The sequence below is a fragment of the Streptomyces sp. SX-6 genome (assembly GCF_059089585.1).
On record NZ_JBTHHU010000021.1, the window covers coordinates 1 to 57671 of the forward strand.

The 57671-nt window shown below is 72.0% G+C and carries 52 protein-coding genes; 15 read left to right on the plus strand and 37 right to left on the minus strand.

All coding sequences use genetic code 11. The features are described from left to right. Positions 1-116: 116 nt before the first annotated feature. Together ACV530_RS23405 and ACV530_RS23410 are read right to left on the minus strand one after the other, a co-directional pair. On the minus strand, positions 117-857 hold the full coding sequence (locus ACV530_RS23405) for a hypothetical protein (RefSeq protein WP_494334579.1): 741 nt from the start codon (positions 855-857) through the stop codon (positions 117-119). 109 nt (positions 858-966) lie between these two features. Continuing rightward, positions 967-2016, minus strand: a complete 1050-nt coding sequence (locus ACV530_RS23410; protein ID WP_494334683.1) for an ROK family transcriptional regulator — start codon at positions 2014-2016, stop codon at positions 967-969. A gap of 52 nt (positions 2017-2068) precedes the next feature. On the opposite strand from ACV530_RS23410, the gene ACV530_RS23415 reads away from it, so the two are divergent. Next, a complete protein-coding gene (locus ACV530_RS23415) occupies positions 2069-3163 on the plus strand; it encodes a Gfo/Idh/MocA family oxidoreductase (RefSeq protein ID WP_494334580.1) in 1095 nt (364 codons plus the stop codon). Between the two features lie 9 nt (positions 3164-3172). Here ACV530_RS23415 and ACV530_RS23420 read toward each other — a convergent pair whose 3' ends face one another. Both ACV530_RS23420 and ACV530_RS23425 read right to left on the minus strand, forming a co-directional pair. After that, entirely contained in the window at positions 3173-3577 is a 405-nt protein-coding gene (locus tag ACV530_RS23420) for a nuclear transport factor 2 family protein (protein WP_494334581.1), read from the minus strand. 202 nt (positions 3578-3779) lie between these two features. Continuing rightward, positions 3780-4076, minus strand: coding sequence for a hypothetical protein (locus ACV530_RS23425; RefSeq protein WP_494334582.1), 297 nt, complete (start codon positions 4074-4076; stop codon positions 3780-3782). A gap of 250 nt (positions 4077-4326) precedes the next feature. Here ACV530_RS23425 and ACV530_RS23430 point away from each other — a divergent pair, with 250 nt between their 5' ends. Together ACV530_RS23430 and ACV530_RS23435 are read left to right on the plus strand one after the other, a co-directional pair. After that, complete coding sequence (locus tag ACV530_RS23430; protein WP_494334583.1) at positions 4327-5208, plus strand: helix-turn-helix domain-containing protein; 882 nt, start codon at positions 4327-4329, stop codon at positions 5206-5208. Then, entirely contained in the window at positions 5205-5420 is a 216-nt protein-coding gene (locus ACV530_RS23435; protein WP_494334584.1) for a DUF397 domain-containing protein, read from the plus strand. Before ACV530_RS23430 ends, ACV530_RS23435 begins: the two co-directional genes overlap by 4 nt. 4 nt (positions 5421-5424) lie before the next feature. Here ACV530_RS23435 and ACV530_RS23440 read toward each other — a convergent pair whose 3' ends face one another. From ACV530_RS23440 to ACV530_RS23470, 7 genes are all read right to left on the minus strand, one after another. Beyond that, complete coding sequence (locus ACV530_RS23440; protein ID WP_494334585.1) at positions 5425-5952, minus strand: hypothetical protein; 528 nt, start codon at positions 5950-5952, stop codon at positions 5425-5427. Between the two features lie 111 nt (positions 5953-6063). Further along, on the minus strand, positions 6064-6921 hold the full coding sequence (locus tag ACV530_RS23445) for a fumarylacetoacetate hydrolase family protein (RefSeq protein ID WP_494334586.1): 858 nt from the start codon (positions 6919-6921) through the stop codon (positions 6064-6066). 115 nt (positions 6922-7036) lie between these two features. Next, positions 7037-7735: a YidC/Oxa1 family membrane protein insertase gene (locus tag ACV530_RS23450; RefSeq protein WP_494334587.1), complete on the minus strand. Its 699-nt coding sequence runs from the start codon at positions 7733-7735 to the stop codon at positions 7037-7039. Between the two features lie 93 nt (positions 7736-7828). Continuing rightward, positions 7829-8137 carry a DUF6412 domain-containing protein gene (locus ACV530_RS23455; protein WP_494334588.1) on the minus strand — a complete coding sequence of 103 codons (309 nt, stop codon included), beginning with the start codon at positions 8135-8137 and terminating at the stop codon, positions 7829-7831. A gap of 55 nt (positions 8138-8192) precedes the next feature. Continuing rightward, positions 8193-9701 carry a sodium:solute symporter family protein gene (locus ACV530_RS23460; protein ID WP_494334589.1) on the minus strand — a complete coding sequence of 503 codons (1509 nt, stop codon included), beginning with the start codon at positions 9699-9701 and terminating at the stop codon, positions 8193-8195. Next, positions 9698-9898 carry a DUF3311 domain-containing protein gene (locus ACV530_RS23465; protein ID WP_494334590.1) on the minus strand — a complete coding sequence of 67 codons (201 nt, stop codon included), beginning with the start codon at positions 9896-9898 and terminating at the stop codon, positions 9698-9700. The genes ACV530_RS23460 and ACV530_RS23465 overlap by 4 nt, the downstream gene beginning before the upstream one ends. Before the next feature lie 413 nt (positions 9899-10311). Next, positions 10312-12009 (minus strand): translation initiation factor 2, encoded by a 1698-nt coding sequence (locus tag ACV530_RS23470; RefSeq protein ID WP_494334591.1) that lies wholly within the window; start codon positions 12007-12009, stop codon positions 10312-10314. Positions 12010-12112: 103 nt separating this feature from the next. On the opposite strand from ACV530_RS23470, the gene ACV530_RS23475 reads away from it, so the two are divergent. The 3 genes from ACV530_RS23475 (at position 12113) to ggt (ending at position 15445) form a co-directional block, all read left to right on the plus strand. Beyond that, a complete protein-coding gene (locus ACV530_RS23475) occupies positions 12113-12502 on the plus strand; it encodes a hypothetical protein (RefSeq protein WP_494334592.1) in 390 nt (129 codons plus the stop codon). A gap of 99 nt (positions 12503-12601) precedes the next feature. Then, the gene (locus ACV530_RS23480) at positions 12602-13510 is read left to right on the plus strand and encodes an SGNH/GDSL hydrolase family protein (RefSeq protein ID WP_494334593.1); all 909 of its coding nucleotides are present in this window, start codon (positions 12602-12604) and stop codon (positions 13508-13510) included. Between the two features lie 123 nt (positions 13511-13633). Then, positions 13634-15445: a gamma-glutamyltransferase gene (ggt, locus tag ACV530_RS23485; protein WP_494334684.1), complete on the plus strand. Its 1812-nt coding sequence runs from the start codon at positions 13634-13636 to the stop codon at positions 15443-15445. On the opposite strand, the gene ACV530_RS23490 is transcribed toward ggt, so the two are convergent. Further along, a complete protein-coding gene (locus tag ACV530_RS23490) occupies positions 15426-15983 on the minus strand; it encodes an isochorismatase family protein (RefSeq protein WP_494334594.1) in 558 nt (185 codons plus the stop codon). The two genes, ggt and ACV530_RS23490, sit on opposite strands and share 20 nt — an antisense overlap. Before the next feature lie 177 nt (positions 15984-16160). Between ACV530_RS23490 and ACV530_RS23495 the strand changes: the two genes are divergently transcribed. The 5 genes from ACV530_RS23495 (at position 16161) to ACV530_RS23515 (ending at position 21820) form a co-directional block, all read left to right on the plus strand. Continuing rightward, entirely contained in the window at positions 16161-17003 is an 843-nt protein-coding gene (locus tag ACV530_RS23495) for a nitrilase-related carbon-nitrogen hydrolase (RefSeq protein ID WP_494334595.1), read from the plus strand. Further along, positions 17000-18277 (plus strand): aspartate aminotransferase family protein, encoded by a 1278-nt coding sequence (locus tag ACV530_RS23500; protein WP_494334596.1) that lies wholly within the window; start codon positions 17000-17002, stop codon positions 18275-18277. The genes ACV530_RS23495 and ACV530_RS23500 overlap by 4 nt, the downstream gene beginning before the upstream one ends. Beyond that, on the plus strand, positions 18274-19668 hold the full coding sequence (hydA, locus tag ACV530_RS23505; protein WP_494334597.1) for a dihydropyrimidinase: 1395 nt from the start codon (positions 18274-18276) through the stop codon (positions 19666-19668). The genes ACV530_RS23500 and hydA overlap by 4 nt, the downstream gene beginning before the upstream one ends. Before the next feature lie 12 nt (positions 19669-19680). Then, positions 19681-20679 carry a TIGR03842 family LLM class F420-dependent oxidoreductase gene (locus ACV530_RS23510; protein ID WP_494334598.1) on the plus strand — a complete coding sequence of 333 codons (999 nt, stop codon included), beginning with the start codon at positions 19681-19683 and terminating at the stop codon, positions 20677-20679. Between the two features lie 169 nt (positions 20680-20848). Then, on the plus strand, positions 20849-21820 hold the full coding sequence (locus ACV530_RS23515; protein ID WP_494334599.1) for a L,D-transpeptidase: 972 nt from the start codon (positions 20849-20851) through the stop codon (positions 21818-21820). Positions 21821-21845: 25 nt separating this feature from the next. Here the strand turns inward: ACV530_RS23515 and lplAB are convergent, their stop codons facing one another. Beyond that, positions 21846-22901 (minus strand): lipoate-protein ligase LplAB, encoded by a 1056-nt coding sequence (lplAB, locus tag ACV530_RS23520; protein WP_494334600.1) that lies wholly within the window; start codon positions 22899-22901, stop codon positions 21846-21848. 87 nt (positions 22902-22988) lie between these two features. Between lplAB and ACV530_RS23525 the strand changes: the two genes are divergently transcribed. Beyond that, positions 22989-23642: a phosphatase PAP2 family protein gene (locus ACV530_RS23525; RefSeq protein ID WP_494334601.1), complete on the plus strand. Its 654-nt coding sequence runs from the start codon at positions 22989-22991 to the stop codon at positions 23640-23642. A 7-nt stretch (positions 23643-23649) separates the two neighbouring features. On the opposite strand, the gene ACV530_RS23530 is transcribed toward ACV530_RS23525, so the two are convergent. Genes ACV530_RS23530 through ACV530_RS23630 form a run of 21 tightly spaced genes read right to left on the minus strand, consistent with a single transcriptional unit; the run spans position 23650 to position 51035 of the window. Next, on the minus strand, positions 23650-24975 hold the full coding sequence (locus ACV530_RS23530; RefSeq protein WP_494334602.1) for a glutamate-1-semialdehyde 2,1-aminomutase: 1326 nt from the start codon (positions 24973-24975) through the stop codon (positions 23650-23652). Positions 24976-24982: 7 nt separating this feature from the next. After that, on the minus strand, positions 24983-25534 hold the full coding sequence (gene rfbC / locus ACV530_RS23535; RefSeq protein WP_494334603.1) for a dTDP-4-dehydrorhamnose 3,5-epimerase: 552 nt from the start codon (positions 25532-25534) through the stop codon (positions 24983-24985). Further along, on the minus strand, positions 25531-26733 hold the full coding sequence (locus ACV530_RS23540) for a polysaccharide pyruvyl transferase family protein (protein WP_494334604.1): 1203 nt from the start codon (positions 26731-26733) through the stop codon (positions 25531-25533). The genes rfbC and ACV530_RS23540 overlap by 4 nt, the downstream gene beginning before the upstream one ends. Further along, the gene (locus ACV530_RS23545) at positions 26730-27677 is read right to left on the minus strand and encodes a glycosyltransferase family 2 protein (protein ID WP_494334605.1); all 948 of its coding nucleotides are present in this window, start codon (positions 27675-27677) and stop codon (positions 26730-26732) included. The genes ACV530_RS23540 and ACV530_RS23545 overlap by 4 nt, the downstream gene beginning before the upstream one ends. Beyond that, positions 27674-28963 carry a hypothetical protein gene (locus ACV530_RS23550; protein ID WP_494334685.1) on the minus strand — a complete coding sequence of 430 codons (1290 nt, stop codon included), beginning with the start codon at positions 28961-28963 and terminating at the stop codon, positions 27674-27676. Before ACV530_RS23550 ends, ACV530_RS23545 begins: the two co-directional genes overlap by 4 nt. Before the next feature lie 5 nt (positions 28964-28968). Next, positions 28969-30252: a DUF4910 domain-containing protein gene (locus tag ACV530_RS23555; protein ID WP_494334606.1), complete on the minus strand. Its 1284-nt coding sequence runs from the start codon at positions 30250-30252 to the stop codon at positions 28969-28971. Then, on the minus strand, positions 30240-31265 hold the full coding sequence (locus tag ACV530_RS23560) for an NAD-dependent epimerase/dehydratase family protein (protein WP_494334607.1): 1026 nt from the start codon (positions 31263-31265) through the stop codon (positions 30240-30242). Before ACV530_RS23560 ends, ACV530_RS23555 begins: the two co-directional genes overlap by 13 nt. 3 nt (positions 31266-31268) lie before the next feature. Beyond that, entirely contained in the window at positions 31269-31916 is a 648-nt protein-coding gene (locus tag ACV530_RS23565; protein ID WP_494334608.1) for a PIG-L deacetylase family protein, read from the minus strand. After that, positions 31913-32707 carry a glycosyltransferase family protein gene (locus tag ACV530_RS23570; protein WP_494334609.1) on the minus strand — a complete coding sequence of 265 codons (795 nt, stop codon included), beginning with the start codon at positions 32705-32707 and terminating at the stop codon, positions 31913-31915. Before ACV530_RS23570 ends, ACV530_RS23565 begins: the two co-directional genes overlap by 4 nt. Continuing rightward, positions 32704-33939 carry a class I SAM-dependent methyltransferase gene (locus tag ACV530_RS23575; protein WP_494334610.1) on the minus strand — a complete coding sequence of 412 codons (1236 nt, stop codon included), beginning with the start codon at positions 33937-33939 and terminating at the stop codon, positions 32704-32706. Before ACV530_RS23575 ends, ACV530_RS23570 begins: the two co-directional genes overlap by 4 nt. Next, complete coding sequence (locus ACV530_RS23580; protein WP_494334611.1) at positions 33936-35180, minus strand: glycosyltransferase; 1245 nt, start codon at positions 35178-35180, stop codon at positions 33936-33938. The genes ACV530_RS23575 and ACV530_RS23580 overlap by 4 nt, the downstream gene beginning before the upstream one ends. Positions 35181-35182: 2 nt before the next feature. Continuing rightward, on the minus strand, positions 35183-36418 hold the full coding sequence (locus tag ACV530_RS23585) for an O-antigen ligase domain-containing protein (protein WP_494334612.1): 1236 nt from the start codon (positions 36416-36418) through the stop codon (positions 35183-35185). Position 36419: 1 nt separating this feature from the next. Beyond that, on the minus strand, positions 36420-37958 hold the full coding sequence (locus ACV530_RS23590) for a right-handed parallel beta-helix repeat-containing protein (RefSeq protein ID WP_494334613.1): 1539 nt from the start codon (positions 37956-37958) through the stop codon (positions 36420-36422). Between the two features lie 8 nt (positions 37959-37966). Further along, positions 37967-39925 (minus strand): heparinase II/III family protein, encoded by a 1959-nt coding sequence (locus ACV530_RS23595; RefSeq protein ID WP_494334614.1) that lies wholly within the window; start codon positions 39923-39925, stop codon positions 37967-37969. Continuing rightward, positions 39922-42135: a bi-domain-containing oxidoreductase gene (locus ACV530_RS23600; protein ID WP_494334615.1), complete on the minus strand. Its 2214-nt coding sequence runs from the start codon at positions 42133-42135 to the stop codon at positions 39922-39924. The genes ACV530_RS23595 and ACV530_RS23600 overlap by 4 nt, the downstream gene beginning before the upstream one ends. 17 nt (positions 42136-42152) lie before the next feature. Next, positions 42153-44087, minus strand: a complete 1935-nt coding sequence (asnB, locus tag ACV530_RS23605) for an asparagine synthase (glutamine-hydrolyzing) (RefSeq protein ID WP_494334616.1) — start codon at positions 44085-44087, stop codon at positions 42153-42155. 3 nt (positions 44088-44090) lie between these two features. Continuing rightward, the gene (locus tag ACV530_RS23610) at positions 44091-45620 is read right to left on the minus strand and encodes a Wzz/FepE/Etk N-terminal domain-containing protein (RefSeq protein ID WP_494334617.1); all 1530 of its coding nucleotides are present in this window, start codon (positions 45618-45620) and stop codon (positions 44091-44093) included. Next, positions 45617-46984, minus strand: coding sequence for a Wzz/FepE/Etk N-terminal domain-containing protein (locus ACV530_RS23615; protein WP_494334618.1), 1368 nt, complete (start codon positions 46982-46984; stop codon positions 45617-45619). Before ACV530_RS23615 ends, ACV530_RS23610 begins: the two co-directional genes overlap by 4 nt. Continuing rightward, complete coding sequence (locus ACV530_RS23620; protein WP_494334619.1) at positions 46981-48231, minus strand: glycosyltransferase family 4 protein; 1251 nt, start codon at positions 48229-48231, stop codon at positions 46981-46983. The genes ACV530_RS23615 and ACV530_RS23620 overlap by 4 nt, the downstream gene beginning before the upstream one ends. Further along, complete coding sequence (locus ACV530_RS23625) at positions 48221-49537, minus strand: nucleotide sugar dehydrogenase (RefSeq protein ID WP_494334620.1); 1317 nt, start codon at positions 49535-49537, stop codon at positions 48221-48223. The genes ACV530_RS23620 and ACV530_RS23625 overlap by 11 nt, the downstream gene beginning before the upstream one ends. Positions 49538-49556: 19 nt before the next feature. Next, positions 49557-51035 (minus strand): sugar transferase, encoded by a 1479-nt coding sequence (locus tag ACV530_RS23630; protein ID WP_494334621.1) that lies wholly within the window; start codon positions 51033-51035, stop codon positions 49557-49559. Between the two features lie 475 nt (positions 51036-51510). Here ACV530_RS23630 and ACV530_RS23635 point away from each other — a divergent pair, with 475 nt between their 5' ends. From ACV530_RS23635 to ACV530_RS23645, 3 genes are all read left to right on the plus strand, one after another. Next, the gene (locus ACV530_RS23635; protein WP_494334622.1) at positions 51511-53292 is read left to right on the plus strand and encodes a gamma-glutamyltransferase family protein; all 1782 of its coding nucleotides are present in this window, start codon (positions 51511-51513) and stop codon (positions 53290-53292) included. Between the two features lie 85 nt (positions 53293-53377). Continuing rightward, positions 53378-54205, plus strand: a complete 828-nt coding sequence (locus ACV530_RS23640; protein WP_494334623.1) for an inositol monophosphatase family protein — start codon at positions 53378-53380, stop codon at positions 54203-54205. A 33-nt stretch (positions 54206-54238) separates the two neighbouring features. Continuing rightward, the gene (locus ACV530_RS23645; RefSeq protein ID WP_494334624.1) at positions 54239-55645 is read left to right on the plus strand and encodes a phytoene desaturase family protein; all 1407 of its coding nucleotides are present in this window, start codon (positions 54239-54241) and stop codon (positions 55643-55645) included. A 9-nt stretch (positions 55646-55654) separates the two neighbouring features. On the opposite strand, the gene ACV530_RS23650 is transcribed toward ACV530_RS23645, so the two are convergent. From ACV530_RS23650 to ACV530_RS23660, 3 genes are all read right to left on the minus strand, one after another. Beyond that, positions 55655-56638 carry a helix-turn-helix transcriptional regulator gene (locus ACV530_RS23650; protein ID WP_494334625.1) on the minus strand — a complete coding sequence of 328 codons (984 nt, stop codon included), beginning with the start codon at positions 56636-56638 and terminating at the stop codon, positions 55655-55657. Positions 56639-56822: 184 nt separating this feature from the next. After that, on the minus strand, positions 56823-57395 hold the full coding sequence (locus ACV530_RS23655) for a Clp protease N-terminal domain-containing protein (RefSeq protein ID WP_494334626.1): 573 nt from the start codon (positions 57393-57395) through the stop codon (positions 56823-56825). Positions 57396-57397: 2 nt separating this feature from the next. Further along, entirely contained in the window at positions 57398-57622 is a 225-nt protein-coding gene (locus tag ACV530_RS23660) for a hypothetical protein (protein ID WP_494334627.1), read from the minus strand. Positions 57623-57671: the final 49 nt, after the last annotated feature.

Sequence of the window (57671 nt, forward strand, 5' to 3'; positions counted from 1 at the left end):
TGTTGTGCCGGCCCCCCCCCCCCCCCCCCCCCCCCCCCCCCCCCCCCCCCCCGGGCCCGGGGCCCGGGGGCTTCGCCCCCGGAGGAAACGGTGAAAGGGCGGGACCGGGGCACACCTCACCCCAACCTCCGCGCACCCCACATCAGCAACCCACCCCCCACCACCAACACACCCCCCGCAATCCCCACCCCGATCAACGCCCGTGCATCCCCCGTATCGGCCAGCCCCCGCAACACCCCACCCGTAGGCGAACCACTCGGCACCGGCCGCCCCCGCCCCCCAGCACCCCCCACCCCGAACGTGTAATCGTCGCTCTCCCCCACCCAAGCCCCATCACCCCCACGCCTCTGCACCGCAGCCACATTCACCGTCACCGCCCCCTCCGGCGCCGACTCACCGAACCCCAGCCGCATCGGCACGCTCACTACCCCATGCGCAGGCACCGTAAAGCCGGGGAAGTCGGGCGACCGCCCATCAAGAACACCGACATCCTCCGCCTCATCAGTCCGCTCGAAACGAACAGCTCGCCACCGCCCCACCCCCCGGTCGTAGAACTCCAGCCGGATGTCACCGGGCCGCAGCGCCCGCCCCCGGTCCGCGAAGACCGCGACGGGATGGACGGCCCGGCACTCCGTCCCCGTGCCGTTGCGCAGCTCAAGCTGCCAGTCGCGCGGCGCGGCACCGCGCTCGTACGCCCCGGGGCCGCCGGCCAGCCGGGAGGAGATCGGGAAGTCGGGACTGCGCGGATCCCCGCACCGCGACCCGCCGACGGCACGCGCACTCACAGCGCCCGCCACGAACACGAGGGCGAGGACGGCGAAGACGAGAACCGTACGGACATGGCGGGACAGCAGCATTGCGGAACCTTCACGGGCCGGGGACAACGCGCTCCCCGGGTACCTCCCACCGTTCGCAGCCCGATACCCCGACTGGCTGCCAAATCCCCCGAAGGGGCCCGCAGCGCCCTTACGGGCGGAACAGCGGCGCGAGCACCAGCTCCGCCGCGCCCTCGGCCACCACGCCCGCCCCTCCCGGGGCAACCACCACCGGCGTCCCGCCGACCAGCGCACGCACCCCGGCCACGTACGTCTCCGGATCGGCCAGCACCGTACCGCCGCCCAGCAGCACCCGGTCGATGTCCAGCAACCGCACGAGATTCGCGGCGCCGACACCGAGCAGCCGGGCGGCCCGCGCGGTGTCGCCCTCGGCGACCGCGCTCAGGCACAGCACCTCGAGGCACCCGCGGTTCCCGCAAGGGCAGGGCGGCCCGTCGAGCTGGAGCACCTGGTGCCCGAACTCCCCCGCGCCCGTACGCGCACCCCGGTGCACCGCACCGCCGAGCACGAGCCCGGCCCCCAGCCCGGTACCGAGGTGGAGGTACGCGAACGACCCCGCACACACACGCGCCAGACCGATCGCCGCCGCATTCGTGTCCTTGTCGACCACCACCGGCATCCCCAGCCGCTCCGCGAGCGCATCCCGCAGCGGGAACCCATCCCACTGCGGGAACCCGGTCACGCGGTGGAGCACCCCGCCACGATGGTCCAGCGGCCCGGGCACGGCGGCCCCCACCCCGAGCACGGCCACCGGCCGGTGGTCCGCGAGCAGCGCCGCCACCTCACCCCCCACCGCCGACAGCACCGCTTCCGCGCCCGCCCCGAACGCGAGACTCGCGCTGCGCGTGGCGACCACGGCACCCGTGAGGTCGACGAGCGTCGCGGTGAGCGCATCACGGTCGAGGTGCAGCCCGACCGCATGACCGGCCTCCGGCACCAGCCGCAGCGCGGTGGCCGGCTTGCCCCCGGTCGAGGCGCGCCGCCCCGCCTCGACAGCCAGCCCGGCGTCCCTCAGCCGAGCGCCGATCTTGCTGACGGCCTGCGGGGTCAGCCCGCTCCGCGCGGCGAGCTCCGCACGGCTGGCGCCGCCCTCGCCCGCGCCCCGCAGCAGGCCGAGCACGACGGCACTGTTGTGGTCGCGCAGGGCAGCGACGTCACCTCCGATGCTGTTCACCCGCACATTCTCGCCGCCGCGCTTGCACTTTTGCAACGCCGTTGCCAAAGTGGTCGGCATGGATGGCAACGGCACCACCGACACCCCCCTCCGCGTCGGCCTCATCGGCTACGGCACCGCCGGATCGTTCTTCCACGCCCCGCTGATCGCCGCGACCGAGGGCCTCGTCCTCGACACGGTCGTCACCGCCAACCCGGAGCGGCAGCGACAGGCCGCCGCCGAGCACCCCCACATCCGCACGGTCCCCGACGCGGACGCGCTCTTCGCCCGGGCGGACGAACTCGACCTGGTCGTCATCGCCTCCCCCAACCGCACCCATGTCCCGCTGGCCGGCCGGGCGCTGGACGCCGGGCTGCCGACCGTCGTCGACAAGCCGATGGCGGCGACGGCCGCCGAGGCCGAGGCGCTGGCCGAACTGGCAGCGGAACAGGGCCTGTTGCTCAGCCCCTTCCAGAACCGCCGCTGGGACGCCGACTTCCTCACCGTCCGCAAGCTCCTGACCGACGGCACCTTCGGCCGCGTCCTGCGCTTCGAGTCCCGCTTCGAGCGCTGGCGGCCTCAGCCCAAGGGCGGCTGGCGCGAATCCGGCGACCCGGCGGAGGTCGGCGGCCTGCTCTACGACCTGGGCAGCCACCTCGTCGACCAGGCCCTCACCCTCTTCGGCCCGGCGGCGGCCGTCTACGCCGAGGCCGACGTCCGCCGCCCCGGTGCCGAGGCGGACGACGACACGTTCATCGCCCTCACCCACGCGAACGGCGTCCGTTCCCACCTGTGGATGAGCGCCACCACCGCCCAACTCGGGCCGCGCTTCCGGGTGCTGGGCAGCGAGGCGGGCTATGTGAAGTACGGGCTGGACCCCCAGGAGGAAGCCCTCCGCGAGGGCCTGCGCCCGTCCGGCGACGGGCACGGCGACTGGGGCATCGAGCCCGACACGTCGTGGGGCCGACTGGGCGCGGGCGAGTCCCCGCTGACGGGCGGCGGCGAGCCCGTCCCCTCCCTGCCGGGCAACTACCCCGCGTACTACGCGGCCGTCGCCGCCGCGATCCGCGACGGCGGCAAACCGCCGGTCACGGCCCTCGAGGCCGCGGCGACGCTGCGGGTGCTGGAGGCGGCACGGCTGTCGGCGACGGAGGGCCGTACGGTCACGCTGTGACCTTCCAGGTCAGTCCAGCAGCGCGAGGGCCCAGTTCTGGGTGTCGGCGTACTCGCGCATGCTGACGATCTTGCCTTCGCGGACGGTGAAGACGCCGCTGTTCTTCTGGTCGTACGGCCGCCCCGTCTTACCCGTGGCCCAGGAGTCCCACTCGACGAAGACCTGCTCGCCCTCGCCGAAGAGGTTGGTGACCTTCAGGCCGACCTCCTTCTCCGGGTCGAGGTGGGCGAAGGCGGTCGCGAGGAACCCGTTGATCACCTGATCCCGCCCCTGCCAGGTGCCGGAGATCGGCAGATCGCCGCCGTACCAGCAGCTGCCGTCCTCGGCCCAGGAGTTCAGGATCGTCTCCTGGTCGCCGGCCGCCAGCGCCTCGAAGTAGCGCCGCACGACATCCTTGGGCTCGTTGCCGGTCATGACTCCCACACCCTTCCTCGCTCCCGGGCAGCTCCTCCGCCCGGCAGACCCAAGTCAACCCGCAGGCGGGGCACGGTCCAAGGCGCGATCCGCGCAGGCAGCGATCACGGATCGCGATCAATGGGGGGCGGCAGCGGTGGGCGGTTTACGTGGCGGGGGCTTGGCCGCCCGCCACGTAAACCGCCCACCGATTCCGCCCCCCCTACGGCCTCGCATGCACCGTGACCCAGTGCGCATGCACGGCAGCCCTTGCCTCCCCAGCCGCCACCCCGCCCTTGCCCGCAACCGCCGCCCATCGCGCGGCTTCCAGCTCGGCGCACTCGGTACAGCCGGTCAGGTACGGACGCAGGCCCGCCGCGTTGCGTTCCTCGCGCGTCGCGAGCCGCAGGGATGCGGGCGGCACCTCCCACTCCAACCCACCGCCGGGACACCGCACTTGCACGCGGCCGTCAGCCACACCGATCACCTGCGCGAGCCGGTTCTCGCGCACGTCCACCACGTATGTACCGGTCCTGTACGTCACAGCGACGCGCCCTCCAAGGGTGGCCACACCCAACTCACGCCGGGCAGCACCCATTTGGTGACCCGACTGACCCCTTCGCAACGAAGCCCATCATCCACGTGCCACAACTCACGGATCCTGCATAATGCCGAGCTTCACCCCTCAGGGTGACCCCGTTGCAGTCCTGCGAAAGGGCCGGCACACCTGCAGAACACTGAGCGGAAAGCGTGGGCCAGAGGAGGAAGACATGGGACAACCAGCGCGCCGCACCGCCCGTCGCCGCAGGCTGGGAGCCGAGCTGAAGGCCCTCCGGGAGGCGGCCCATGTCACCACCGAGGCGGCAGCCAAGGCGATCCACGGTGACAAATCGAAGATCAGCCGCCAGGAGACGGGCCGCCACCGTGTTACGCGACTGGAGCTCGATGCGTTGCTCAGCCTCTACAAGGTCACGGACCAGAGGACCCACGAGTGGCTGACCGCTCTGGCTTCCGAAGGGCGCAGACGGAGCTGGTGGCGCCAGCATGGTGAACTCCTGGCGCCGGACCTCAAGGAGTTGCTGACGCTGGAATCCGATGCTGCGAAGATCTGCGCGTTCCAAGCTCAGGTGGTGCCCGGTCTGTTGCAGACCAGAGACTATGCGACCGCAGTCATTTCCGGCGATGGACGGATCACGAAGGAGCAAGTGGAATTCTTCGTCGACCTGCGACTGGAGCGCCAGGACATCTTCCGGCAGGAAGAGCCCCCGCAGTACCTGTGCCTACTGCCGGAAGGTGTCCTCCGGCAGTGCATCGGAGGCCCGGCGGTGGCCGTTGAACAGTTGCAATGGCTTCTCGAAGTGAGCAACCCGCCCAACATGACCATTCAAATAATCCCGCACACCCAGACGGCATTCACGCCGACCGGCGGATCCTTCACCCTCTACTCGTACCCGGACCACCTTGACCTGGACGTAGTCCAGATCGAATACCTCGACGGTGCGCTCTACTTGGAGGAGGATGAGACCGTCGAGAAATACCAGCGGGCGCTGGACGCACTACGCGCGTCCGCATTGTCAGCACAGCAATCCCTCGAGCTGATCTCGTCGATCGTCGAAGACCTGAAGCGCACGCAGGAAAGGCACCGTTCGTGATACGTCACCACTTACCCGAGTGCAAATGGCGCAAGTCCTCATATAGCGGCGACCAGAACGCGCAATGTGTCGAGTGCCAGCGCACTATCGACCACATGGTGGCCGTCGGCGACAGCAAGAACCGGCCCCGGGGGGCGTTCGCCTTCAAGCCGGACATATGGGCCAGCTTTATAGACGCAATACAACGCGGCGAGTTCAGGCCCTGCGCCTGAGCCCTCACCCCTCCACATCCTCCGCCCCCGGCCGGTACAGCACCGCCAGTGCGATCCCCGCGCCCAGCGCGACGAGGGCACCGCCGATCGCCATGTCCTTGCTCATCGGCGGCCCGCTGCGGGCGAGTTCATGGCCGTCGCCCGTGACCGGGGTCACCGTGATGGGGTGGTGGGCAGGTGCGGTCGGGGCCACGGGGACGCCGGACTCGTCGACCCAGGGGTCGGGGTCCGAGGCGCCGCCCCGGCTGTCGTCGTGGGCGCCCGGCCGCCCCTCGCTCTCGCCGGGCCGAGGCGTCGCGGTGGTGAAGCAGTCGTACGCCGCGCACGGGCGGGAGCCGGATGTCCCCTCGTGTGCGCCCGCGATGTCGGGCGCGGCCAGTGCGCACAGCAGGAAGGCGCCGCCGAGCGCCGTCAGGGCGACCGTGACCGCCGCGATCGCGGTCGCCCCGGCCGCCCTGCTCCGCCCCTCACGCCGGCGGTGCTTCCCATACCGTCTGTGCCGTCCCTGCCGCATATCCGAAAATAAGCACATGAATGGCCCGCTCCACGGGCAGCACACGCACCCCCTCCCCCGACATTCCCCCGAACGCACGCGCTCGCTTTGTCGACCTGACGCCAAAGCGCTATGGCGGCCAATCCCCTGCTACGCGTCCTTCAGCTGCTGGCGCTGGCGGCCGAGGCCGTCGATCTCGATCTCGACGACATCGCCGGCCCGCAGATACGGCTTGGGCTCGGGGCGGCCGAGGGCGACGCCGGCCGGGGTGCCGGTGTTGATGACGTCGCCGGGGTAGAGGGTCATGAACCGGCTGACGTACCGCACCACGTGCGCGACCGGGAAGATCTGGTCGGCGGTGGTGGCGTCCTGCATCGGCCGCCCGTTGACCCAGGTGCGGATGCGCAGGGCCTGGGGGTCCGGGACGGCGTCGGCGGTCACCAGCCACGGGCCGAGGGGGCTGAACGTCTCGTGGTTCTTGCCCTTGTCCCACTGGCCGCCGTGCTCCAGCTGGAAGGCGCGCTCGGAGACGTCGTTGGCCACGGCGTACCCCGCCACGCAGGCGAGGGCCTCCTCGTCCGTCCGCAGCCGCCGGGCGGTGCGGCCGATGACGACGGCGAGCTCGGCCTCCCAGTCGGTCTTCAGGCTGCCCGGCGGTACGAGCACGGTGTCCTCGGGCCCGACGACCGTGTCCGGTGCCTTGAGGAAGAGGACGGGTTCGGCGGGTGTCCTGGCGCCGATCTCGGCGACGTGGCCGTGGTAGTTCAGCCCGACGCACACGATCTTGCCTATCCGGGCGACGGGGGCGCCGGTCCGCAGGCCGACGGGGTCGAGGGCGGCCAGGACCCGGGCGCCCACGGCGGCGCGGACATGGGCGAGGGCCGCCGGGTCGCCGAGGAGGGACCCGTCGATGTCGGGCACGATGGCCGACAGGTCGCGCAGTGTCCCGTCCTCGTCGAGCAGGGCCGGGCGTTCCGCTCCTGCCGGGCCGACACGCAGCAGCTTCATCGTGCTTCTCCCGGGGAGTCGGCGGTTTCCGCAACCGGATGATCGTCCTGGATCCGGGCCCGCCCGGCAAGTGCCGTTTCGGACTTCGGGCGGTCAGGCGGCAGTCGGGCAGCGGTCAGGCACTGACCGGGACGGCGCGCGTGCGCTGGAGGAACGCCCGCTCCACGGCCGTCCACAGCGTGGACGTCACCACATACAGCGCGGCCGCGAGCGGCACCACGGCGACGGTGATCAGGGTGGCGAAGGACAGCAGCGGTGCGACCTTCGCGACCGCTCCCATCCCCGGCACGGATTCACCCGAAACGGGAAGCGCGGCCGCGGCCTTGCGGGACCGCGTGTAGGTCCAGGTGGCGACCGCGGCGACCACCACGAACAGGCCCAGGTACACGGCCCAGTGCGCACTGGCCCACCGGTCGCCGAGCGGGGCGCCCAGCAGCGTGTGCGCGAGCAGGTCGCCCGCGCCGGAACCGGTGGAGAACACGTGGTACAGCACCCAGAACACGGGCAGTTGGGCGAGCATCGGCAGGCATCCCGCCAACGGCGAGACGCCCGCTTCCGCGTACAGCTCGGTCATCGCGCGCTGCATGCGCTCCGGGTTCCGCCCGTGCTTGCGCCGCAACTCGGCCAGCCTGGGCGCCAGCTCGGACTTCGCCCGCTCGCCCCGGGCGGCGGACCGGGCGAGCGGATGGAGCGCGAGGCGGACGCACAGGGTGAACACGACGACCGAGGCCGCCGCTGCCGAAGCGCCGAAGAGCGGATCCATGGCGTCGGTCAGATGGGAGAGGAGTGCGCCAAGTAGGGCGAAAAAGGACATGGTTGAGCCCTCCACGGGTCTCGTCGTACCGATGGTCGAAGACATTCGGCGTGACGAGCCGCGCATGGCTCGGCAGTTGACGTGCCTTGGTGCCTACGCGGCCGTCGGGAGGGGACGGCCGGGTGCTCGGGGACGTTGCCTGCCCTGGGCATCGGGGTCGCGCTGGGCGAGGAATGCCGTGCGCAGCTCCCGGTCCCGTATCGCCGTGCGTATACGGGTGGGGGTGAGCGGGCCGGACGAGCGGGCAGCGGCCACCGCGACGGTGCACAGCAACAGGGCGGAGGCGACCGTGGCGGTCACGGCGATGGCGGCGACCGCGCTGATCAATCCGCTCTGCGTGAGCAGCAGTTCGGAGAGGAGGAGCAGGAGCAGGCTCATGTGCGTGCGGAAGACGACGTTCATCGTGATGCCCCTCCCCTCTCGATCTCGATCGGTTCTCGATCGGTCTGCTCACATACTAGGCGGCGCCACTGACAACGGCCTTGTCCGGGTGGGGATCGCTCGCCAGCACCTCGGCGTCGGGCCGGGGGTCCGCCGGCTTCGGCCCGAGCCAGGACACCGCGAGCGCGACCGCCAGGTTCACCCCCAGCGCCAGCGCCCCCGCGTTCACTCCCCACACCGGGTCGTGCTCGGTGAAGACCAGCGCGCACACCAGCGCACCGCCCGCCAGCAGCCCGCTCAGCGCGCCCCACAGCGTCAACTTCCGCCAGACCAGGCCCAACAGGACCATCGGCACGAGCTGGGCCATGCCCTCGTACGAGATGAGCGACAGCCGTACCAGCGTGTTGGGCTCCGTGTACGTCATGGCCAGGGCCAGTGCGCCGGCGGCCACCACGACGAGTTGGGCCGCGAGCCGCTGGCGCCGGGGGCGGTCGCGCAGTGCGGGGATCGTGCCGAGGACGCTCCGTCCCCACATCGTCCCGATCACCAGCATGAAGACCGCCATCGGCACGATCGAGGACAGGGCCCCGGCCACGCCGATCACCCCGACCAACCAGGCGGGCAGCGCGTCCACGACCAGCTTGAAGAGGGCGAGGTTCGACCCCGCCCCGGTCAGTCCGGGGACCACGAAGATCGCGGCCATGCCGAGCAGCATCGGCACGTACAGCAGCACGTTGTAGAAGGGCAGCAGTATGGCGTTGCGGCGCAGGGCGTTGGCGTTGCGCGCGCCGAGGTAACCCGCCACGGTGGTCGGGAAGATGACCACGGTGAGGGAGTTGACGAAGCTCGTGGTGACGAACCAGGTGCCGCCGAGTCCGCTGCCGCCGTGTCCGCTGAACGTCAGCCACTGCGGCTTCTCCCGCACCAGGCGGTCGAGGAACGGGCCGTAGCCGTCGAAGTAGTGCAGGGGCACGTAGACGGCGAGGAAGGCGAGCGTGCCGATGGCCAGGACGTCCTTGAGCACGGACACCCAGGCGCTGCCGCGCAGGCCGCTGACCGCGACGAAGGCGGTGGTGATGGCGAAGGCGAGGAAATAGGCCCAGTTGAGGCTGATCGCCCCGTAGGAGATCGTCGAGACGACGACGCCCATGCCGGTGATCTGCAACTGGATGTAGGGCAGGAGGCACACCGTGGCCAGGATCGCCACGAGGGTGCCGAGCCAGGGCCGCCCGTAGCGGTGGGCGACCATGTCGGTGATGGAGACCAGGTTGTGGTCGCGGGCGTACGACCAGAGCGTCGGGCCGACGACGTAGCCGATCGCGTAGCCGCAGGAGAGGTACGCGACGACGTAGAGCACGGGGGCGCCGAAGTTGTAGCCCCAGCCCGCCGCGCCGAGGTAGCTGAAGCTCGTGTAGCCCTCGCCGGCCATCAGGACCCAGATGAAGACCGTGCCGAGGCTGCGCCCGCCCACCGACCATTCGGCGATGCCGCCGCCCTTGCCGTGCCCGCGCACGGCGAGCAGGCCGAGGACGACGGTCAGCAGCATGAACGCGCCGAAGACGGAGGTCGCGACCGTCGCGTTCATGCGCGGCCCCGCTTCCGGTCGGAGCGCCAGAGGAGCCAGACGGCGGCCGGGGTGAGGAGTGTGGCGAGGAGCAGCCAGAAGAAGAGGAAGGGGAGGCCGAGGACGGTGGGGTGGACGCGGTCGGTGAGGGGCAGGGCCCCCAGGTAGAGGATGTAGGGGACCAGCAGCCACAGCAGGGCAGGACGTTTCTTCAACACGGGGCTGACCCTAGGTGGTGGGGGGTGGGATGTGCCCCGGACCCTCCCCCAGAGGGGGCACCCCCATTTCACCGTTTCCTCCGGGGGCAAGCCCCCGGGCCCCGAGCCGCGCTGACGCGCGGCATCCGGGGGCTACGCCCCCTGACCCCCGTCTCGGGGGCAAGCCCCCGGACCCCGAAACCGCGGCTCCGCCGCGTTGGTCCTCAAACGCCGGACGGGCTGAATGGTGCCGGGCCGGGCTGGATTTCGCGCTTGCGCTGAAATCCGGCGCGGGCGCGAAAATCAAGCCCGGCCGGCGATTGAGGCCGAGCGGCGAAGCCGCGACAAGGGGGGCCAGGGGGCGGAGCCCCCGAAGCGGGGTCCGGGGGCGGAGCCCCGGGGAACGGTGGAAGGGTGGGACCGGGGCACACCCCCTACCCCAGCTCGTACCCCGCGTCCTCCGCCCCCGCCGCACGCAGCCGCACCTCGTACGGGCGGCCGCCCGTCACGCAGGTGAAGGCGGCCGGAAGGTCCGGGTGCTGCCCGTCGAGCCACGTGTGGACGGCGGACAGCACGGCGGCCGGGTCCGCGCGCACGACACGGCCGTCCTCCTCGTGCGGTGCGATGCGGACGGACAGCAGCGTGCCCCGGTGTGTACGGGCCACGCACCACGAGCGCGACACGACCGCAGCCGCCAGCCGGCAGTACGGGTACGCGGCCAGCACATTGGCGGTCCACCCGGCGGCGGTCCACGCCGCACTGTGCGGGCCCGTCGCGGGCGGCTGGGCACGGGAGTAGAGCAACGCGGCGCTCTGGAGCCGGTGTTCACCGGCCTCGCCGTACTCGGCGGCGAGGTGGTGGGCGGGGGTGCCGAGGTGGGCGGGGAATCGCTCGACGTGCACGCGGGTGCCGTCCACCCGGGTGCGGACCGCGAACGCGTCGGGCTTGCGGGCGGGCGGCGAGGGCACCGGCAGGGGGCGGGCCTCGGCCGGCCCCTGCGGGGGAGCGAGGCCGAGCTGCGCGTACAGCTCCTCGCGCAGGCGCTCCAGCGCCCGCCCCTGCTCGGCGAACGCGGGCCGGGCGAGGGCGCGTACGGTGCCGGGTCGGTGCGCCCGGAGCAGCTCCTCGAGCCGGTCCGGGTCCGTCAGGCGCGGGACGCGGGCGAGGAGCCGGGCCATCGGGCTGCCCGGTATGAGCTCGTCGCCCCCGTCGCAGGCGGCGATCAGCGGACGGTCGAGGGCGGCGGCGTAGAGCGCCGTCGAGCCGTGGTCGGTGATCACGGCGTCGGCCGCGACGAGCACCGCGGCCCACTCCTCGTACGGCCGGGCGAGCACCGCCCCGGCGGCGAGCGCGGGGTCCAGGTCCTGGGCGAGGTCGAGGGAGCCCGTTCTGCTGTGCTCGTTGGGGTGCACGATCAGGGCCAGCTGGTAGGCGTCGTACGGCAGTCGGGCGGCCAGCTCGGCCGCCAGGCCGGGCCGGCGGCGGAGCAGGGACGCCGGGCCCCAGGTCGACGTCAGGGCGATCAGCTTCCGTCCGCCCGTGCCCAGGGCCGCCCGGTAGCGGTCACGGCGGGGGCGGGACGCCAGGATCCGGTCGAGCGTGGGATCGCCGACGACGGCCGCGCGGGCCGCGGCCTGCGGGCAGTGGGCCGCCAGGCGGTCGACCTGGCTGGGGTGGGCCAGCGCGTGGAGCGCCGCCACGGCGCGGCCGTCCGCCAGCAGATGCGCCGGGTCGAGCCCGGAGGCCAGACCGTACGAACCCTCCCCGGCCACGGTCTTGTTGAAGCCCGCCCCGTGCGGGAACAGCACACGCGGTCCGCGCAGCAGCCGGAGCGCGCCCTTGGGGCTCGCCGCGAGGATCAGGTCGAACGAGCGCCGGCGGGCCTCGTCCCAGGGCACGGTGTGCGCCCCGGTCCGCTCGAGGGCCGCCAGGGCCTCGATGTCGAAGTCGGAGCCGGGGACGAGGGTGAAGAGGCGCCGCACCCGCGCGTCACCGGCGAAGACCGGGAGGACGTCCAGGAGCCGGTGCAGAGCGGCCGCCGACCGCACGGCGAACAGCACAGTCCTGGCACCTGCTGCCTGCTGCCTGCTGCCCGCTGCCCGCTGCCCGCTGCCCGCTGGGTCAGTGTTCATCGTAGGGCGGAACGGTTCCGCACGCGGGCCCTTTGTGCAGATCGGCGAGGATGTCCCATGGTCGGACGGCGGCATGACGGAGATCGTACGGAAGGACGCGCGCATGAGTGAGTGGGGGGTCGCACTGATCGCGGCCGGGGCGGCGATCTCGGGCAGCGTGGTCACCGGCTGGTTCGCGCGCAGCTCGGCGGCGATGACGCTCGGGGAACAACGGGCCGTACGGGCACGGGAGTTACGCCGGGAGACTTATGTCCGATTCCTCGAGGCCGTGGAGGCCTCCGCGTTGGCGCAGCGGACGGGGGAGGCGGACCGGGGCGACCGCCCCGCCCTGCACCGCGCCCTGGGTGCGGTACTGCTGGAGGGGCCGCCGGAGGTGACGCGGGCGGCCCGGGAGGTGGTCGCCCTGCTGGAGCGGGGGCGGCTGTCGGACGAGCTCGACGACGCCAGGGACGCGTTCGTCCGGTCGGCACAGGACGCCCTGGGAGGCGAGTGACGCACGACACCACAGAGACCGGTGAGATTGACAGGCAGGCTTGGCACAGCGGACTCTGACTGCCGGTAACTCCTGGTTGACAGTCTTCGGAGGCACGTGGTGACAGAGGTACGCGGATCCGTCGGGCGGTACGGAAAGGCCCTGGCGGCACTCGGTGCGGCCACGGCCCTGACGGCCGGTGCCGCCGCACCGGCGGGCGCCGCGGCGCCCTCGGCACCCGCAGCGCCCTCGATGTCTGGCGGCGCCCGCTACGTCGCGCTCGGCGACTCGTACACCTCCGGGCCCGGCATCCCGCAGCAGAGCGGCGGCGACTGCGCCCGCTCGAGCGTCAACTACCCGTCGCTCACGGCCGCGGCGCTGCACGTGAAGTCCTTCAAGGACGTCAGCTGCAGCGGTGCGAAGACCGACGACATGTGGCGGGCCCAGGGCGCGAACCCGCCCCAGCTCGACGCGCTCGGCAAGAACACCCGCATCGTCACCCTCGGCATCGGCGGCAACGACATCGGCTTCAGCCAGATCATCGGCACCTGCGCCCACCTGTCCGTCACGGACCCGGTCGGCGCGCCCTGCCGCAAGCAGTACACCGCGGGCGGCAGCGACCAGCTCGCCGCACGCGTCAACAGCGCCGCGCCGAAGATCGCCAACGTGCTGAAGGCCATTCACCAGCGCGCCCCGCACGCCCGCGTCGTGCTGGCCGGCTACCCGTCGATCATGCCGGACAGTGGGAACAGCTGCTTCCCGTCCGTGCCGATCGCCGCCGGTGACACCGCCTACCTCCGCGACACCGAGAAGGCGCTCAACGCGATGCTTCAGGCGCAGGCCCGCAAGGCGCACGTCCGCTACGCCGACACCTACCGCGCGACCGTCGGCCACGACGTGTGCCAGCCGGACGCGACGCGCTGGATCGAGGGCGTCCAGCCCACCCGCCCGGCCGCTCCCTTCCACCCCAACGCCGACGGCGAGCGCGCCATGGCGCAGCCGGTGGTGGAGCAGTTGCGCAAGCACTGAGCCAAGCAAGCGCTGAGCCAGGCAAGCACTGAGCCAAGACAGTGTGGAGTACCTGTCGGCGAGCGGGCCCCGCGAGTAGGCTCCGGGGCCCAATCGCCGCACAGGGAGACTCCGATGGCCGGGATGAGACCGTCCGTACAGCGACATCTGCCCGTGCTCGCCGCGGCGGCCCTGCTCGTCGGGGCCGCCGCACCCGCAGCCACCGCCACCGCGCAGGGCGCTGACCGCGTGCCCGCCAAGTCGCCGCTCGCCGTGGGCCGCGGCGGGGCGGTCTCGAGCGTCGACGCCCGCGCCTCCGCCGCCGGGATCGAGGTGCTGCGGCACGGCGGCAACGCCGTCGACGCCGCGGTGGCGACCGCCGCCGCGCTGGGCGTCACCCAGCCGTACTCGGGCGGCATCGGCGGTGGCGGCTACTTCGTCTACTACAACGCGCGCTCGCACAAGGTCTTCACCATCGACGGCCGCGAGCGTGCCCCGCTCAGCGCCGGCACGGACCTGTTCGTCGAGAAGGGCCGCCCGATCCCGTTCGACGACGCGGTCACCAGCGGCCTCAGCGTTGGGGTGCCGGGCACACCCGCCACCTGGGACACCGCGCTGCGCAGCTGGGGCACGAGGCCGCTCGCGCAGGTGCTCCGGCCCGCCGAGCGGCTGGCCCGCAACGGCTGGACCGTGGACGCGGTCTTCCGGCAGCAGACGGCCGACAACGAGAAGCGCTTCAAGGACTTCCCGGCGACGGCGAAACTCTTCCTCCCGGGAGGCAGGCTTCCGGCCGTCGGGTCGACGCTGAAGAACCCCGATCTGGCGCGCACCTACGAGCTGTTGGGGAGGAAGGGCGTCGGCGTCGTCTACCGGGGCGAGGTGGGGCGCGACCTGGTCAAGACCGTGCGCAAGCCTCCTGTGGCCCCCGGGTCGGGGCGGCTGGCGCGGCCCGGCGACCTGAGGGAGCGGGATCTGCGGGCCTATACGACCGTCAGGCGCACGCCGACCCATACGACGTACCGCGGGCTCGACGTGTACGGCATGGCCCCGTCCTCGTCCGGCGGGACGACGGTCGCCGAGGCGCTCAACATCCTGGAGCGGAGCGACCTCCGCGGGCTCGACGCCACGACCTATCTGCACCGCTATCTCGAGGCGAGCCGTATCGCCTTCGCCGACCGCAACCGCTGGGTCGGCGATCCGGCGCAGGAGCACGTGCCCACCATGGACCTGACGTCGAAGCGGTTCGGCGACGCGCGGTCCTGCCTCATCGATGACGCGAAGGCGCTGACCAGTCCGCTCGCGCCCGACGACCCGCGCCATCCGGCGCCCTGCGGGGAGGCGCGCGGCCGGGCGGTGCCCACGCCGTACGAGGGGCAGCAGACCACCCATATGACGGTGGCCGACAAGTGGGGCAACGTCGTCGCGTACACCTTCACCCTGGAGCAGTTCGGCGGCAGCGGCATCACCGTGCCCGGACGCGGGTTCCTGCTCAACAACGAGCTGACCGACTTCTCCTTCGTGCCGGTGACCCCGGGCGTCCACGACCCCAACCTGCCGGGGCCGGGCAAGCGCCCGCGGTCGTCGATGGCGCCGACAGTGGCGCTGAAGCACGGGAAGTTCGACTTCGCGATCGGGTCGCCCGGTGGCGCGTCGATCATCACGACCGTGCTGCAGACGTTCCTCAACCACGTGGACCGCGGCATGCCGCTCGTCGATGCCATCGCCGCGCCGCGCGCGAGCCAGCGCAACGCCGCGGCGACGGAGGCGGAGAAGGCTCTGTGGGACGGCGGGCTGCGGCACGCGCTCGAGGCCAAGGGCCAGGTGTTCAAGCTGGTCCCGGACATCGGTGCCGCCACCGGCGTCCAGCGGCTGCCGGACGGCCGGTGGCTGGCCGCCGCGGAGACCAAGCGGCGCGGCGGCGGCTCGGCCCTGGTGGTCAGCCCAGCAGGGCGATGATCGCGTCCGTGGTGTCGGTCTCGGCCAGCCGCGGCAGCACCTTCTCGACGCTGACCCGGTGGATCTCGGGGTCGACGTCGGAGACCGCGTCGGTCGCGACCGTGACGTGATAGCCGTGCTCGTGGGCGGCGCGGGCGGTGGACTCCACGCCCGCGCCGGTCGCGATGCCCGCCAGCACGATCTGGGTCACGCCCCGGCGGCGGAGCTGGAGGTCGAGGTCGGTGGCGTGGAAGGCGCCCCAGGTGTGCTTGGTGACCACGATGTCACCGTCCTGACGGTCCAGTTCGGGCCTGAGGTCGGCGAAGTCGGCCGGCGGCTCGCCGCGGCGCAGTGGCTGCTCGGTTCGGCCTGGCGCGCCGGGGCCGGTGACGCGGACCAGGACGACCGGCAGGCCGCGCTCGCGGAACGCGGCGGCGAGCCGGGCACCGCGCCCGACGACCTCGTCGGCGGGGTGGGGGACGGTGGGCAGGGCGGTGATGCCCTTCTGGAGGTCGATGAGGACGAGCGCCGTGCGCGGATCGAGTGTGGTGGCAGACATGGGGCCACCGTACGATTAAGACAGGAAGGCTTGCAAGCTTCCCTGTTCAGTTGGCCGTCGGTCGATCGGTGGGTGCCGTGGTCTTGCCTCGGCGGATCACCGGATCTACGGTCGCATTCCACACGCGGTCTACGCGTGTGGAACGCGACCGGCTGAATCCCGGCGAAGGAGCAGCTCGTGACCCAAGTCGTCCGCGCCGCCCTGGTTCAGGCCACCTGGACCGGCGACACCGAATCGATGATCGCCAAGCATGAGGAGCACGCCCGCACCGCGGCCGCGCAGGGCGCCAAGGTGATCGGTTTCCAGGAAGTCTTCAACGCCCCCTACTTCTGTCAGGTGCAGGAGGACGAGCACTACCGCTGGGCCGAGTCCGTCCCCGACGGCCCGACCGTGCGCCGGATGTGCGAACTCGCCCGCGAGACCGGCATGGTGATCGTCGTGCCCGTCTTCGAGAAGGAGTCCTCCGGCTTCTACTACAACACCGCCGCCGTCATCGACGCCGACGGCCGCTACCTCGGCAAGTACCGCAAGCACCACATCCCCCAGATCAAGGGGTTCTGGGAGAAGTTCTACTTCAGGCCGGGCAACCTCGGCTGGCCAGTGTTCGACACCGCCGTCGGCAGGGTCGGCGTCTACATCTGCTACGACCGCCACTTCCCCGAGGGCTGGCGCCAACTCGGCCTGGAGGGCGCCCAGCTGGTCTACAACCCCTCCGCCACCTCGCGCGGGCTCTCCTCGCATCTCTGGAAGCTGGAGCAGCCCGCCGCGGCCGTCGCCAACGAGTACTTCGTCGCCGCGATCAACCGCGTCGGCCGCGAGGAGTACGGCGACAACGACTTCTACGGCACGTCCTACTTCGTCGACCCGCGCGGGCAGTTCGTCGGGGACGTCGGGAGCGACAGCAAGGAGGAACTGCTCGTCCGCGACCTGGACTTCGGCCTCATCGACGAGGTCCGCCGGCAGTGGGCCTTCTACCGCGACCGCAGGCCCGACGCGTACGACGGGCTGGTCTGGCCATGACGTCGCTGCACGCGCGCCACCGGGCCGTGACGCCCGAGTGGCTGGCCCTCTACTACCGCGAGCCGCTCGAACTCACCCACGGCGAGGGCCGATACGTCTGGGACGCGGCCGGGAAGCGCTACCTCGACTTCTTCGGCGGCATCCTCACCACCATGACCGCCCACGCCCTGCCCGAGGTCACCAAGGCCATCGCCGAGCAGGCCGGGCGCATCCTGCACACCTCCACCCTCTACCTCGACCGGCACATGGTCGAGCTCGCCGAGCGCATCGCCGCGCTCTCCCGGATCCCCGACGCCCGCGTCTTCTTCACCACCTCCGGCACCGAGGCCAACGACGCGGCCCTGCTGCTGGCCACCACGTACCGGCGCTCCAACCAGATCCTGGCGATGCGCAACAGCTACCACGGCCGCTCCTTCTCCACGGTCGGCATCACCGGCAACACCTCGTGGTCGCCGACCAGTCTGTCGCCGCTGCAGACGCTCTACGTGCACGGCGCCGTGCGCTCGCACGGCCCGTACGCCCGCCTGTCCGACCAGGACTTCATCAAGGCGTGCGTCGAGGACCTCGAGGACGTCCTCGGCCAGGCCCACGGCACCGTCGCCGCGCTGATCGCCGAACCGATCCAGGGAGTCGGCGGATTCACCGCGCCGCCCGACGGGCTGTACGCCGCGTTCCGCGAAGTCCTCGCGCGGCACGGCATCCTGTGGATCACCGACGAGGTCCAGACCGGCTGGGGCCGCACCGGCGACCACTTCTGGGGCTGGCAGGCACACGGCGAGAACGGCCCGCCCGACGTGCTCACCTTCGCCAAGGGCATCGGCAACGGCATGTCGATCGGCGGTGTCGTCGCCCGCGCCGAGGTCATGAACTGCCTGGAGGCCAACTCCATTTCGACCTTCGGCGGCAGCCCCGTCACCATGGCCGCCGGCCTCGCCAACCTCGGCCACCTCCTGGAGAACGACCTCCAGGGCAACGCCCGGCGCGTCGGCGGCCTGCTCATCGAACGGCTCCGCGCCGTCACCGCCTCGCTCCCGGTCGTCCGCGAGGTCCGCGGCCGGGGCCTGATGATCGGCGTGGAGCTGGCCGACGCGGCAGCCGCCTCACAGGCCCTCGAACACGCCCGTGAGCTGGGCCTGTTGATCGGCAAGGGCGGCCGGGAGGGCAACGTCCTGCGCATCGCCCCGCCCATGTCGCTCACCGTGGCCGAGGCCGAGGAGGGCGCGGCCCTGCTGGAACGGACCCTGCGGCACGTGCAGGGGAAGGAGCAGCCATGACCCGCACCCTCATCCGCGGCGGCCTCGTCATCACCGCCGCCGAGGAGACCCACGCCGACGTCCTCGTCGAGGACGGCAAGGTCGCCGCGCTGGCGGCGCCCGACAGCGCGTACGCACAGGGCTGGACGGCCGACCGCACGATCGACGCGACGGGGAAGTACGTCATCCCCGGCGGCGTCGACGCGCACACCCACTTCGACCTGCCCTTCGGCGGCACGTCCTCCTCCGACACCTTCGAGACCGGCACCCGGGCCGCCGCCTGGGGCGGCACGACCACCGTGGTCGACTTCGCCGTGCAGTCGCGGGGGCAGGCGCTGCGCGCCGGGCTCGACACCTGGCACGCCAAGGCCGAGGGCACCTGCGCCGTCGACTACGCCTTCCACATGGTCCTCTCCGATGTGAACGAGTCCACCCTGAAGGAGATGGACCACCTCGTCGCCGAGGGCGTCACCTCGTTCAAGCTCTTCATGGCCTACCCGGGCGTCTTCTACAGCGACGACGGACAGATCCTGCGGGCCATGCAACGCGCCGCCGGCAACGGCGGGTTGATCATGATGCACGCCGAGAACGGCATCGCCATCGACGTCCTGGTCGAGCAGGCGCTCGCCGCGGGCCGCACCGACCCCCGGTACCACGGAGAGGTCCGCAGGACGCTGCTCGAGGCGGAGGCCACCCACCGCGCCATCCAGCTCGCCCGCGTCGCCGGCAGCCCGCTCTACGTCGTGCACGTCTCGGCCGAGGAGGCCGTCGCCGAGCTCGCCCAGGCACGCGACCGGGGCCTGCCGGTCTTCGGCGAGACCTGCCCGCAGTACCTCTTCCTCTCCACCGACAACCTCGCCGAACCGGACTTCGAGGGCGCCAAGTACGTCTGCTCGACACCCCTTCGGCCCCGCGAGCACCAGGAGGCACTCTGGCGCGGGCTGCGCACGAACGATCTCCAGGTCGTGTCCACCGACCACTGCCCGTTCTGCTTCTCCGGCCAGAAGGAGCTCGGCCGCGGCGACTTCTCGAAGATCCCCAACGGCCTGCCCGGGGTGGAGAACCGGATGGACCTCCTCCATCAGGCCGTCGTCGACGGGCACATCAGCCGCCGCCGCTGGATCGAGATCGCCTGCGCCGCGCCTGCCCGCATGTTCGGCCTCGCGCCGCACAAGGGCACGATCACCCCCGGCGCGGACGCCGACATCGTCATCTACGACCCGCACGCCGAGCAGGTCGTCTCGGCACGGACGCACCACATGAACGTCGACTACTCGGCATACGAGGCCAAGCGCGTCACCGGACAGGTCGAGACCGTCCTCTCGCGCGGCGAAGTCGTCATCGACAGGCGTACGTTCACCGGCCGCGCCGGACACGGCCGCTACGTACCCCGCACCACCTTCTCTGTGTAAGGAGCGTCACCGTTGGACTTCGGCCTCGTCCTGCAGACCGACCCGCCCGCCTCCGCCGTCGTGGAGCTGATGCGCCGTGCCGAGCGCTGTGGCTTCCGCTACGGCTGGACCTTCGACTCCTCTGTGCTCTGGCAGGAGCCGTTCGTCATCTACAGCCGCATCCTGGAACACACGGAGCGACTTGTCGTGGGGCCCATGGTGACCAACCCCTCCACCCGCACCCCCGAGGTCACCGCCTCCACCTTCGCCACGCTCAACGACATGTACGGCAACCGCACCGTGTGCGGCATCGGCCGCGGCGACTCCGCGATGCGGGTCGCCGGCCGCCGCCCCAACACGCTTGCCGCGCTGAGGGATTCGATGCGCGTCATCCGCGACCTGGCGGAGGGGCGGGAGACCGACGTCGGCGGGACGGCGCTGCGCCTGCCGTGGGTGAAGGACGGCAAGCTGCCCGTGTGGATGGCGGCGTACGGTCCGAAGGCGCTCGCCCTGGCCGGGCGGGAGGCCGACGGCTTCATCCTCCAGCTCGCCGACCCGTATCTGACCGAGTGGATGGTGCACGCCGTACGCAGCGCCGCGGCCGACGCCGGACGCGACCCGGCCTCCGTCACCATCTGCGTCGCCGCCCCCGCCTACGTCGGCGACGACCTCGCGCACGCGCGCGAGCAGTGCCGCTGGTTCGGCGGCATGGTCGGCAACCACGTCGCCGACCTCGTCACCCGCTACGGCGAGGGCACCGGCGCCGTGCCGGAGGCGCTCACCGCGTACGTCAAGCAGCGCGAGGGCTACGACTACAGCCACCACGGGCGGGCCGGGAACCCCTCCACGGACTTCGTCCCGGACGAGATCGTCGACCGGTTCTGCGTGCTGGGGCCGGTGTCGGCACACCGGGAACGGCTGGAGCGGCTGCGGGAGCTGGGGGTTGACCAGTTCGCGCTGTATGCGATGCATGATGCGCGGGAGGAGACGATCGACGCGTACGGGAGGGAAGTGATCCCGGCAATGGGCTGAGCCGGCTCGTCGGCCAAAAAGTCGCGGCCCGACCCCACCCCCAAGTCTTGGCCAACGGTTTGCCGATCCCCATGCAACCAATCCCGCAGGGTTCCGACTCTGAGGGAGACGAGAAGTGATCTTCGTTGCGAACAGGGGACATAGGGCAATGGGTCGGGTAACGCGCAGTATGGGAATCGCACTGCTGGCCAGTGCGGTGCTGGCAGGCAGCAGTGCGTGCGACGGGAAGAACGGGAAGAAGTCGTCGGCCTCGGACGAGAAGCCGTCGCCGAAGGCCTCGGCCAGTGCCAAGCCGTCACCGACGCACCCGTCCGGGCCGCCCATGGAGCTGGAGTCGATCAGCCCCGACAGTGGCACCGTCGGGGTGGCCATGCCCATCTCGGTCGAGTTCACCAAGCCGGTGGCCTCCTCCGCCCGGGCCGAGATCGAGCGGCACTTGAAGGTGACCGCCTCCACGCCGGTCGTGGGCGCATGGCACTGGTTCCGCGACGACGACGACCACTACACCCGAGTCGACTGGCGGCCGAAGGACTACTGGCCGTCGGGGACCAAGGTGACGGTCAACGCCGACCTGGACGGTGTGGGGGACGGCAACGGCCGCTATGGCACCCACGCCTACCGGCACAGCTTCACCATCGGAGCCGACTTCGAGACCGCGGTGTCCGTGCCGGACCACAAGATGAAGATCACCCAGAACGGCAAGGAGGTGCGGAGCATGCCGATGGATGCGGGCAGCGAGGACTTCCCCTCCTGGGACGGCACCATGGCGGTGATGGACAGGCAGCGCTGGGTGCATATGACCTCCTGCAGCGTGGGCATCAGCTGCACCAAGGGCACCGCCAACTTCTACGACCTGAACCTGCCCTGGGACGTCCAGCTCACCAACTCGGGCACCTATGTCCACTTCTCCAATGCGCACCCCGACCCGGGCCATGGCGAGGGGTCGCACGGCTGCATCCACCTGTCCGAGGACAACGCGGAGTGGTACTACAACAACGTCCACCTGGGCGACCCCGTCACCATCAAGGGATCTCCGCGCGGAGACACCGCCGCGGACAACGGCTACGCCGCCTTCACCCTCACCTGGGACAAGTGGCTGAAGGGCAGCACGACCGGCCAGCAGACGACCGGCGCTGCCTAGCGAACCGCGCTCCGCGCGGTTGTCGCTACGGCACCCGCGCCGTCCACCCCTCCGACGAGAACTTCGTCGCCGCCAGCTCCTCGGCCCGCGCCAGCTCCTCCGGAGTGACCGCACCTTCCGTCAGCCCGTACCGTCCACGGAAGGACGCGATCATCTTCTCGATGACGGCAGAACGCGGCAGCCCGGTCTGGCGGCGCAACGGATCGACCCGCTTCTTCGCGCTCTTCGTGCCCTTGTCGGACAGCTTCTCCCGCCCGATCCGCAGGACTTCGGTCATCTTGTCGGCGTCGATGTCGTACGCCATCGTCACGTGGTGCAGCACCGCACCACCCCCCGAGACCACCCGCTTCTGCGCGGCCCCCGCGATCTTCCCGGCCTCCGTCGCGATGTCGTTGAGCGGCTGGTACCAGGCCTTGATGCCCATGTCGCCGAGCGCACCCAGCACCCAGTCGTCGAGATAGGCGTAGCTGTCGGTGAACGACAGCCCCTGCACCAGCGCATCGGGCACGCACAGCGAGTACGTGATGGTGCTCTGCGGCTCGCAGAACATCGCCCCGCCGCCGCTGATCCGGCGCACCACCGTGATGCCGTGGCGCTCCGCGGCCTCCAGGTCCACCTCGTTGCGGAGCGACTGGAAGCTGCCGATGACCACGGCGGGCGCACCCCACTCCCACACCCGCAGGGTCGGCGGCCGCCGACCGGCGGCCACCTCGGCGGTCAGGACCTCGTCCAGCGCCATATGCAGGGCGGGGGACTGGGGGGCGTCATGGATCAGCTGCCAGTCGAAGTGATGCCAGTCGGCGGCGTTCGCCAGCGCCCGGCGGACCGCGATGCCCACGGCCTCCGAGCCGAAGCCGAACATCACCGTCCCCTCCGGCAGCGCGGCGTCGATCCGGGCCGCGAGCTCCGCGGCGGACAGGCCGGCGTCGGCGCCTTCCAGCGCGCGGTTGATGTCGAGCAGCGCCTCGTCGGGCTCGAGGAAGAAGTCGCCCGCGACCCGTACGTCGCGCAGCGCGCCGCCTTGGACCTCCAGGTCAACGACGACGAGCTTGCCGCCGGGGACCTTGTACTCGCCATGCACGGCGCAACCTCCTGCTCGATGGAACTCCGCCCACCGTAACGCGCCAGGGGGTTGCGCGAGCGCGGGGGATCTGACGTCCTGGATCCCATGTTCACCACGCGGCCCACCCTGCTGCCCCCGTCGCCGCGCGCGTGGCTCGGGCTGATCGCGGCGCTCGCCACGCTGGTGGTCGTCGTGCTCGGGGTCCTGTACGCCGGCCACGACAAGCCCGGCACGGTGGACATGTGGATCCAGCCGGCGGTGGAGGGCGTGCGGCCGCCGTGGCGGTCCCTCGCCCTGGCCATGGACTTCTGGGGGGAGCCCGCCGGAGCGGCGGCGCTGGTCGTGGTCACCGTGACGGGCTGTCTGCTGCTCCGGCGTCCTCGCGCGGCGGTGCTCACCGTCGTCGGCGTCGGCATGACCGTGGGGACGACGACGGTGCTCAAACACCTGGCGGGACGCACCATCCACCACGGATACCTGTCCTACCCGAGCGGGCACACCGCCTTCGCCACCGCGCTCGCCCTCGTGGTGGCGCTGCTCGCGACCGGCCGGCTCGGCCTCGGCAGGACGGCCGGCATGTTGCTCGTGCTCGCCGCGGCGCTGGTCGCCGGCGCCGCCATGGGCTGGGCGCAGGTCGCCCTGGACGCGCACTACCCGACCGATGTCCTCGGCGGCTGGTGCACCGCGCTGGCGGTGATGCCGGCGACCGCGTGGCTGGTCGACCGGACGGCCGACGCCGGACGGCAGGAAAGGCGCTGACGTCACGTCATGCCAAGCGGCGGAACACGGGTTTCACCGGCCGCCCGGCCAGCCAGGGGGTGGGGTCGGCGGCGTCCAGCGCCTTCCGGTACACCGCACATGCCTGGGCCACCACCTCGACGGTGCGGTCGATGTCGGCGTCGCCGAGCGCGCTGCTCACCACGAACGACGGGGCCAGCACCCCGCCCGCGAGGAGTTGGCGCAGGAACAGGGTGCGGTACGGCTGCGACGGCTGCCGGTTCTCGTCGAGGGTGGCGAAGACCAGGTTGCTGGCCCGGCCCCGGACGACGACGTGGTCGCCGACGCCCATGCTCGCCGCGGCGTCGCGGACACCGGCGGCCAGCCGCTCGCCGAGGGCGTGCAGCCGCGCGGTGACGCCCTCCTCGACGTAGGTGGTCTGCACGGCCATCGCGGCGGCCAGCGAATGCGTTTCCGCGCCGTGCGTGGTGGACAGCAGGAACACCCGGTCGCCGGAGTGACGCAGCCCGCCCCGCTCCATCAGATCGCGGCGCCCGGCCAGCGCGGAGACGGCGAACCCGTTGCCCAGTGCCTTGCCGAACGTGGAGAGGTCGGGGACGACGCCGTACAGGCCCTGGGCGCCCGCCTCGGACCAGCGGAAGCCGGTGATCATCTCGTCGAAGATCAGTACGCAGCCGTGCCGGTCGGCCAGTTCGCGCAGGCCGGCGAGGTACCCGGGCGGAGGCTCGGTGTGGCCGGCGGGTTCGAGGATCAGGCAGGCGATCTCGTCCTGGTGGCGGGCGAGCAGTTCCTCGGTGGCGGCCAAGTCCCCGTACGGGAACGCCACGGTGAGTTCGGTGATCGCCTCCGGGATGCCGGCGGACATCGGTGTGGTGCCGATGAACCAGTCGTCGACGGAGAAGAACGGATGGTCGGCGCAGATGGCCACCCGCGGGCGCCCGGTGACGGCGCGGGCGAGTCGCACCGCGGCGGTGGTGACGTCGGAGCCGTTCTTCGCGAACTTCACCATCTCGGCGGTCGGCACCGTGGCCAGGAAGTGTTCCGCGGCCTCGACCTCCACGATGGACGGCCGCACGAAGTTGCTGCCGCGGTCGAGTTCCCGCCGCACCGCCTCGAGCACGCGTGGGTGGGCGTGGCCGAGGCTGACCGACCGCAGGCCGGAGCCGTACTCGATGTAGCGGTTGCCGTCGATGTCCCACACGTGGGCACCGTGGCCGTGGCTGATGACCGGGGCCAGGTTCTCCGGGTACTGGTCGTCGCCCTTGGCGTAGGTGTGCGCGCCCCCGGGGATCACGGCGTGCAGCCGCTCGTTCGCCGTCCGCGACCGGGGCAGGAGGAACTCTTCGGTGTCCACGGTGACTTCAGCTCTCTTTCTGCTTCAGGGCCTCGGCGAGGCTCGGCGCCTCCCGGTCCCGCTGGGACATCGATGTGACCGGCAGCGGCCAGGGAATGGCGAGCTCCGGGTCGTCGAAGGCGATCGTCACGTCCTCGGCCGGATCGTGCGGGCGGTCGATCCGGTACGAGGTGTCGGCGGTCTCGGTCAGCGCCTGGAAGCCGTGCGCGCACCCCGCCGGGATGTACAGGGTCGTCTGTGTCTCGCCGGACAGCTCGAAGGAGGCCACGTTGCGGTAGGTCGGCGAGTCCGTCCGCAGGTCCACGACGACGTCGAAGATCCTCCCGTACGAGCACCGCACCAGCTTGGCCTCGCCGGCGCCGGAGCGCAGGTGCAGGCCGCGCAGCACGCCCCGGGCCGAGCGGGACACGCTGTCCTGGATGAAGGTGTCCGGGTCGAGGCCCACCGAGCGGACCACGTCGGCGTCGAAGGTGCGGCAGAAGAAGCCGCGCTCGTCGGCGTACGGCGTCGGCTCGAACAGGTACGCACCGGCGATCGCCGGGACTTCGGTCGCTTTCACGGAGCCTCCCGTATGGCGAACAGGGCAGTGGTCAAGTCGGTGAATTGGTCCTCGAGTTGCCGGGTGGCGACCTGGTTCCGCTCGGTGAGGGTCCGCCGCAGCTCCGCCGATCGCTGCTCCAATGCCCGGAACTGCTCGAGCAGCCGGTCGGCGTCGACCTCGCGGGCCGGGTGACAGTACGCGCCCAGTCCCATCCGGTCCATGAGCGCGTCGCTCTTCGCCGCGTAGCTGAGCGCGAGAGTCGGCGTGCCGGCCTTCAGCGCGCAGACCAGGTTGTGGTACCGGGTCGCCACCACGGTGTCGGCGGCCGCCATTTCCTTCATCAGGTCGGCCAGCGAGGCCGCCTCGGCGGCGGTGACCAGCGGTGAGTCCACCGCGTCGAGGATCGCGGCGACCACCGGCGCATCGCACGCGTCGCCGGTGACCAGCCGGACCGGCCTGCCGCCCTCGACCAGCGTGCGGACGAACCGAGTTGTCCCCTCGAGGTAGCGCCGGTGGATCTCCTCGGCCCGGGCGCGGTCGTCGTTGCCGCCGTGGAAGTCCATGACGCCGACGCAGACCAGGCCCGGGGTGGCGCTCGCTCGCGGCGTCGGCAGGGCGAAGGCGAGGTCCGGATAGACCTCGTCGTGCGCGGTGTCCACGCCCATCGCCCGCATCGCGTCGCGGGACAGGGCGTCACGGTACGACCGGTACGCGGCCAGCCGCGCCGACCAGCGCACCAGGACCCGGGTCGGCCGGTTGCCGATCGCGGCGGCGCCGACGCCGACCAGCGCGACCCGGGTGCCGAACAGCCGGCCGGACGCGCAGAGCAGGAACAGCGAGTACGGGAAGCCCCACGGCCGCAGCGGCAGCGTGGCCTCCAGGACGCCCATGCCCGGCACGATCACCACGTCGTGCCGGCGCACCCAGGCGGCGGTGCGGACGGCGTCGACGAGTTTGCCCAGACCCTTGGCCGCGATCGCGCCCGCACGTGACGCGGTCCGGTACTCCCCGCGGTACCAGTGCAGCCGCGTCGCGGGGATTCCGTACCGGGCCGCGACGACCTCGGGCCCGCCGCACAGCGCGTCCACCTCCGCCTCCGGGTGCTCGGCGCGGAGGTGGCCGAGTACGGCCTCGAGTGACCCGTCGTTGCCGAGGTTGCCGGAGCCGAGCAGGCCGAACACCCCGACGCGCACCGGGGTTTCGTCCACAGATGTCATGCCCGCCTACCCTCACGCCCGGCGACCAAGTCGTCGACGGAGACGGTGAGCCGGCCCGGGTCGACCGGGGCGCGGTCCTCGACCCGCTCACCGGCGCCCGGCCGGACCCGGCTGGCCATCCACGCGGCCAGGTGGCGGTAGCACGCGCGCCGGTCGGCCGCGGACAACGGCGCCCGCCGGATCGCCGCGACGAAGCCCCAGACGTACTCGGCGAGCAGCCGGGGCGTCGGGTGCAGCGGGCCCGCCCGGCGCGGGTCCAGGTTGACGCACCGGGAGCGCTTGGAGGGGTTCGCCCGCTCGGCACGGGTGGGGTGGTCGCGGCGGAAGTACAAGAGCTCCGGCACCTGGTGGAAGGGGCCGTGCAGGCCGATCTCGGCGACGAACGTGCGGTCCGCGTGGTGGTAGCTGTCGTGCGGCTTCACCCGGCGCAGTACGTCGGCCCGCATCACGCCGTAGAAGTCGTCGCCGCCGGGCTCGAACAGCATGCTGCGGAAGCGCTCCGGCGCGTGCGGCGAGCCGGTGGCGAGCGTGTACTCGTACGGGACCTTCACCTGGCCGTCGCCGTCGATGACCGCCTGGTCGGCGTGGGCGAGGATGATGCCCGGCCGCTCGTCCAGCGCCGATACACAGCGCTGCAGCAGATCCCGGGCGTACAGGTCGTCGTGCGAGGCCCACTTGAACAGCTCGCCGTGGCACTCGGTGAACACATAGTTGTGGTTCGGCGCGGCGCCGATGTTCCGGGGCAGCCGGATGTACCGGATGCGCGAGTCCTTCCCGGCGTACCGGTGGCAGATGTCCCGGGTCCCGTCGGTCGAGGCGTTGTCGGAGATGACCAGCTCGAAGTCCTCGTAGGTCTGGCCGAGCAGGGCGTCGAGCGCCTCGGCGAGGTACTCCTCGCCGTTGTACACGGGCAGGCCGATGCTCAGCCTGGGTCGGGCGGTCATGGTGTCCTCACTTCGGGGATGGATTCGTGGTGGTGCTCGCGCAGGGCGGACCGCAGCTGCAGCCACCACACGGCCGAGCCGCAGACGGTCGCGGCGGCGACGCCCCAGGCCGAGCCGACCGTGCCCGCCACGGCCGCCCCGCCGAGCCCGCCGCCGACATAGCAGGCGGAGGCGAACAGCTGGCAGCGCAGGCTGCGCCGGGCCGCGGCGAGCGCGCGCAGCCCGGCCGCCGCGCCGCTGCCGAGGCCGGCGCCGGCCACGCCGAGCGTGGCCGGCGCGATGAGCTGGGAGGCGGAGTGCCAGACGTCGCCGAGGGCGAGCTCGCCGAGCCGCCCCGGCATCAGCAGCAGCGCCGCGCCCCACAGCAGGGCGGCGCCTGCCTGCCCGCCGCCCAGCAGGAAGCAGAACCTGCCGAGCCGGTGCGAGTCCTGCCTCAGCACCCGGGCCGCCTCGGCCACGGTGACCAGCGACAGCCCCATCAGCAGGGCGAGGAAGGGGCCGAGCAGCAGCTCGGCGCCCCGGACCGCCCCCACCGCGCCGACCCCGGCGATCGCGCCGAGCCCGTACGCCCGCAGCTGGCCTGCGCCGCTGAGGCTGACGTTCTCGACCAGGTACCGGCTGCCCAGGTCGCGCTGCTCGCGGATCCACCCGCGGGCCTCGGTCACCCGCGGCCGGATGCCGGACTGGAGGAAGCCGTACCCGGCGGCCAGCGCGGCGGCGGCGCCCCAGGCCAGCACGAAGGCGGCCACGGTGCCCACGCGGGCCGCCACGATCATGGCCGGGACGAGTGCGACGCCCTGCACGAGGTCGTTGGCGAACGCCTTCTGCCCGGTGCCGGCGGCGAAGAACGCGAACCGCCTCGAGTCCTGGAGCAGCAGCGCCGGCAGGGCGACGCCGAGACCGGCGAACGCCGGCCCCACCTGGCCGCCGAGACCGAGCCCGACCAGCAGGCACACGGCGCCGAGGGTGGAGCCGATGACGAGCGCGGCCCCCGAGGACCGGGACGCCGCCGCACGCCAGAGGTCGCCCGGCACGCCGCTGAACCGCACCATGAGCGGGTCGGTGGCCAGCCCGCGGGAGATGTTGAGCACCACGCCGTACGTCAGCCAGGCCAGGCTGAACACGCCGAACGCGGTCACCCCCAGCGAGCGGGCCACGAAGATCCCCACCGCGAAGTTGGTCATGCTGGAGACCGCCTGGTCGGCCAGCCCCCAGGACAGCCGGCCGAGCACGCCCCGCTTGGCGGTCGTCGCCGTCGGCCCCGTCTTCTCCTCCTCGGTGGTCATCCGCGTCATGCCTTGATCAGCCCGGCGGCCTCCAGGGCGCCGGCCGCGGCGGCGACGGTGTCGAACGGCAGCCCGGACCGCTCGGCGACGTCCAGCAGGCTGTGCTCGCCGTCGGAGAGGCTGAGCACCCAGAGCATGGCCATCTGGGCCTGCTTCGCGTCGCTGCGGCCGCCGAGCGAGTCGTACAACCCCCGTCGGCCCAGCTGTGGTTCGCCGTAGGGGCTGAGGTTGACGTACCGCCGGTTGCGGTCGAGGACGGCGAACGCCTCGCGGCAGACGGCGAGCGTGTCCGCCATCGCCTCCGGGGAGACGAAGTCCAGGTTGTCCGCCGAGGTGTGGTACTCGGGGTAACCGGCGTACGGGGTCCGGCTGAGCGAGCCCACACCGAGGTCGAACCCGGGTGAGCAGAACTGCCGCTCGTCGTAGCCGTACGGAGTGAACTCGGCGACGCTGTGCGGGCGTTCGGAGTCGGCGAGGACGTGCCGCATCACCCGGTCGATCTCCGCGTCGCCGCGCCTGCTCTGTTTGTATGTCAGCCGGCCCGGGTCTCCCGCGCAGGCCAGCACCAGCCCGTGCTTGACCTGTGCCACGCGCTCGGCGTTGCGGGCGAGCCAGGTGATCGCGCCGATGGTGCCGGGCGCGAAGATGAACCGGTAGGTGTAGTACGGCGTTTGCTCCGCCAGAGCCCGCGCCAGGTACGTCGCCACTGCGATGCCGGCCAGGTTGTCGTTGGCCAGCGACGGGTGGCAGACGTGGCAGGAGACGATCACTTCGTCGGGGACCTGCCCGGGGATCACGTGCTCGGCGTAGGTGAGGTGGCCGTCGGCGAGTGTGGAGTCGATGCGCACCTCGTACTCGCCGTCCGGCAGCGCGTCCAGGGTCTCCTGGGCCAGGCAGAATCCCCATTCCGGCCGGTAGTAGCTGGTGCGGTACGGCACCCAGGACGGGTGGTCCGGCAGGGTGTGCAGGTGCGGGCGGAGCTCGGCCAGCGGCATGGTCGCCGACACCGGCACGCTGTAGCCGAGCACGTGCAGGCTGGACGCGGCGAAGTCGACGACCCGGTTGCCCGCGGTGTCGGCGATGTACGCGTCCCGGATGTTCCACTCCTGCGGCACCGTCCAGTCGAGCACCTGCGTCCCGGTCGGCACCTCGCGCACCTGGAGCGGGACGTACTCGCCGACGATCTCCAGGGTGGCGCGCACACCGTCGCCCGTGATGCTCCGGCAGAGCGGGTACAGCCGCTCCACCAGCGCGTACATCTCTTCGCCCGCCGCGGTCACCGGCGCCACCGCAGGGTGTCGTCGACGGCACCGGCGTCGGACGCCGCACGCAGCACGGCGAGCCGGGTGAAGCGTCGCTCGAAGTCCTCCCGGGTCAGCCCGAACTTCCGGTAGGCGTCGGCGAGTTCGAGCGCGCCCTGCTTCACCGTCCACTCGCAGTCGAAGCCGGGTATCGCGGCACGGAACCGGGAGAAGTCCACCCGGTACGACCGCGGATCGGCGCCGGTCTCCCCGGTGATCACCACCTTCGCGCCGGACACCGCCTCGGCGACCTGCTCGGCGATCTCGGCGACCGTGACGTTGTTGGTCTCGCTGCCGATGTTGAACGCCCGGTCGTGCACGGCTTCGCGCGGCGCGGTCAGCGCGGCCGTGAAGGCCCGCGCGATGTCGGCGGCGTGCACCAGCGGGCGCCAGGGGGTGCCGTCCGAGAGCACCAGCACCTCGCCGGACAGAAGCGCGTGGCCCACCAGGTTGTTCAGCACGATGTCGGCGCGCAGCCGGGGCGAGTAGCCGAAGGCGGTCGCGTTGCGCATGAACACCGGGCTGAAGTCGCCGTCGGCCAGCGCGTGCAGGTCGTCCTCCACCCGCACCTTGGACTCCGCGTACGGCGTCACCGGGCGCAGCGGGGCGTCCTCGGTCACCAGGTCGCTACCGCCTGCGGCGCCGTAGACGGAGCAGGTCGACGCGTACAGGAAGCGCCGCACTCCGGCGTCGCGGGCCAGCCGGGCAAGGCGTACGGACGCGTGGTGGTTGATGTCGTAGGTGAGTTCAGGCGCCAGCGAGCCCAGCGGGTCGTTGGAGAGCGCGGCCAGGTGGATCACGGCGTTCACTCCGGCCACGTGGTCGGCTGTGACGTCGCGCAGGTCCACACGATGCCCGGACGGGTCCGCGGGCGTCGGTCCGAGGACGCAGTCTGCGAACAATCCGGCGTCCAGCCCGACGACTTCGTGCCCGGCGGCCGCGAGGATCGGGGCCATCACAGTGCCCAGGTAGCCCTGGTGCCCGGTCAGCAGTACGCGCAAGGTTCAATCCCCCAGGTCGAGAGTGAGTTTGGTGACGGCGAACGCCTCGGCGTAGCGCGCGTGGCATTCGATGCCGCGGATACGTGCGAGACCGAGGAATGCCTCCCGGTCGTACCAGGGCCGGTGCCGCTGCGAGGGGTAGTGCTCCTGCAGCAGTCGCACCTTCTGTTCGGCGATCTCCGACGACAGCGGCTGGTACGCCGCCGGACGGCCGAGATCGCCGTCCCACTTGACGATCTCGTAGCCGAGCACGAGGTGGTCGCGGAACGCGGTGGTCATCAGCTGCGCCAGGCCGCGGTGGTCCTGGTGCGCGTCGTCGGTACGCGGCGCGAGGATCAGATCCGGCTCGGTCCGCGCGCGCAGTTCCTCGACCGCGGCCTTGGCCTCGTCCCAGTGCGTGGGCATCCGGCCGTCCGGCAACTTGAGTACGGTCAGCCGCAGTTCGGCGCCCGGGCAGAAGGCGGCGAGCGCGGCCTGCTCCTCCTGCTCCCGCTCGCTGCCACCGCCCGAGAGCACCAGCGCGTCGACGCGGATGCCCGGCCGCGCGAGGCACAGCGTCAGCAGTGTGCCGCCGGCGCCGATGGCGATGTCGTCGCAGTGCGCGCCCACCGCGACGATACGGTCGAGGCGCCCGGCCCCGAGCCGGATCACGCGCTCACCCCCGCGCCGTCGCGCTCCCACACGGCCCACGGGCGGTCGCCCCGGGCGTAGGCGGCGTCGAGCGCGGCCCGTTCCTTCACGGTGTCGGTCGGCTTCCAGAAGCCGCGGTGCTGGTGCGCCACCAGCCTTCCCCGCTTGGCCAGTTGGGTGCACCCGTCGGCGACCAGGTCCCCGTTCTCCGGTATGTGGTCGAAGACCTCCTGGCGGAGCACGAAGTAGCCGCCGTTCTCCCACAGCGGCAGTTCGCTCACCGCGGTGATGCCCCCCACCAGGCCGTCCTCGCCCAGGTCCACGCAGTGGAACGAGGACTGCGGCGGCACCACCATCATCGACGCACCGGCGTCGCGCCGGGCGAAGGAGTCGATCATCTCCGGCAGCGGGGCGTCGGTGAGCACGTCGGCGTAGTTGGCGAGGAACATCTCCTCGCCGTCCAGGTGCTGCCGCACCCGGCGCAGCCGCTCCCCGATCGGCGACTCGATGCCGGTCTGCACGAACGTGATCGTCCAGGAGGAGATGTCGGTGGACAGCAGCTCGGTCCGCCCGCCCCGCAGCACGAAGTCGTTGGACGTCGTCTCCTCGTAGTTGAGGAAGAAGTCCTTGATGTGGTGCGCCCCGTACCCGAGGCACAGGATGAACTCCGTGTGCCCGAAGTGCGCGTAGTAGCGCATGACGTGCCAGATCAGCGGCCGCGGGCCGACCATCGCCATCGGCTTGGGCACGTCGTCCGCGGCACCGCTCCGCATCCGCATCCCGTAACCGCCGCAGAACAGAACGACCTTCATCGCTTGACCTCGACAATGCTCAGTTCCGGGATGGGAAAGACCAGTCGGCCGCCCCAGTCGTGGACGAAGGACAGTTGCTCGACCAGCTCGTCCCGGAGGTTCCACGGGAGGACGAGCACGTAGTCCGGTCTGTCGGCGGCGATCTGCTCGGGCGGCAGGACGGGGATGCGGGTGCCCGGGGTGAACCTGCCGTGTTTGTAGGGGTTGCGGTCGACCGTGTACGGGAGCAGGTCGGGCCGGATGCCGCAGTGGTTGAGCAGGGTGTTGCCCTTGCCCGGGGCGCCGTAGCCGACCACCGTCTCGCCGCGCTCGGCCGCGTCGACGAGGAACCGCAGGAGGTCCCGGCGCACCTTGGCCACCCGGGCGGAGAACTCGGTGTACCCGGACAGCTCCTGCAGCCCGGCGGCCTTCTCCCGGTCCAGCACGTCGGCCACCTGCCGGCTCGGCTCGCCGGCCGCCTCGGCCGGCCGGGCCCACAGCCGGATGGAGCCGCCGTGCGTGGGCAGCAACTCGACGTCCACGAGCGCGAGTCCGCCGCTCGCCAGCGCCCGGATCGCGGACGCGACCGTGTAGTACTGGAAGTGCTCGTGGTAGATCGTGTCGTACTGGTTCTTCTCGATCAGGGTCAGCAGGTGCTGCACCTCGATGGAGACCCAGCCGTCGTCGGCGACCAGGGCGCGCAGCCCCTGGGTGAACCCGACCACGTCGGGGATGTGCGCGTACACGTTGTTGGCGACGACCAGGTCCGCCGGGCCGTGCTCGGCGCGGACGGCCGCGCCGGTGGCCGGGGTCAGGAACTCCGTGAGCGTGGGCACACCCGCGTCCCGCGCCGCGGCACCGACGTTCACCGACGGCTCGACGCCGAGGCAGCGGATCCCGCGGTCCACCACGTGCTTCAGCAAGTACCCGTCGTTGCTCGCGACTTCGACGACGAAGGCGTCGGGGCCGAGATCCGTCCGCTGTGCGGCGTCGGCGACGAATGTGCGCGCGTGCTCCACCCAGGAGCTCGAGTAGGAGGAGAAGTACGCGTACTGCGTGAACGTTTCCTCCGGCGTGATCAGCGGAGGGATCTGCGCGAGCCAGCAGTCGGTGCAGACCCGCAGGTGCAGCGGGTACGCCGGTTCCGGCTGGTCCAGTTGGTCCGCGGCGAGAAAGCTCTCGCACGGCGGGGTCGCCCCCAGATCGACGACGCTCGCCAGCGTCGCCGAGCCGCAGAGTCGGCATCGTGTCATCTACTTCCCCCATCCCTGCCCGCGCGGATGCCCCGCCGCGAGCCAGCGTTTCCGTTCCGACCCGCGATCGCGGTGCGGTACCCCTCCACCAGGCGTTCCAGCCCGACGGCCGGGCTGAACTCCTGCTCGTAACGGCGCCGGGCCGCCTGTCCCATCTCCCGGTTGCGGTCCTGCTCGGCCGTGATCCGGCGCAGGCAGGACGCGAGCGAGGCGGGGTCGCCCGGCCGGTGCAGCAGCCCGGTCACCCCGTCCTCGACGAGTTCGACGAAGGCGCCGTGACCGGCGGCGACGGCCGGGACCCCCGCCGCCATCGCCTCCGCGGTCACCAGACCGAACGTCTCCAAGGACATCGAGGGAGCCACCACGGCGACCGACCGTGCGACGGCCTGCCCGCACTCCGCCGGGTCCAGCAGTCCGGCGTACCGCACGTCGTCCCGGCCCGCCGCCCAGGCGGTCACCTCCCGCTCCAGCGGTCCTGCGCCCGCGAGCATGAGCGGCACGCCCACACCGCCGCTCGCCGCGATCCCGTCCCACGCGGCCATGAGCAGCCGCACGCCCTTGGACTCCGTGAGCCGGCCGAGAAAGAGCAGATGCTCGCCGGCGCCCGTCCGGCAACCGCCCGGGTCGGGCACGAAGTTGTGCTTCACCGCCAGCCGCTCGGCCGGCATGCCGGACCGCACCAGGATGTCGCGCTGCGCCGCGGAGATGCAGAAGAACCGCTCCACGCCGGACCACCACCGCCGCCGGTTGACCGACAGGCTGACCGCGAGCGGCACCGTCGCGAGGCGGGAGTTCCGGTAGCAGCCGTGCCGGACGGCGGGCAGCGAGGCCGCCGACCCGACGCACTCGGTGCACAGCCGGCCGTCCCGGTGCAGCGTGCCGGGCGGGCAGACCTGGGTGTAGTTGTGCAGTGTGGCGACGGCGGGCACGCCGGCGTCGGCGCAGGCGGCGAGCACCGCGGGCGACAGGAGCGGGAAGACGTTGTGGACGTGCACCACGTCAGGACGCCCGGTGCGAAGCCGGGCGGCGAGCTCCGTGCGGACCGCCGGATTCCACGGCACGAGGAGCGGCACCGCGGCCTTGGCGAGCAGGGACCGGGCGGCGATGTCGTCGCTGCGCCGCTCGAATACGTCGACCCGGTGGCCGGCCGCGCGCAGCAGCCCCACCTCCTCGTCGACGACTCTGTTCTCCCCGCTCGGCTGCGCCGACGAGTAGCGGTTGTGCACCACAAGGACGTGCATGGTCAGCTCATCTCCGATTTCCGGGCCCATCGCGGGACGTGTCGTCGAGGGACTTCGGCCGACGAGAGGGGCGCGGCCGCGACGGGTGCCGCCAACAGCGAGGCGGCCAGGGCCAGATGCAGCAGATACGCCGAGGCGTCGCCCAGTCCGGCCTCGGTGTACGACGAGATCGCGCAGTAGCTGATCAGGAAGATCGCGCAGGCCCTCGGCAGCGACGGTGGCCGCAGCAACGCGACGCCGGCGAGCACGATCATGAACGCCGCCACGAGAGCGGTGCCGGTCAGACCCTGCTCGTTGTAAACAGCCAGCCAGCTGTTGTCGATCGGCAGCCCGCCGAACGACTTGTCGCCCAGGCCCACGCCGAACAACTGCTCCGTGGTCGTCCGGGGCGCTGTCAGCAGGGCGTCCCAGACCTTGGCCCGGCCGGTGAGGTTGGAGAAGTTCTCCTTGTCCTGTCCGCGCAGGAACCACGCTTCCAGCACGGAGCTGAACGCCACCGCGGCCACCGTGGCGCACACCACCGTCCAGGCGAAGAACCGACGGGCGGCGGCGCTGGTCAGGACGAGCGAGCCGATCGCCAGCACCAGCCCGATGAGCAGGCCGAGCGTGGCCGTCCGGGTGTGGGTCATCGCGAGCAGGACGAGTGACGGCACGATGACCAGCGCCGCACTGGCCCCGGTGGTCCGGCGGCCCAGCAGGAGCAGCACGGTGAGCCCGATGATCACCGCGGCGTACTGTCCGATCTGCGGCGGGGTGAGCGGCCACAACGCGCCGACCAGCCGCCCGCCGTAGTACTCGGGCATGGCCGTGCCCGGTGAGGCGGCCAGGCCCGCGGCCACCAGCACGAGCACCGCGAAGTACATCCGGATGTGGTACCGGACGAACGTCAGGCTGCCGTCCCACCAGCGGCCGAGCAGCCACAGCGTGCCGACGAAGAGGGCCAGCCGGGAGCAGCGGAACAGCGCGCCGTACCCGACCCCCAGGTTCACGCTGGAGATCACGCTCGGCACCAGCAGCAGGGTGAGCAGGAACACGAAGGCGCTGGGCCGGATGCGCAGCCGGGGATTGAGCGCGAGCGCCAGCGCGAACGCGGCGCCCAGTGCGCCCATGGTGGCCAGCTGGATGAGGGAGCGAGGCAGCGGGATGACGGTCTTCGCCCCCGCGGAACCAAGCGTGTTGAGGGCCAGCAGCGCCCAGACGATCCCGACGGCCTTCGGTGTGCCGGCGTCCCCGGTCATCTCAACCACCGGCCTGTGGGGCGAAGGTGCTGCCCGCGTCCTGCTGGTACGACGTGCCCTGCCACTGGCGGGAGTCGAGCTTCTGGCCCGGGTCACCCGCGACGAAGGTCCACGGTCCGCGGTAGACGTTGTCGTGCCAGCGGTTGAGCTGCTTGTGGGCGATCGCCTCGGCCACCCGCTTGCCCTTGTACGGCGACCAGTCCGGATAGGTGCCGTAGTTGGCGAGGACCGCCATGCGGCCGCACTCCGCCGTGCACTTGACGACGGACGTGTCCAGTACGAAGCGGTTGCCGTGGATGTCCACCCGCTGGGTCTTCCACCGGCAGTCGGCGTAGAGCGGTGCGTCGGCGATCGCCGGCCGCGCGCAGCGGCCGGTGTCCTTCACCAGCAACGTGCAGTAGCCGGTCGAGGTGTTGGCCGGGCTGTTGCAGAACCGGTCGGCGTTCTCCCACAGGGTGATCCCGGACCAGTTGTCCTCCAGCACGTTCCGGTAGATCTCGATCTTGTCCGTGCGGGCCCGGATCCGTGGTTCGCCGCCGGCCTCGGACACATAGACCGCCGCGTACGGGAAGTCGTCGCCGCGCTCGGCGTCCTTGCGGCCCTCGACCCAGTTGTTCCGCCGGATCGTGTTGTTCCGGATGACCGCGTTGTAGCTGGTCTCGTACATCAGCGCGGCACCGTCGTTGGCCTCCAGCACGTTGTCCTCGATGCGGAAGTCGTTGTTGTTGTTGTCCGCCCACAACCCGGCTCCACGGTTGTCGTGCACCCAATTGCCGCGGATGTCGGCGCCGTTGACGGCCCAGAACTTGATGCCTCCGGTACAGCCGCAGCCCGGCCGCTGCCGCTCCCAGTCGTCGGTGTTGTTGCCCACGATCTCGCTGCCCTCGACCACCAGGCCGCGGATGGAGTCGCCGGTCTTGTACGCGTTCATTCCGTACTGCCCGTTGTCGCGCAGACAGCTGGCGCGGACCTGCTGGCGGGCACCGGCCATCAGCCCGGCGCCGGAGTTGTACTGGATCGCCGCGTGCTCGATCACCCACCCGTCGGCCATGTCGTGGTTGACCACGCCCTCGTTGTTCGGCGCGACGAACCCCTGCACGGTCAGGTGGCTGATGGTGACATCGGCGGCGGTACCGCCGAACGCGTACTGGTTGACCTTCCGGCCGTCGAGCACCGCGCCCGGCGCTCCGAGGTAGCGGTTCCCCCGCTTGGCCATGACCTGGGCGTAGCGGTCCGGCTCGAGCTTGTGCGTGCCGGGTCGAAGCCAGAACGTGGTGCCCGGGGGGCTGTTCCTGGTCTTCGCGGCCAAGTCGTCGACCACCGCGGGGTCGACCGTCACCGCGCCCGCCGGCGCCTTCGCCGGCCCGGCCTCGGGCTTGGCGCACACCCGGGCCACGGACGTGGTGGGCGCCCCGGACGCGGCGGGCTTGTCGGTCGGCTCCGCCGAGTCGTCCGACGTGCTCGTGCAGCCGGTCGCCGCCGGCAGGGCCAGCGTCAGCGCCGCCGCCAACGCCCCCCAGTGCCGCCTCTTGATCCCCACGCGCCCCCCTAGCCGCGGAACCTGAGCACGGTGGTGAACCCCTGCGCGCCGTCGGCGAAGCCGGTGCCGACCAGCGTGGTGGCGGGTTCCTTGCGCCCGAAGCCGGGGGAGTACCAGCCCAGCGGCGGGTGGGTCTCGCCGCGATGCGCCCGCCAGGACAACTGCCCGGGCAGGTCGAGCACCGCGGAGCGGTCCTCGCCGTCCCGGGTCCAGGTGAGCACTGCCCGGTTGCCCACCAGGTCCGCGGTGATCGCCGGGCCGAGGTGGAACGCCAGGCGCGCGGCCCGGCGCGGGCCGCGCACCTCGTCGACCACCCGTAACTCCTGGCTCGCGGCGGTCAGTTCCACCCGGCGGCGGTGCACCGAGTGCTGGTAGCCGTCGTGCTCGGCGCTCCAGCGGGCCACACCCTCACCGGATGTGTCCGCGACCAGGACGCGGCTGCGGGCATGCCGGGTCCACAGGAACGGGCCGCCGGAGACGGACTGGTCACCGCCGTCCAGTTGCAGGGTGTTGTGGCCGAGGGTCGACCGGAAGTACTGCCGCCACTCGGGCTGCCCGTGGTAGCAGAACGTCCCCGGGTCGGCGAGCACGTCCACCCCGTCGTGCCGGACCTCCACGGACAGCGCGTCCGCGTGGGCATGCGCGGCGATGGACAGGAAGCCGTGCGGACCGCCGTCGCAGCGGCACCAGATCTCCGCCGGACCGCGCAGGATGGTCATGCCCGCGTCGGCGAAGTGGCCCGGCCGGGTTGCGGGGCGGGGCACAGCCGGTGTGGTTCCTTTCTTCGAGTACGGCCGGATGAGCGCGGCCAGCAGCGGGGTGCGCACATCGGTGCCGGTCACCACCGGCCACCAGTCGAGCCGGCCGAACACGGCGTCCCCGGTGGCCAGCAGCGAGCCCCAGCGGTCGGTGCCCGCGCCGTCCACGACCAGACCGTGCCCGTCGTCCGCGTCCCCCTGGCGCGGCGGCCGCAACCGGCCGTCCACGACGGCCGCGAGCGCGTCGGTCATCCGCAGCAGCACCAGCCGGACCGACGCGGGAACCGGCACGCCGGAGGCATCCGCCTCGGCCACCGCGGCCAGGCCGAGCTCCAGCACGAGTCCGTGATACTCGGTGGCCAGCTCGCGGTTGAGGCCGGAGGCGAAGGTGTTGCTGCGCAGATGCCGCTCCAGCGACCGCAGCGCGCCGGCTCGCCACCGCGCCGAGGAGGGGAACCACCCGAACGCGCAGGCCGCTGCGAACTGCCCGGCGGCCTCGGCGATGACGTGGTTGTTCGCCGAAGACCCCCGGCTGGGGAAGGCGGCCAGCCAGCGCTGGTGGTACCAGATCTGGTTCCGCGCCATCGGGTTGCCCTCGAACAGCCCGGCCGCGCCAGGCCAGCCGTCGAGCAGCCGGCGGATCCACACCCAGGACAGCAGCCGGATCCCCAGCTCGATGCCGCTGACCCAATGCACCCCGCGCAGCGGCGCGTTGGCCGCCCACCACGACCGCAGGTGTTCGGCCACGCGCTCGGCGTACCGCTCGTCCCCGGTGATCGCGTAGGCGGCGGCGAGCACGGTGAGGTACTGATGCCGGGACAGCTCCCAGATCTGCTTGATGTCCCCGACCGCGTCCTCGTCGCGGTACGGCATGTCGAAGGCGTACCCCCACGGAGCCCGGCGCCCGGTCCTCGGGTCGTACCACCAGTCCGGGTCGGCCAGGTCGTCGCGGTCCACCCCGAAGTACTCGGCGTGCCCGGCCATCAGCCGGTCCGCCTCGGCGATGAGACGTTTCGCGGCGTCCGGAGGCACTGCGGCGATCGTCCCGGCGGGCAGTACCGCGGTGAACCGGGCGCCGGTCACGCCCGGGCAGTCCGGCAGCGCCGACCGCCACCACCGCCTGCGTACCGCGTCGCCCACCCGGCCGCCGACCTCCCGCGGTCCCATCCGGGACAGCCGACGCAGGTACCAGCCCGGACTCATGGTCATCGTGCCCTCGCCAAGGTCACCGGCGCGCCGCCGGCCAGGCCGGCCTGCACGTCGAGGGTGGCCGACGTGGTGGCGACCAGCGACTCCAGCGGCACCGGCATCGGCCCGCCGGACCGTACCGCCTTGACGAACGCGGCCAGTTCGGCGTTCTGGCCCTTGTCCCGGGCCTTGGGCAGCCGCGAACTGACCCACCGCTTGCGGCTGGCTGTGCTCTTTTCGAAATACACCGAGGCGCGGACGAAGTCGTCGAGCCGCAGCACCTTGCCGTCCGCGACGAGGTCCAGCGTCTCCTTGGGGAAGCCGGGCGCGCCGGTGGTGACGTAGCTGATGGTGGCGGTGGACCCGTCGGGGTAGCGGAGTACGACCTGCAGGTCCTCGTGGCCGGATGTGGCGACCGCGTACACCGAGACCGGGTCGGCCTCGAGCAGCCAGCTCGCCGTGTCGATGAAGTGCCCGCCCTCGCCGGCGAATCGCGAGCCCTCCGTGCCCTGTCGGAGGTACCAGCTGCCGTGCTGCAGCCGGCCCGCGTTGACCAGGTAGCGCAGGCTCGCCGGACCGGTCCGGGCGCCGAACCGCTGCCTGGCCTCCCGCAGCAGCGGCGCGAACCGGCGGTTGAAGCCCACCTGCAGCCGGTCGTTGCCGGACTCCTCCACCGCCGCGAGCACGCCGGCCAGCTCGTCCTCGGTGAGGGCCAGGGGCTTCTCCACGAACACCGCCTTGCCGGCCAGCAGCGCCTTCCGGGTCAGTTCGGCGTGCGAGCTGTGGCGGGTGACCACGAACACCGCGTCGACGGACGGGTCGCCGAGCACGGCGTCGAGATCGGTGGTCGCCCCGGCGAAGCCGAACTTCCGCTTCGCGTTGGCCGCGGACAGCGCCGTCGTGGTGACGACCGTGGACAACTCGACGCCGTCGCGCTGGGCCAGGTGCGGCAGCAGCATCGACGTCGCGTAGTTTCCCGCGCCGACGAACGCCAGCCGCACCGGCCCCTTGGCGGACCGGGCCGGACTCCGCTGCATGCTTTTAGTGGACACAGCCACCGCGGGCACGGCCACCGCCGGGGCTTCCGCTTCCCCCGCTTCCCCCGGGCGCTCGGGGTACCGGAACAGTACGGCCACGGCCTTCAACTCGCCGTCCTTCAGGCGCCGGTACGTCTCGACGGCGTCGTCGAAGTCGGCGATGAGGGAGACCAGGGGCTCCACGTCGACGCTGCCGCGGGCGAGGAGATCGAGGAAGCATGCCAGGTTGCGGCGCTCGGTCCAGCGCACATAGCCGATCGGGTAGTCCCGCCCCTCGAGCTCGTACTCCGGGTCGTAGCGCCCGGGGCCGTACGAGCGGGAGAACCGGACGTCGAGCTCCTTCTCGTAGTACGCGTTCCACGGCAGGTCCAGGCGGCACTTGCCGATGTCGACGACCCGGCCGCGGTCCCGGCTCAGGCGTGCGGCCAGCTCGACGGGCTGGTTGCTGCCGCCGCCGGCGGCCAGGTACACCTGGTCCACGCCGTGACCGCCGGTGAGTTCGGCGACGGCGCTCTCCACGGCCGCGGACGCGGGATCGCCGCAGGCCGCGGCGCCCAGGCGCTCGGCGAGCTCGCAGCGCGCCGGGTCGGGGTCGGCCCCGACGACGCGGACTCCCGAGGCGGCCAGCAGCTGCACCACCAACTGCCCGATCAGCCCGAGGCCGATGACCAGCGCCACCTCGCCGAGTCGTGACTCGCCCTGGCGCACGCCCTGCAACGCGATCGAACCGACGGTGCCGAAGGCCGCGTGCTGCGGCGCGAGGCCGTCCGGCACCCGGGCGTAGAGGTTCTTCGGCACCCAGTTCAACTCGGCGTGCAACGCGTGCTCGTTGCCGGCGCAGGCCACGACGTCGCCGACCTTCACATCGTCGATCCCGGTGCCGACCTGCTCGACCACCCCGCACAGCGAGTAGCCCAGCGGCGTGTAGGAGTCCAGCTTGCCCATCACCTTGCGGTAGGTGGCGGGCACCCCGTTGGTGGCCACGCTCTGCATGACCTTGGCCACCTGGTCCGGACGGGAACGGGCCTTGCCCAGCATCGACATGCCGGCCTCGGACACCTTCATGAGCTCGGTCCCGGTGGATATCAGCGAGTAGGCGCTGCGGACCAGCACACCGCCCGGCTTGCACCCCGGCTCCGGCACGTCGAGCACCGCCAGCTCGCCGCTCTTGTAGTTCTGCACAACCTGTTTCACCCGAACTCCTCTGATTCCTAAGCCGTCAACCGAGTGCTCTGGCCGGACCCAGAGGTCGCGCCGCGATACCAGTACTCGAGGGTCAGCACATGCCACAGATGCTTGGAGAAGTCCCGCTGCCCGGCGGCGTCCTCGGCGACGAGCCGCGCCAGCGCGTCGCGGCGCAGGAACCCGGAGTTGACGAGCACGCCGTCGTGCACCACCTCGCGCACCAGCGGTGCCAGATCCCGGCTCATCCAGGCGCGCAGCGGGGCGCTGAACAGGCCCTTGGGCCGGTACACGATCTCCCGGGGCAGGACCGAGGTGGCCGCCTCCTTGAGGACGGCCTTGCCCTGCCGTCCGACGATCTTGCGATCGCCGGGCACGGCGAACGCCGCCTTGACCACCTCGACGTCCACGTACGGCACCCGCACCTCGGTCGACGCGGCCATGCTCGACCGGTCCGTGTACGTGAGGTTCAGGCCCGGCAGGAACATCCGGGCGTCGCCCAGGCACATGCGGTTGACGAAGTCGTCGAGGTCGTTGTCCTGGTAGATGTCCGCGTGCTCGGTCAGCACGTCCTCGACCGTCCCGGCCAGGTCAGGATCGACCAGGGCGAGCAGCTCGTCCTGGTCGTACATGGTGTAGCTGCGCCGGAACGCGGTCTCCTCCGGCAGGTCGGCGAAGGAGAGGAACCGCTTGGCGAACCGCACCGACCGGTACCCCCGGCGGGCCGTGGCGACCGGCAGCCGGTCCACGGCCGCGGACAGGCCGCGCCGCAGGGGGCGCGGGACGCGCTGGTAGCGCAGAGCGATCAGGTTGGCCAGGTGCTTGCGGTAGCCGGCGAACAGTTCGTCGGCACCCATGCCCGAGAGCATCACCTTGACCCCGGCCTCCCGGGCGGCCGAGCAGATGAGGAACGTGTTGATCGCGGCGGGGTCGCCGATCGGCTCGTCCAGGTGGTACGTCATCCGCGGCAGCAGGTCGAGCACGTTCGGGGCGATCTCGATCTCGTGCAGGTCGACGCCGAACCGCTCGGCCACCCGCCGGGCATAGCGCAGGTCGTCCGGCATCGCCTCGAACCTGGCGTCCTCGGCGCGGAATCCGATCGTGTAGGCGGAGATCCCGGGTTGGTCGCGGGCCGCCAGCGCGGTCAGGTAGCTGGAGTCCAGCCCGCCGGAGAGGAAGGTCGCCACGGGGACGTCGGAGAGCATGTGGTGCCGGGTCGACTCCTCGACGACGGCGGCCAGGTCCGGCCGTTCGCCGCTCCGGGCCCGCTCCCGGCCCTCGGCGGCGATGTCCCGGAGGTGCCAGAACCGGCCGCGCTCCACCCGGCCGTCGGGCCGGCACCGCAGCCAGCTCCCCGGCGGCAGCTTCTCCGCCTCGCGGAACGCGCAGCGCGAGTCCGGCACCCAGTAGTACAGCAGTGAGGCCACCAGCGCCGCATGGTCCACCTGCAGCGATCCGCCGGTGGCGGCGGCGAGCGCCTTGAGCTCGGAGGCGAACACCAGGCCCGCACCGCGCCGGAGCAGGAACAGCGGCTTGATGCCGAGCTGGTCGCGGGCGAGCACCAGGTCACCGGTGCGCTCGTCGAAGATCCCGAACGCGAACATGCCGCGCAGCCGGGGCAGGCAGCCCGTGCCCCAGCGCCGCCAGGCCTCCAGCAACACCTCGGTGTCGGAGGTACCGCGGAAGCGCACCCCGGCGGCCGCCAGTTCGGCACGCAGCTCGGGCGCGTTGTACAGCTCGCCGTTGTACGTGAGGGCGAGGCCGCCCGAGACCATCGGCTGGGCGCCGGTCCCGGACAGGTCGATGATGGCCAGTCGGCGGTGCCCGAGGTGCACTTCGCCGTCACCGGCGGGGTGGCTGTAGCGGCCCGCCCCGTCCGGGCCGCGGTGGGCGAGGGTATCGGTGAGCCGGTCGGTCACGGCCTTCCCGTCCGGCCATCGGTAAGTGCCTGCGATGCCACACATGCTCTAGCGCGCCTCCTGGTCGCTGTCCGGGACCCGTGCGGCCCACATCTGCAGTCGTTCCGCCCGCCGTTGGCCCGTCCCGCTCTGCCGGGACAGCAGCTCGTTGTGGCCGCGTAACGCGGTGTGCGGCCCGTCCCACAGCGTGCCGTCGGTCCGGTCGCGCGGATCGGGGTCGATCAGCACCACACCGATCACCGGAATGCTCAGGTCCGCGAGCTGCCGCGCCACGGTGTGCAGCCATGCGGCGCTGCCGTGCCCGGCGCGCACGACGAGCACGGTCCGGTCACCGAGGTACTGCAGGTCGGTCCACGCCGTGCCGGGCGCGACCGAGCCGACGCCGAACCGGCGCTCATCGGGCGGCACTTCAGCGGCGTCCTTGCCGCTGACCACGGTCGGGCCTCCTGGCTTTTGGCCGTGACCGGCCAGCTGCGGGCCGGGCAGGCCGTCGATGATCACCACGGGCCCGTCCGGTGCCAGTGCCTCGGCGAGGTCCAGGGCGATCACGCTCGTGCCGCGCGCACAGCCCAGTTCCAGCAGCGAGACCGGTTCCGCTGAGCCGCGCACGGTACGGGCCAGGCTCACGGCGAGCCGTTCGCGCGCCGCCCGGGTCCGCCTGCGCTGCCACGGCCGGGCCGGCCGCAGGGCCGCGCGGCGCAGCTCCGCGATGACCGAGGCGCCCAGGTTCGCCGCGATGTCCCGGCGCAGCACGGGGCGGTCCGCGACCACCGTGGTGACCGCGGCGATCGCCAGCCCGAGGACGAGCCCGAGGACGAGCCCGATCCCGGCGTCGGTGGCGGCGGCCTTGGGCACGGAGTGCGGCACCGGGCGCGGGGCGTCCACGATCTGCGTCCCGGAGACGACCTTGGGCGTCCCGGTGCGCGCCTCCGCGGCGCGCTGGTTGAAGTCGGAGATGCGCGAGGTGAGTTCGGCCCGGCGGGCGAAGAGCGACTCGCTGTTCGCCGACGCCTTCGGGTCGTTCGCCGACGGTCGTTCCTCGATCGACTTGTTGACCTGAGCGAGCTCGTCCCGCATGCGGTCACGCTGGTCGAGCAGGGCCTTGGACTCGGCCTTCGCGGCCTCCTGCATCCGTTCCACGTGGTCCGCGATGAAGGCGTCGGCCAGCGCCTTGGCGCGGGCCATCGCTTCCGCGTCGCTGGCGCCTGCCACCTGGATCTGCATCAGGTTGTTGGTCAAGCCGGTACCCCGGTAGTCCGCTATGAAGTCCTCCGGTTTCTCATGGGACTTGAGGGACTGCAGGGCCTTGCCGGCGATCCGCGTGGTCGCCAGCAGCTGGATGTCGGTGCGGATCAGCGTTCCGGAGTCGTTCGCCTGGTCCTCCTGATGGGCGACCAGTACTTCGGTCACGGCGGTCGGCGGCGGCCGCAGCACGACCGACATCGCCGCGCCGATCAGCAGCCCGAGGAGCGCCATGGTGCACCAGAGGCGGCGGCGCCTGCGCACCGCCACCACCAGCGAGTGCAGGTCGAGCAGCGGAGCGGCGGCCGACGGCTCCGAGGTCTTGCCGGTCGTCACACCGAACCCCCCGTCGTGTGGGCGCGCACCGCGAGCTCGGGATCGGCGCCGTCGGGAGAGTGACCGGCCGTCCGCGTCGCACGGGCCCGGACCGTGACGGCGACGACGACGCCGACGACCTTGTGCCCCGCGTCCGCACACGCCTCGGCGATGCCGGCGAGCTCGTCCGCTGTCCAACTGCCCGCGCTGAGCACGACCAGGGCACCGGACTCGGTGTCGCGGTCCGGCACCAGGGGCTGCGACACCGCGACTTCCACCACCCGCAGCACCGGGCCGTTCTCGGCCTCGGCGACGAGCTGCTCGGCGGCCAGGCGGGCGGTCCCGTCGCCGTCCGGTACGACGACCAGCAGCCGCCGGGGGGCGGGCAGTTGGTCCCGGAGGCGAGCGCACACCCGCCGGTAGCGGGTCCGTCTGCTGTCCTCGTCGCCGGACATCTGCGGGGCCGGTACGTCCCACCGGGTGTCGAGGCCGAGGAACCGGCGGACCAAGGCCCGTGGACCGGGCTCCTGCGGCCGGTGCGCGGGCTGTTCACCGGGTACGTCGACGGTGCCGAGGAGTGTTGAACCCAGGGCCGCGGTGATGTCCGCTTCGGTGCGCAGCCGGCGGTTCATCCGCGCGGCGGTGAGGTGGCCGATGACCGCGAGCAGGAAGAACAGCAGCGCCCCGCCGGCGATGAGCTGCGTCCTCGTCGGCGGCGCCTCGCCGTCCGGCCGGGGCGCCGGCCCCATGACGACCATGCCGGCCTTGGCGGCCGTCGGGTTGGCCTGATCCAGTTTCTTCATGGCGTCCTGCAGCGCGGTGCGCATCTTCTCGAGTTCGGTGCGGGCCTGCACGCTCTCCACGTTCTGGCCCGGATTGGCCGCGTTGGCCAGGTCGGTGATGCGGCGGCCGGCCTCCGCCACCTTCTGCCGCAGTGCCTCGGAACTCGCGGCCGCGTCGGTGTCGGCGCCGTTGCCCGAGATCCGCGCGGCGAAGGCGACGAATTCCTTGGCCATCTGGTCGGAGAGCCGCTGTGCGCGCTCCGGGGTGTCGGCCGTGCCCGAGATGTTGATGATGTTCCCGTCGGCGGCCTTGGCGCTCACCCGGTCCCGCAGGTCGCTGCCGCTGACGCCCTTCCAGCCGAGCGCGGCGGCCGCGCGGTCGACCACCGCCGAACTCGTCGCGATCTCCGCCTGCGTGAGCAGTTCGCGCGCCTCCCACTGCCCCGGCAGCAGGACGGGTGCCGACGCCGTGTAACGCGGCGGATTCAGCACCGAGGCGCCGTAGCCGACGAGCGCGCCCACCACGGTGAGGACGGTGAGAAGCCGCCAGCGCCGACGGAGAATCCGCCCGATCGTGACCAGGCGTATCGTGTCATCGCTCAATGGCGCGGCCTCTTCCCGGTGCGCAGCGGCCTCTTCACCTGTGCGCAGGCGGCGGCATAGGCGTCGAGCAGCGACGCTTGCGAGTTCCGCCAGGAGAGCTGCCCGCCGATCCGCTCCTGGCCGATCTTGCCCATCCGGGCCCGCCTCTCCGGGTCGTCCAGCAACAGCGCGATGAGCCGGGCGAATTCGGCCTCGTCGTTGGCGGGCGCGTAGACGGCGGCGTCACCGGCGGAGACTCGCGCCTCCCGGAGGTCGAACGAGACGATCGGCCGGCCCATCGCCATGTACTCCAGGACCTTGTTCATGGTCGACACGTCGTTGAGCGGATTGCGCGGGTCGGGGGAGAGGCACACGTCCGCGGTGGACAGGTAGCGCACCAGGTCGGCATCCGGAATGCGCCCGGTGAACTCCACCTGCTCGGAGAGACCGAGCCGCCGGGACAGCTCCACCATCGCGTCGAAGGCGTCGCCGGCGCCGACGAACACCGCGTGCCAGTCGGTCCGCCCGAGCTCGTCGCGCAGCTTCGCGAGGGCCCGCAAGGCGTAGTCGACGCCGTCCTGAGGGCCCATGACGCCGAGATAGCACAGCAGATGAGGCTTGCCGCGCTTCAACTCCGGTTCGGGCGGCACCGGTTGGAACCGGTCGACGGCGGGCGCGCTGCGCACCACGAAGACGTCCGCCGGCCGCTTGCCGCCTCGGCGTATCGCGACCTCCCGGTAGCTCTCGTTCGTGGCGAGCACGACGTCCGCGGCCCGGTAGGTCAGCCGTTCCAGCGCGCGCACGGCGCGGTAGAGCAGATCCTCGCCGCGGTCGAACCGGGAGAGGTACAGCTCGGGTACCAGGTCGTGCTGGTCGAAGACGAACCGCGCCCCGCGCCGCTTCAGCCGCAGTGCCGGCAGGAACAGCAGGTCGGGCGGGTTGCAGGCGTGGACCACGTGGACCGGGCCGACCTTGCGGGCCAGCCGGGCCGTGTGCCACAGCGCCGATCCGTACTCCCGCAGGTAGCCGGCCGGGCCTCCGGTGGCCGCGCGCAACGGGTAGCGGTGGATCCGCACCCCGTCGATCTCCGCCTCCGGCTCCGTGTCCCGCTTGCTCCCCTGGGGACAGATGACGTGCACCGTCCAGCCCGCGTCGCGCAGCGTCGTGCACTCCTGCCACACCCGCCGGTCGAACGGCACCGACAGGTTCTCCACCAGGATCAGCGCGCGACGGGCCGGTCCGGTGCCACTGATCGCATTACCAAGCAAGGCCCATGTACCCCGGTTCGGCCCGGCGCGCGTCGGCGTCGGGAAGGCGGATGAGGTCGACGATCACCGGGCCGTCGCCATGGGGCAGCGCCGACAGCACGGCCGGATCCCTGGTCCCGACCAGGCACACCTCGGCGTGCTCGAGCACCTCGCCGACGGACTCCGCGAGCAACTGCGCGAGGTGGGGCAGCCGGGTCTCGATGTACTCGCGGTTCGCGCCGAGCAGCCGGGAGAGGTTCACGTTGGGGTCGTAGATCCGCAGGTCGTAACCCTTGCCGAAGAGCCTCTCCGCCAGCTCGACGAGCGGGCTCTCGCGGAGGTCGTCGGTGCCGGGTTTGAAGGACAGCCCGAACAGGCCCACCCGGCGCTTGCCGGTGCGCTCGACCAGCTCCACCGCACGCTGCAGATGTGCGGAGTTGGAGGGCAGCACGTGGGCGAGTATGGGCACCGAGACGTCGGCCCGCTGCGCCGCGTGGACCAGGCTGCGCAGGTCCTTGGGCAGGCAGGAGCCGCCGAAGGCGAAGCCGGGCCGCAGATAGGCGGGGCTGATGTTCAGCTTGCGGTCGGCCAGGAACACGTCGATCACCTGGTGCGAGTCCACCCCGAGCGCCTGGCACACCGCGCCCAGCTCGTTCGCGAAGCCGATCTTGAGGCCGTGGAACGCGTTGTCCGCGTATTTGATCGCCTCGGCCGTCGGGACGGGCACCCGGAACACCTCGCCGGGCAATCCGTCGTACAGCTTCGCCACCACGTCGCCGCTCGCCTGGTCGAGCTCGCCGATGACGGTCTTGGGCGGGTCGAAGAAGTCCCGCACGCTCGTGCCCTCACGCAGGAACTCCGGGTTGACCGCGACCCCGAAGTCCACCCCGGCCGTGCCGCCGACGTGCTTCTCCAGGATCGGTACCAGCAGGTTCAGACAGGTGCCCGGGAGCATGGTGCTGCGGAACACGACGGTGTGCCGCCCATCCCGCTCGGCCAGCGCGGCGCCTATCTGCTCGGCGACCCGCTCCAAGTACGTGGTGCACAGGCTGCCGTTGGGCTCCGACGGCGTGCCCACGCAGACCAGCGACACCTCGCTGCCCATGATCGCCTCGCGGACGTCGCCGGTGGCGCGCAGCGCCCCGGTCCGCACGACCTCGGCGATGAGCTCGCCGATCCGCTCCTCGACCACCGGGGCCTTGCCGTCGTTGACCAGGTCGACCTTCACCTGGTTCACGTCCACCCCGATGACCTCGTGCCCCATGCCGGCCAGGCACGCGGCCGACACGCAGCCCACATAGCCGAGCCCGAAAACGCTGATCCTCATGATCCGTTCCTCCCCCGCATCAGTAGGCCCCCTGCCCGTAGAGCACCGCACGCAGGGTCTTCCACAAGATCACCGTGTCCAGGGCGAGCGACCAGTCCTCCACGTACCGCAGGTCCAGCCGCACCGCCTCCTCCCACGGCAGGTCGCTGCGTCCGCTGATCTGCCACAGGCCGGTGAGCCCGGGCTTGACCAGCAGCCGCCGCCGGATGTCCGGGCCGTACGCGGCGGACTCCTCCGGCAGCGGAGGCCGCGGACCGACGAGCGACATCGAGCCGGTGAGCACGTTGAAAAGCTGCGGGAGCTCGTCGATCGAGTACCGGCGCAGCACTGCTCCCACCCGGGTCACCCGCGGATCCCGGCGGAGCTTGAACAGCAGGCCGGCGCCCTCGTTGCGGTCGGCCAGCCCGGCACGTGCCGCGTCGGCCCCGGCGACCATGGTGCGGAACTTGAGAATGGTGAACTCGCGGCCGTCCTTGCCGACCCTGCGCTGGCGGTAGAACGCCCCGCCCCGGCTGTCCACCAGCACGAGCAGCGCGACGAGCACCATCAGCGGCGCGAACAGCACCAGCAGGATCGCCGCGCCCATCCGGTCGACGACCTCTTTGACCGCCCGGCGGCCCCCGGTGAAGGCCGGCATGCTGACCCGCAGCAGCGGGATTCCGAGCACCGCGTCGACGTGCAGCCGCGGGCCGGCCACCTCCATCAGCACGGGGGCCACGACCATTTCGGCGTCGCTGCCCTCGAGGTTCCACGCCAGCCGCTGCAGCCGGTCCGGTGACCAGTGCGGGTCCGGTGTGACCGCGACGACACGGTAGCCGGCGCGGCGTACGTGGTCGGCGACGTCCGCCAGCCGGCCGACGACCGGCACCCCGTCCAGTTGGTCACCGTCGAGCCCGAGACCGTCCGTCGTGCACACCGCGTCCACCCGCCAGCCGAGGTGCGGGAACTTGCGGGTCCGGGTGATCAGGTCGCGCACGGTGGCGGGGCTCCCGGCGGCGAGCACCGGTCGCAGACACCGCCCTTCCTTCCGCTGTTTGTGCAGCCAGAGGCGCAGCAGATACCGCTCGGTCATGGTGACGAGCGCGATCGCCGGAACGGCAACGAAGATCCAGAGCTTGATGTTGTGCGAGGTGAGGGCGATCCCGCCGAGTGCCAGCACGACGACCGCCATGAACAGTGAGCGTCCGAGCCGGCGGAATTCCTCGGCGCCCTGACCGAGTACGCCCGGAGCCCACGCCCGGCTCACCGTGAGCGTTCCCAGCACCAGCAGCTCGGTGCCGATGGCGAGAATTCCCCACTTCTCATGCCAGTTGGCCGCGTCCCGGACCCCGAAGAAGCTGCCGATCGCCATCACCACGAAGGCGGTGGCCAGGGTGTCGCTGGTGATCACGGCACGCCGGTACCGCTGCTCCCAGTCGATCGCGGGCTGGCTGATCGCCCCGTTGGCCAAACGTCTTCGTGCCGACGGAAACGAGCTGACTAATCCCCCCTGCCGCACAGGCCCCCCCAGGTCGCCAGTGATTCGACGTGTTCGCCCGACACTGTTACTCCCCCCTCGGGAGGCCCCCGCCCCCCGCACTGTTGCTCCCCTCGGGAGGCCCGCGCCCCCGCGCGTGACATCCCGGCTATTTCAGTGCTACTGGAACAACCCGCCTTGGCGGCGGTGGACTTGCGTGTCCTGCCAGACTCTCGAGGTGCGTGGGAACCCGTCGGAACCTCGGGTGCTCCCCGCACCCAAGTCCCCTGCCGGGCTCCAGGAGTTGATCATCAGTTGCCGTCTCGTGCCCGAGCAGCTGAAGCACCGACAACTTAGACCACTGGGAGCCAATCTGTAGAGAGGGTGTGTGTAATTTGTGCTCGGCTTTGCAACGGGCGTTCTACGGCATCCAGTTCAGCAACGATTGTGCGCCGGGGTATTGCCGCCGGCCAGTGCCTCGGTACTCTGCTCCGATCGAGCTGACCGGAGGTGAGGGATGCAGTTCACCACCCGACCCACGCTGCAAGGAACCTTCGGCATGGTGTCCTCCACCCACTGGCTCGCCTCGCAGTCCGCGATGGCCGTGCTCGAGCACGGCGGCAACGCCTACGACGCCGCCGTCGCCGGCGCCTTCGTCCTGCAGGTCGTCGAACCGCACATGAACGGCCCGGCCGGCGAGGTGAACGCGATCCTCGCCCCGGCCGACGGACCGGTCAGAGTGCTGTGCGGCCACGGCCCGGCCCCCGCCGGGGCGAGCATCGCGCACTACACCTCCCTCGGCCTGACCCTCGTCCCCGGCACCGGCCCGCTCGCGGCCGCCGTCCCCGGCGCGTTCGACGCCTGGATGCTCCTGCTGCGCGACTTCGGCACCAAGACCCTCGCCGACGTGCTGGAGTACGCCATCGGCTACGCCGGGCACGGCCACGCGCCCGCACCCGGGGTGTGCCTGGCCGCCGCGGCGATGCGGGAGCTGTTCACGACCGAATGGACGGACTCGGCCGCGGTGTACCTCCCCGGCGGCGAACCGCCCGTCCCCGGCAGACCCTTCCGCAACCCCGCGCTCGCCGCCGCCTGGCAGCGGCTGGTCGCCGAGGCCCGGGCCGCCGGACCCGGCCGCGAGGCGCAGATCGACGCCGCCCGCCGCGCCTGGCGCGAGGGCTTCGTCGCCGAGGCACTGCTGCGCACCGCCTCCCGTCCCACGCTCGACAGCACCGGGAACCGGCACACCTCGACCCTCACCGGCGACGACCTCGCCCGTCACCGCGCCACCTACGAGGACCCGGTCACCCTCGACTGGCACGGCTGGACCCTGTGCAAGGCGGGCCCCTGGACGCAGGGCCCGGTCCTCCTCCAGCAGCTCGCCCTGCTGCCCGACCCGCCGGAGTACGGGAGCCCGGAGTACGTCCACACCCTCATCGAGGCGAGCAAGCTCGCCATGGCCGACCGCGAGGCCTGGTACGGCGACGCGGCCGAGGTGCCGCTGCGTGCCCTGCTCTCCGACGACTACGCCACCGCCCGGCGCGCCCTCATCGGCGACACCGCCTCCCACGAGCTGCGCCCCGGCAGCCCCGACGGCCGTACGCCCCGGCTGCCCCGGCACGCGACGACCGCCGTCGCGACCGGGCCACGGGGCCCCGGCGCGGGCGATCCCCGCCTGGCCGCCAGTGGCCCGCGGCACGGCGACACCTGTCACCTCGACGTCGTCGACCGCTGGGGCAACATGATCTCCGCGACGCCGAGCGGCGGCTGGTTCCCGTGCAACCCCGTCGCCCCCGAGCTCGGCTTCCCGCTCGGCACCCGGCTCCAGATGAACTGGCTCGAGGAGGGCCTGCCGGCCTCGCTCGCCCCGGGCCGGCGCCCGCGCACCACCCTGACCCCGTCCCTCGCCCTGCGCGGCGGCGAGGCGGTCATGGCGTTCGGCACCCCCGGCGGCGACCAGCAAGATCAGTGGCAGCTCCACTTCTTCCTCGCCGCGGCCCTGAGGCCCGAGGCCGGCGGGGGGCCCGACCTTCAGGGGGCGATCGACGAGCCCGCCTGGCACCAGGACGGCTTCCCCAGCTCCTTCGACCCGCGCCTGACGCACCCCGGTTCCGTCACCGTCGAACCGGGCCTCGGCGAGCGGACGATCGCGGAGCTGCGCCGCCGCGGGCACGAGGTGACCGTGGCCGGGCCGTGGACGGAGAGCAGGCTGTGCGCGGTCGCACGGGACCCGGAGACGGGCGTCCTGTCGGCCGCCGCCGACCCGCGCGGCATGCAGGGGCTCGCGGTGGGCAGGTGAGCACGGTGGCGTCCGTTCACCTCACGGACAGAATGTGTCCACCACCACGCCTCCGTCTGTCGTACCCCCGTGGTTCGATGGACTCATGATCGATGCATTTCTCGCAGGTGACCTGTCCGAGGTCGAGGAGGCGGTCCGCAAGGCGGCCGCCGCCGAGATCATGCCGCGCTTCCGGCAGCTCGCCGCGCACGAGATCGTCGAGAAAAGGGGCCCGCACGACCTGGTGACGGTCGCCGACCGGCTCGCCGAGGAGCACCTGACGGCCTCCCTCACCGCCCTGCTGCCCGGCTCCGTCGTGGTCGGCGAGGAGGCCGTGCACGCCGACCCCGGCATACTCGCGGCGCTGAGCGGCGACGCCCCCGTCTGGATCGTCGACCCGGTCGACGGCACCCGGCAGTTCGTCCACGGCGACCCCGGCTTCGCGACCCTGGTCTGCCTCGCGCACCGCGGCGAGCTCCTCGCCTCCTGGACGCACGCGCCCGCCCTCGACCTGATGGCGACCGCCGTCCGCGGCAGCGGGGCGCGGCTGGGCGATGTGCCGCTCACCGCGGGTTCCCCCGAGCCCGGCCGGGACCTCGAAGTCGCCATCTCCCACTACGACTTCACCACCGATGCCGAGAAGCAGGCACTGTCCCCGCTGAACACGGCCGGTGTCGCGCCGCGCCCCTGCGGCTCCGCCGGGCTCGAGTACCTGCACATAGCCCAGGGCACGCTGGATTCGATCGCCTTCACCTGGGAGAACGCCTGGGACCACGCGGCCGGGCTGCTGCTCGTCGCGGAGGCCGGCGGTGCGAGCGCGACGGTCGCGGGCGCGCCCTTCCGGATCGCGGGCGGGAACGCGCTGCCCTTCGCCGCCGCACGGGACGAGGCCACCCTCCGGCATATTCTGGGCCTGCTGGCGTCCGCCGGCTGACCGGCTCACGAGGGGAGGGCAACGGTGCCCGCCATGCTTGACGCCGTAGTGGTAGGAGCCGGGCCCAACGGGCTGACGGCCGCCGTCGAGCTGGCCCGGCGCGGTCTGGCGGTCGAGGTGTTCGAGGCGGCCGACGCCATCGGCGGCGGGGCCCGCACCGAGGAGCTGACCCTGCCCGGCTTCCGCCACGACCCGTGCTCCGCCGTCCATCCCCTCGGTATCGGCTCGCCCGCGTTCGCCGCGATGCCGCTCGCCCGGTACGGCCTCGAGTGGCTCCACCCCGAGCTGCCGATGGCCCACCCCTTCCCCGACGGCACGGCCGCGATCCTCTCCCGCCGCGTCGGCGAGACCGCCGGCTCGTTCGGGCCGCACGACGCGGCGGCGTACCGGCGGCTGATCGCGCCCTTCCACGGGAAGTGGGCCGTGCTGGCCCGGGACTTCCTGCGCACCCAGTGGGACGGGCCGCCGCACGACCCCGTCGGCTACGCCCGGTTCGGCCTGTCGGCGGCCCAGCCCGCCGCCCTGTTCACCCGCCGCTTCCGCGACGAGAAGGCGCGGGCGCTGTTCGCCGGGCTCGCGGCCCACGGCATCGCGCCGCTCACCTCCTTCGGGACGGCCGGGATGGCCCTGGTCTTCGCCCTCGCCGCCCATGAGCGGGGCTGGCCCGTGCCGCGCGGGGGCTCCCAGTCGATCGCCGACGCGCTCGGCTCGTACCTGCGCGCGCTGGGCGGCGCGATCCACACCGGCTTCGAGGTCAAGCGGCTCGACGACCTGCCGCCCGCCCGCGCGTACGTCTTCGACACCTCGCCGACCGCCCTCGCCCGGATCGCGGACCTGGGCAACGCCTACCGGGGCTACCGCTACGGCCCGGGCGTCTTCAAGGTCGACTACGCGCTGTCCGGCCCCGTGCCCTGGACCGCCGAGGAGGCCCGCCGGGCCGGCACGGTCCATGTCGGGCCCACCTACGGCGAGATCGACGCCGCGCTGCGGGCCGCGCTGGAGGGCCGCGACCCCTCCGTCCCCTTCCTCATCACCGCCCAGCCCAGCGTGGTCGACCCCGGCCGGGCCCCCGAGGGCCGGCACACCTTCTGGGTGTACGGGCACGTGCCCAACGGATGGGAGGGCGACGCCACTGAGGTGATCGAGCGTCAGATCGAGCGGTTCGCGCCCGGGTTCCGCGACCTCGTGCTCGCCCGTGCCGTCCAGGGGCCGCCCCAACTCGCCGCCCGCAACGCCAATTACGTCGGCGGCGACATCGCGATCGGCTCCGTCGCCGGGCTGCGGCTGCTCGTCCGCCCCAAGCTCGCCCGCGTCCCGTACGCCACCGCCCACCCCGCCGTCTTCCTGTGCTCCTCGGCCACCCCGCCGGGGCCCGGGGTGCACGGGATGTCGGGACACCACGCGGCGCGTGCGGTGTGGCGGAGGCTGCGCGGGGCCTGATGGTCGCTGTCAGCCGTGGGAGAGCGCGGCGATGAGCTCGTCGCGGCCGCCGACGCCCATCTTGCGGTAGACCGACCGGAAGTGGTCGTTGACCGTGTACGGGGACAACTCGAGGCGGCGGGCGATCTGTTTGGCGGAGAGCCCCTCCAGCGCCTGCTCCACGACGCCGCGTTCCCTGGGGGTGATCCCGTACCAGGCGCTCACCGCGGGCAGCAGCAGACCGGCCGCGGCGGGCTGGATGGTGACGACGACCTCTCCGGGGGCGCCGCCCTCCAGCAACTGGGCGTGCCCCGCGATCCAGCCGCCCGGCGTCGGGATCCGGGACACCGTGGGTGCGCCGGTGAGGCGTGTGAGGAAGGCCCTGTTCCAGACCGTGATCCACAAGTCCTCGTCGGTCAGCGTCGGATGGGACGCCGCGGTGCGCAGCCACTCCCGGCTCGAGGGGGTCGCGGAGGCGATCCGGTTGTCGGCGCCGACGACGATCACGCCCGTCGGCAGCGCCGTCCGCAGCGGACGGGGAGGCATGGCCCTGACGAAGCGCTTGAGGATGTCCACCATGGGCGGGACGAGGAGCCGGGCATGGCGGGCCTCGTCGGCAGAGAACGGCCGTCCTCCCTCATCGCGCACCAGGATCACGGAGCCCCAGGTTGTTCCGCCGTGCACCAGGGTCACCTGCATCTCGCTGCCCCAGCCCTTGGCGTGAGTGACCTCGAGCACTCGGTGGCCGGAATCCGCCGTGGCGAGTTGCCCGCGGTAATAGCGCGGTGGCTGGGGGCCGTTCACGATCGCGTCCAGCCGGCTCCGGAGCGGCGGGGCGCCACCGGAGTGCTCGCCGGTGAGCAGACAGCCTGCCCCGGTGACCGGGTCGTAGCCGGCGAGGAGGAGGCCGTCGTGGGGGATGAGCCCCCTGATCCGGTGGGAGAGCTCGCGTGCGAGCTCTCCCACGGCGGTGTTTCCGGCCGCCGCCACATTTGTGACTGTCGTCATCGACATGCACCCGAGTGTGCCTCTCCACAACCCCCAAGAACTCGGGATTTCCGGACGACGTCCCGTGCGTCATGCTCGCTACTACGTGGCAGGGGCACGGAAGGGGGATGTCAACGGGCCTTCCTCCCTTGGCACATGAGCCCCGGCGCGCATACGGGGGCGGTGCGCCGGGGCCTTCTCCCTGTCCGTCTCAGGCCGCGCTCCGCAGGTCGGTGAGCAGCGCCGTACGGACGGCCTCCGGCTCGGTCCCGTGCCTGCGCAGGAGCCCGTCGACCGTCTTGTCGCCGGCGGCCAGGACGCCCAGCACGATGTGCTCGGACCCGATGTGGCGGTCGCCCATCGCCGCGCACTCCCGCAGGGCGCGCTCCAGTGCGTGCTTGGCGCTCCGGTCGAACGGGATGTGCCCCTTGGGGCCCTTGGCGCGGCGGTGCCACGGTCGAGTGCTCTCCTCCTCGGGCCGGTCGAGGGCGCCCGGCCCGAAGACGTCCTCCGCGCGGTCGCGCACGGCGTCGAGGTCGATGCCCAGCGCGCGCAGCGCCTCGGCGTCGTCCTCGTCGAGCGGGCCGGCGGACTTCACGGCCGTACGCCAGGACTGCGCCGTGATCCCGAGCCGCGCCAGCGTGACTGCCCCCGGCGCCCCGTCCAACGTGCAGACGGCGAGCAGGAGATGCCCGGCGCCGACGCGGAAGTGGTGCAGCATGCGCGCCTCTTCCTGCGCCATGACGACCGCGGCCCGCGCGCTCTTCGTGAACTGCTCGAACATGTCTACCTCCTGGCGTGTTTCTTGTGGACTGCCTGCCTGCTGACGCCGAGTGCGGCCCCGATTTCCTCCCAGGACCAGCCCTGCCGTCGCGCGCTGTCGACCTGGAGCGCCTCGAGGCGCTCGACCAGCCGCCGCAGAGCGGCGACCGCGCGCAGCCCCACACGGGGGTCCGCGTTCATGGCGGCCTCGGTCGTACCGACCGCGTCCTTCGCATCCGTTCCGGCCATGCTGTCAACGTAGGATGACAAAGGAGGCCTGTCAATGAATGTTGACAAG

Bases quoted from the DNA above. Each gene is read 5' to 3' on its own strand.
- ACV530_RS23525 (WP_494334601.1), top strand. From the start codon at position 22,989: ATGTTCACCACGCGGCCCACCCTGCTGCCCCCGTCGCCGCGCGCGTGG.
- ggt (WP_494334684.1), top strand. From the start codon at position 13,634: ATGAGACCGTCCGTACAGCGACATCTGCCCGTGCTCGCCGCGGCGGCC.
- hydA (WP_494334597.1), top strand. From the start codon at position 18,274: ATGACCCGCACCCTCATCCGCGGCGGCCTCGTCATCACCGCCGCCGAG.
- ACV530_RS23595 (WP_494334614.1), bottom strand. From the start codon at position 39,925: ATGACCATGAGTCCGGGCTGGTACCTGCGTCGGCTGTCCCGGATGGGA.
- ACV530_RS23415 (WP_494334580.1), top strand. From the start codon at position 2,069: ATGGATGGCAACGGCACCACCGACACCCCCCTCCGCGTCGGCCTCATC.
- ACV530_RS23660 (WP_494334627.1), bottom strand. From the start codon at position 57,622: ATGGCCGGAACGGATGCGAAGGACGCGGTCGGTACGACCGAGGCCGCC.
- ACV530_RS23430 (WP_494334583.1), top strand. From the start codon at position 4,327: ATGGGACAACCAGCGCGCCGCACCGCCCGTCGCCGCAGGCTGGGAGCC.
- ACV530_RS23655 (WP_494334626.1), bottom strand. From the start codon at position 57,395: ATGTTCGAGCAGTTCACGAAGAGCGCGCGGGCCGCGGTCGTCATGGCG.
- ACV530_RS23580 (WP_494334611.1), bottom strand. From the start codon at position 35,180: ATGCACGTCCTTGTGGTGCACAACCGCTACTCGTCGGCGCAGCCGAGC.
- ACV530_RS23475 (WP_494334592.1), top strand. From the start codon at position 12,113: ATGAGTGAGTGGGGGGTCGCACTGATCGCGGCCGGGGCGGCGATCTCG.
- ACV530_RS23515 (WP_494334599.1), top strand. From the start codon at position 20,849: ATGGGAATCGCACTGCTGGCCAGTGCGGTGCTGGCAGGCAGCAGTGCG.
- ACV530_RS23550 (WP_494334685.1), bottom strand. From the start codon at position 28,963: ATGACCACCGAGGAGGAGAAGACGGGGCCGACGGCGACGACCGCCAAG.
- ACV530_RS23450 (WP_494334587.1), bottom strand. From the start codon at position 7,735: ATGTCCTTTTTCGCCCTACTTGGCGCACTCCTCTCCCATCTGACCGAC.
- ACV530_RS23575 (WP_494334610.1), bottom strand. From the start codon at position 33,939: ATGACACGATGCCGACTCTGCGGCTCGGCGACGCTGGCGAGCGTCGTC.
- ACV530_RS23420 (WP_494334581.1), bottom strand. From the start codon at position 3,577: ATGACCGGCAACGAGCCCAAGGATGTCGTGCGGCGCTACTTCGAGGCG.
- ACV530_RS23440 (WP_494334585.1), bottom strand. From the start codon at position 5,952: ATGTGCTTATTTTCGGATATGCGGCAGGGACGGCACAGACGGTATGGG.
- ACV530_RS23640 (WP_494334623.1), top strand. From the start codon at position 53,378: ATGATCGATGCATTTCTCGCAGGTGACCTGTCCGAGGTCGAGGAGGCG.
- ACV530_RS23490 (WP_494334594.1), bottom strand. From the start codon at position 15,983: ATGTCTGCCACCACACTCGATCCGCGCACGGCGCTCGTCCTCATCGAC.
- ACV530_RS23470 (WP_494334591.1), bottom strand. From the start codon at position 12,009: ATGAACACTGACCCAGCGGGCAGCGGGCAGCGGGCAGCGGGCAGCAGG.
- ACV530_RS23455 (WP_494334588.1), bottom strand. From the start codon at position 8,137: ATGAACGTCGTCTTCCGCACGCACATGAGCCTGCTCCTGCTCCTCCTC.
- ACV530_RS23545 (WP_494334605.1), bottom strand. From the start codon at position 27,677: ATGACCGCCCGACCCAGGCTGAGCATCGGCCTGCCCGTGTACAACGGC.
- ACV530_RS23405 (WP_494334579.1), bottom strand. From the start codon at position 857: ATGCTGCTGTCCCGCCATGTCCGTACGGTTCTCGTCTTCGCCGTCCTC.
- ACV530_RS23645 (WP_494334624.1), top strand. From the start codon at position 54,239: ATGCTTGACGCCGTAGTGGTAGGAGCCGGGCCCAACGGGCTGACGGCC.
- ACV530_RS23445 (WP_494334586.1), bottom strand. From the start codon at position 6,921: ATGAAGCTGCTGCGTGTCGGCCCGGCAGGAGCGGAACGCCCGGCCCTG.
- ACV530_RS23635 (WP_494334622.1), top strand. From the start codon at position 51,511: ATGCAGTTCACCACCCGACCCACGCTGCAAGGAACCTTCGGCATGGTG.
- ACV530_RS23500 (WP_494334596.1), top strand. From the start codon at position 17,000: ATGACGTCGCTGCACGCGCGCCACCGGGCCGTGACGCCCGAGTGGCTG.
- ACV530_RS23625 (WP_494334620.1), bottom strand. From the start codon at position 49,537: ATGAGGATCAGCGTTTTCGGGCTCGGCTATGTGGGCTGCGTGTCGGCC.
- asnB (WP_494334616.1), bottom strand. From the start codon at position 44,087: ATGTGTGGCATCGCAGGCACTTACCGATGGCCGGACGGGAAGGCCGTG.
- ACV530_RS23570 (WP_494334609.1), bottom strand. From the start codon at position 32,707: ATGAAGGTCGTTCTGTTCTGCGGCGGTTACGGGATGCGGATGCGGAGC.
- ACV530_RS23540 (WP_494334604.1), bottom strand. From the start codon at position 26,733: ATGACATCTGTGGACGAAACCCCGGTGCGCGTCGGGGTGTTCGGCCTG.
- ACV530_RS23585 (WP_494334612.1), bottom strand. From the start codon at position 36,418: ATGACCGGGGACGCCGGCACACCGAAGGCCGTCGGGATCGTCTGGGCG.
- ACV530_RS23650 (WP_494334625.1), bottom strand. From the start codon at position 56,638: ATGTCGATGACGACAGTCACAAATGTGGCGGCGGCCGGAAACACCGCC.
- ACV530_RS23460 (WP_494334589.1), bottom strand. From the start codon at position 9,701: ATGAACGCGACGGTCGCGACCTCCGTCTTCGGCGCGTTCATGCTGCTG.